At 49.8% G+C, this 45,394-nt stretch carries 46 protein-coding genes and 1 rRNA gene; 30 read left to right on the top strand and 17 right to left on the bottom strand.

Going from position 1 to position 45,394, the window contains the following annotated elements; translation table 11 throughout:
* The first annotated feature begins 666 nt into the window (after positions 1 to 666).
* The 4 genes from EJL04_RS15610 to EJL04_RS15595 all read left to right on the top strand — a co-directional run bounded on the left by EJL04_RS15610 (position 667) and on the right by EJL04_RS15595 (position 3,065).
* Positions 667 to 1,035, top strand: a complete 369-nt coding sequence (locus EJL04_RS15610; protein ID WP_053398401.1) for a hypothetical protein — start codon at positions 667 to 669, stop codon at positions 1,033 to 1,035.
* A gap of 230 nt (positions 1,036 to 1,265) precedes the next feature.
* Positions 1,266 to 1,511, top strand: a complete 246-nt coding sequence (locus EJL04_RS15605; RefSeq protein ID WP_021854850.1) for a hypothetical protein — start codon at positions 1,266 to 1,268, stop codon at positions 1,509 to 1,511.
* 408 nt (positions 1,512 to 1,919) lie between these two features.
* Entirely contained in the window at positions 1,920 to 2,282 is a 363-nt protein-coding gene (locus EJL04_RS15600) for a hypothetical protein (protein WP_053398402.1), read from the top strand.
* Positions 2,283 to 2,546: 264 nt separating this feature from the next.
* On the top strand, positions 2,547 to 3,065 hold the full coding sequence (locus EJL04_RS15595; protein ID WP_021854848.1) for a hypothetical protein: 519 nt from the start codon (positions 2,547 to 2,549) through the stop codon (positions 3,063 to 3,065).
* A gap of 147 nt (positions 3,066 to 3,212) precedes the next feature.
* On the opposite strand, the gene EJL04_RS15590 is transcribed toward EJL04_RS15595, so the two are convergent.
* Both EJL04_RS15590 and recO read right to left on the bottom strand, forming a co-directional pair.
* A complete protein-coding gene (locus tag EJL04_RS15590; RefSeq protein WP_125105603.1) occupies positions 3,213 to 4,529 on the bottom strand; it encodes an alpha-L-fucosidase in 1,317 nt (438 codons plus the stop codon).
* A 700-nt stretch (positions 4,530 to 5,229) separates the two neighbouring features.
* Positions 5,230 to 5,958, bottom strand: a complete 729-nt coding sequence (gene recO / locus EJL04_RS15585) for a DNA repair protein RecO (protein WP_125105602.1) — start codon at positions 5,956 to 5,958, stop codon at positions 5,230 to 5,232.
* Between the two features lie 206 nt (positions 5,959 to 6,164).
* Between recO and rpsT the strand changes: the two genes are divergently transcribed.
* Together rpsT and gyrB are read left to right on the top strand one after the other, a co-directional pair.
* Positions 6,165 to 6,419: a 30S ribosomal protein S20 gene (gene rpsT / locus EJL04_RS15580; RefSeq protein WP_021854845.1), complete on the top strand. Its 255-nt coding sequence runs from the start codon at positions 6,165 to 6,167 to the stop codon at positions 6,417 to 6,419.
* A 302-nt stretch (positions 6,420 to 6,721) separates the two neighbouring features.
* Positions 6,722 to 8,695 carry a DNA topoisomerase (ATP-hydrolyzing) subunit B gene (gene gyrB / locus EJL04_RS15575; RefSeq protein WP_053398406.1) on the top strand — a complete coding sequence of 658 codons (1,974 nt, stop codon included), beginning with the start codon at positions 6,722 to 6,724 and terminating at the stop codon, positions 8,693 to 8,695.
* Between the two features lie 572 nt (positions 8,696 to 9,267).
* Here gyrB and EJL04_RS15570 read toward each other — a convergent pair.
* The 3 genes from EJL04_RS15570 to EJL04_RS15560 form a co-directional block, all read right to left on the bottom strand.
* Positions 9,268 to 9,984, bottom strand: a complete 717-nt coding sequence (locus tag EJL04_RS15570) for an MBL fold metallo-hydrolase (protein ID WP_125105601.1) — start codon at positions 9,982 to 9,984, stop codon at positions 9,268 to 9,270.
* 133 nt (positions 9,985 to 10,117) lie between these two features.
* Positions 10,118 to 12,223, bottom strand: a complete 2,106-nt coding sequence (locus EJL04_RS15565; RefSeq protein WP_125105600.1) for a M6 family metalloprotease domain-containing protein — start codon at positions 12,221 to 12,223, stop codon at positions 10,118 to 10,120.
* A gap of 276 nt (positions 12,224 to 12,499) precedes the next feature.
* Positions 12,500 to 13,603, bottom strand: coding sequence for a M20 family metallo-hydrolase (locus EJL04_RS15560; protein ID WP_125105599.1), 1,104 nt, complete (start codon positions 13,601 to 13,603; stop codon positions 12,500 to 12,502).
* A gap of 310 nt (positions 13,604 to 13,913) precedes the next feature.
* On the opposite strand from EJL04_RS15560, the gene EJL04_RS15555 reads away from it, so the two are divergent.
* The 4 genes from EJL04_RS15555 to EJL04_RS15545 all read left to right on the top strand — a co-directional run bounded on the left by EJL04_RS15555 (position 13,914) and on the right by EJL04_RS15545 (position 17,723).
* Positions 13,914 to 15,755: an AMP-dependent synthetase/ligase gene (locus EJL04_RS15555; protein ID WP_125105598.1), complete on the top strand. Its 1,842-nt coding sequence runs from the start codon at positions 13,914 to 13,916 to the stop codon at positions 15,753 to 15,755.
* 23 nt (positions 15,756 to 15,778) lie between these two features.
* Entirely contained in the window at positions 15,779 to 16,900 is a 1,122-nt protein-coding gene (gene prfB / locus EJL04_RS15550) for a peptide chain release factor 2 (protein WP_125105597.1), read from the top strand.
* 171 nt (positions 16,901 to 17,071) lie between these two features.
* On the top strand, positions 17,072 to 17,215 hold the full coding sequence (locus EJL04_RS16450; protein ID WP_021854834.1) for a hypothetical protein: 144 nt from the start codon (positions 17,072 to 17,074) through the stop codon (positions 17,213 to 17,215).
* Position 17,216: 1 nt separating this feature from the next.
* A complete protein-coding gene (locus EJL04_RS15545; RefSeq protein WP_125105596.1) occupies positions 17,217 to 17,723 on the top strand; it encodes a CYTH domain-containing protein in 507 nt (168 codons plus the stop codon).
* Here the strand turns inward: EJL04_RS15545 and EJL04_RS15540 are convergent.
* Entirely contained in the window at positions 17,683 to 18,075 is a 393-nt protein-coding gene (locus EJL04_RS15540) for a VanZ family protein (RefSeq protein WP_053398413.1), read from the bottom strand. The genes EJL04_RS15545 and EJL04_RS15540 overlap by 41 nt on opposite strands.
* Positions 18,076 to 18,237: 162 nt before the next feature.
* Between EJL04_RS15540 and EJL04_RS15535 the strand changes: the two genes are divergently transcribed.
* The 5 genes from EJL04_RS15535 (at position 18,238) to EJL04_RS15515 (ending at position 23,916) form a co-directional block, all read left to right on the top strand.
* A complete protein-coding gene (locus EJL04_RS15535) occupies positions 18,238 to 19,596 on the top strand; it encodes a sodium-dependent transporter (protein ID WP_053398414.1) in 1,359 nt (452 codons plus the stop codon).
* A gap of 44 nt (positions 19,597 to 19,640) precedes the next feature.
* A complete protein-coding gene (locus EJL04_RS15530; protein ID WP_125105595.1) occupies positions 19,641 to 20,537 on the top strand; it encodes a ComEA family DNA-binding protein in 897 nt (298 codons plus the stop codon).
* A 667-nt stretch (positions 20,538 to 21,204) separates the two neighbouring features.
* Positions 21,205 to 22,215, top strand: a complete 1,011-nt coding sequence (gene pta, locus EJL04_RS15525) for a phosphate acetyltransferase (RefSeq protein WP_125105594.1) — start codon at positions 21,205 to 21,207, stop codon at positions 22,213 to 22,215.
* 64 nt (positions 22,216 to 22,279) lie between these two features.
* Positions 22,280 to 22,666 carry a four helix bundle protein gene (locus EJL04_RS15520; RefSeq protein WP_125105593.1) on the top strand — a complete coding sequence of 129 codons (387 nt, stop codon included), beginning with the start codon at positions 22,280 to 22,282 and terminating at the stop codon, positions 22,664 to 22,666.
* 56 nt (positions 22,667 to 22,722) lie between these two features.
* The gene (locus EJL04_RS15515; RefSeq protein ID WP_021854827.1) at positions 22,723 to 23,916 is read left to right on the top strand and encodes an acetate/propionate family kinase; all 1,194 of its coding nucleotides are present in this window, start codon (positions 22,723 to 22,725) and stop codon (positions 23,914 to 23,916) included.
* Positions 23,917 to 24,097: 181 nt separating this feature from the next.
* Here EJL04_RS15515 and EJL04_RS15510 read toward each other — a convergent pair whose 3' ends face one another.
* The 8 genes from EJL04_RS15510 to efp all read right to left on the bottom strand — a co-directional run bounded on the left by EJL04_RS15510 (position 24,098) and on the right by efp (position 29,679).
* Positions 24,098 to 24,865 carry a UDP-2,3-diacylglucosamine diphosphatase gene (locus EJL04_RS15510; protein WP_125105592.1) on the bottom strand — a complete coding sequence of 256 codons (768 nt, stop codon included), beginning with the start codon at positions 24,863 to 24,865 and terminating at the stop codon, positions 24,098 to 24,100.
* A gap of 32 nt (positions 24,866 to 24,897) precedes the next feature.
* Positions 24,898 to 25,218, bottom strand: coding sequence for a metal-sulfur cluster assembly factor (locus EJL04_RS15505; protein WP_021854825.1), 321 nt, complete (start codon positions 25,216 to 25,218; stop codon positions 24,898 to 24,900).
* Between the two features lie 278 nt (positions 25,219 to 25,496).
* Entirely contained in the window at positions 25,497 to 26,069 is a 573-nt protein-coding gene (locus EJL04_RS15500; protein ID WP_021854824.1) for a hypothetical protein, read from the bottom strand.
* Complete coding sequence (locus tag EJL04_RS15495) at positions 26,066 to 26,311, bottom strand: hypothetical protein (RefSeq protein WP_125105591.1); 246 nt, start codon at positions 26,309 to 26,311, stop codon at positions 26,066 to 26,068. The genes EJL04_RS15500 and EJL04_RS15495 overlap by 4 nt, the downstream gene beginning before the upstream one ends.
* A 160-nt stretch (positions 26,312 to 26,471) precedes the next feature.
* Positions 26,472 to 27,164, bottom strand: coding sequence for a RadC family protein (gene radC / locus EJL04_RS15490; protein WP_021854823.1), 693 nt, complete (start codon positions 27,162 to 27,164; stop codon positions 26,472 to 26,474).
* 162 nt (positions 27,165 to 27,326) lie between these two features.
* Entirely contained in the window at positions 27,327 to 27,695 is a 369-nt protein-coding gene (locus EJL04_RS15485) for a four helix bundle protein (RefSeq protein ID WP_021854822.1), read from the bottom strand.
* A 205-nt stretch (positions 27,696 to 27,900) separates the two neighbouring features.
* Positions 27,901 to 28,938 (bottom strand): glycosyltransferase, encoded by a 1,038-nt coding sequence (locus tag EJL04_RS15480; protein ID WP_021854821.1) that lies wholly within the window; start codon positions 28,936 to 28,938, stop codon positions 27,901 to 27,903.
* A 174-nt stretch (positions 28,939 to 29,112) separates the two neighbouring features.
* On the bottom strand, positions 29,113 to 29,679 hold the full coding sequence (gene efp / locus EJL04_RS15475; RefSeq protein WP_053398423.1) for an elongation factor P: 567 nt from the start codon (positions 29,677 to 29,679) through the stop codon (positions 29,113 to 29,115).
* A 260-nt stretch (positions 29,680 to 29,939) separates the two neighbouring features.
* Here efp and rpmH point away from each other — a divergent pair, with 260 nt between their 5' ends.
* The 11 genes from rpmH (at position 29,940) to EJL04_RS15420 (ending at position 38,951) form a co-directional block, all read left to right on the top strand.
* A complete protein-coding gene (gene rpmH, locus EJL04_RS15470; protein WP_021854819.1) occupies positions 29,940 to 30,095 on the top strand; it encodes a 50S ribosomal protein L34 in 156 nt (51 codons plus the stop codon).
* A 104-nt stretch (positions 30,096 to 30,199) separates the two neighbouring features.
* Positions 30,200 to 30,913 carry a PASTA domain-containing protein gene (locus EJL04_RS15465; protein ID WP_021854818.1) on the top strand — a complete coding sequence of 238 codons (714 nt, stop codon included), beginning with the start codon at positions 30,200 to 30,202 and terminating at the stop codon, positions 30,911 to 30,913.
* Between the two features lie 63 nt (positions 30,914 to 30,976).
* Positions 30,977 to 32,026 carry an RluA family pseudouridine synthase gene (locus EJL04_RS15460; RefSeq protein WP_021854817.1) on the top strand — a complete coding sequence of 350 codons (1,050 nt, stop codon included), beginning with the start codon at positions 30,977 to 30,979 and terminating at the stop codon, positions 32,024 to 32,026.
* Positions 32,027 to 32,035: 9 nt separating this feature from the next.
* Positions 32,036 to 33,052, top strand: coding sequence for a D-alanine--D-alanine ligase (locus EJL04_RS15455; RefSeq protein WP_021854816.1), 1,017 nt, complete (start codon positions 32,036 to 32,038; stop codon positions 33,050 to 33,052).
* Between the two features lie 93 nt (positions 33,053 to 33,145).
* Positions 33,146 to 34,300 (top strand): 1-acyl-sn-glycerol-3-phosphate acyltransferase, encoded by a 1,155-nt coding sequence (locus EJL04_RS15450; RefSeq protein WP_125105590.1) that lies wholly within the window; start codon positions 33,146 to 33,148, stop codon positions 34,298 to 34,300.
* The gene (locus tag EJL04_RS15445; protein WP_125105589.1) at positions 34,297 to 34,989 is read left to right on the top strand and encodes a NigD1/NigD2 family lipoprotein; all 693 of its coding nucleotides are present in this window, start codon (positions 34,297 to 34,299) and stop codon (positions 34,987 to 34,989) included. Before EJL04_RS15450 ends, EJL04_RS15445 begins: the two co-directional genes overlap by 4 nt.
* A 376-nt stretch (positions 34,990 to 35,365) precedes the next feature.
* Positions 35,366 to 36,331 carry a GIN domain-containing protein gene (locus EJL04_RS15440; RefSeq protein WP_164511802.1) on the top strand — a complete coding sequence of 322 codons (966 nt, stop codon included), beginning with the start codon at positions 35,366 to 35,368 and terminating at the stop codon, positions 36,329 to 36,331.
* Positions 36,332 to 36,492: 161 nt separating this feature from the next.
* Positions 36,493 to 37,455: a GIN domain-containing protein gene (locus EJL04_RS15435; RefSeq protein WP_164511801.1), complete on the top strand. Its 963-nt coding sequence runs from the start codon at positions 36,493 to 36,495 to the stop codon at positions 37,453 to 37,455.
* Positions 37,456 to 37,517: 62 nt separating this feature from the next.
* Positions 37,518 to 37,991, top strand: a complete 474-nt coding sequence (locus EJL04_RS15430; RefSeq protein ID WP_125105586.1) for an RNA polymerase sigma factor — start codon at positions 37,518 to 37,520, stop codon at positions 37,989 to 37,991.
* A 23-nt stretch (positions 37,992 to 38,014) separates the two neighbouring features.
* Positions 38,015 to 38,527, top strand: coding sequence for a hypothetical protein (locus EJL04_RS15425; protein WP_053398429.1), 513 nt, complete (start codon positions 38,015 to 38,017; stop codon positions 38,525 to 38,527).
* 13 nt (positions 38,528 to 38,540) lie between these two features.
* Positions 38,541 to 38,951 carry a DUF5024 domain-containing protein gene (locus EJL04_RS15420; RefSeq protein ID WP_125105585.1) on the top strand — a complete coding sequence of 137 codons (411 nt, stop codon included), beginning with the start codon at positions 38,541 to 38,543 and terminating at the stop codon, positions 38,949 to 38,951.
* A gap of 273 nt (positions 38,952 to 39,224) precedes the next feature.
* On the opposite strand, the gene EJL04_RS15415 is transcribed toward EJL04_RS15420, so the two are convergent.
* The 3 genes from EJL04_RS15415 to EJL04_RS15405 form a co-directional block, all read right to left on the bottom strand.
* The gene (locus EJL04_RS15415) at positions 39,225 to 40,424 is read right to left on the bottom strand and encodes a GH25 family lysozyme (protein ID WP_021854808.1); all 1,200 of its coding nucleotides are present in this window, start codon (positions 40,422 to 40,424) and stop codon (positions 39,225 to 39,227) included.
* Positions 40,421 to 41,344 carry a hypothetical protein gene (locus EJL04_RS15410; RefSeq protein WP_125105584.1) on the bottom strand — a complete coding sequence of 308 codons (924 nt, stop codon included), beginning with the start codon at positions 41,342 to 41,344 and terminating at the stop codon, positions 40,421 to 40,423. The genes EJL04_RS15415 and EJL04_RS15410 overlap by 4 nt, the downstream gene beginning before the upstream one ends.
* Before the next feature lie 106 nt (positions 41,345 to 41,450).
* Positions 41,451 to 42,752 (bottom strand): inositol-3-phosphate synthase, encoded by a 1,302-nt coding sequence (locus tag EJL04_RS15405; protein ID WP_021854806.1) that lies wholly within the window; start codon positions 42,750 to 42,752, stop codon positions 41,451 to 41,453.
* An 86-nt stretch (positions 42,753 to 42,838) separates the two neighbouring features.
* Between EJL04_RS15405 and EJL04_RS15400 the strand changes: the two genes are divergently transcribed.
* The 4 genes from EJL04_RS15400 to EJL04_RS15385 form a co-directional block, all read left to right on the top strand.
* The gene (locus EJL04_RS15400; protein ID WP_125105583.1) at positions 42,839 to 43,081 is read left to right on the top strand and encodes a hypothetical protein; all 243 of its coding nucleotides are present in this window, start codon (positions 42,839 to 42,841) and stop codon (positions 43,079 to 43,081) included.
* A 44-nt stretch (positions 43,082 to 43,125) separates the two neighbouring features.
* Positions 43,126 to 44,298 carry a MalY/PatB family protein gene (locus EJL04_RS15395; RefSeq protein WP_125105582.1) on the top strand — a complete coding sequence of 391 codons (1,173 nt, stop codon included), beginning with the start codon at positions 43,126 to 43,128 and terminating at the stop codon, positions 44,296 to 44,298.
* Between the two features lie 556 nt (positions 44,299 to 44,854).
* Positions 44,855 to 45,043 (top strand): hypothetical protein, encoded by a 189-nt coding sequence (locus EJL04_RS15390; RefSeq protein WP_125105581.1) that lies wholly within the window; start codon positions 44,855 to 44,857, stop codon positions 45,041 to 45,043.
* 133 nt (positions 45,044 to 45,176) lie between these two features.
* Positions 45,177 to 45,394, top strand: a 16S ribosomal RNA gene (locus EJL04_RS15385); the annotation flags it as partial.

The raw sequence follows: 45,394 nt of genomic DNA, 5'->3' as shown, positions 1-45,394 counted from the left end.
CCGGTAAAAGTCAACTTTAATCAGTAATTAAAAGTAGAGTCAACCAATAACAGTTATAAGTTTAACCAGAGTCAACTTTAATCAGGGAATGGCTTGTTAGAAGTCAACCAATTTTAGGAAAGGACACGCTCTTGGCTCACACATCAGCCGTGATGAGTTTAGCCGGCAACTCGTCACACTTTAACATCTTGATTTACAGTTTGTTATGCACGGTTGTGACGAGTGATGAGTTTTTTATAAAAATAAAATTAATCCTTATGTTATGCTGCATGACTTATCACGAAGAGTCAACTTTTATCAGCGATACTCCATGTTTCGGTCAACCTAAGTCAGTAAATAGTCAACATTCTTTATTATTGCCGTTTTCATTTTTCCGATAGGCATACTTTTGCACCCTGAAAGGCCACGTTTCAGCATGCAAAAGCATACCTTTTGCATTGCCGTTAGGCCTATTGTATGGCTCTGAATAAATCCTACGTAAACTGTAATTTATTAGAAATGAACCGAAAAGAACTTACTAAAATAAATAACGACTTTAGTTTTTGCCTACATTTGCAAACAAATACACGGACTATTTAGCATAACGATAAAATATTTCTGACTGCATTGACAATTTGTCTTGCGTGATATAAAAATGTTTAAGCAATAATCTTAAAATCATAAGCTATGAGTAGAATAAGTTTTAGGAAAGACAGGTTAGATATCCTTTTCAGCACTCTTCTGCTTTTATATGCCGTAGAGCCTGTGTTTGGAGACATACTTGTGATAGATTATCTAATTTATGGGTTGATGGCAGTGTGCGCTGTGTTGATGCTTGTGTTCTTGGTGAAAGATCTGATTAAGGATGCGCGCGGCTTCATTTCGAGTTATACATCGAGGTCGGTCTTTTGGATTGTTGATGCCGTAATATGTCTTATAGGCCTGGCTGTAGGCTATGCGTTCAGCTCAAATTCAGGTAGCTGGTGGATTTTTCTGTTTATCTGTTTTGTTGCTGTATATTTTCTGCCGACACCAAAGGGAACGAAAACAACGTGATATTGCAGGGGCGTACCCCAGGTGCGTCCGAAAGCGTTATATATGATTGATAATGTAAGTGTGGACGTACCTGGGGGACGTCCCTGCGTGCTTAGGCATGATAATGGTTTGTTGCGCATCTTCTTGTGAGTATAAATCTGTAGAAAATTACATTTGTTGCTTTACTCTCTCTCTTTAACTTCGTTGAAGTTTTTAATGATTATGGTGGTTAAATTTAATTTTAGTGCCTTATGAAAAAAGCAAAAGTAATAATTCTTTCCCTCATACTCCTTATAGGTCTTGTATGGTGGGGCTTTGTGTTGTTTGGAATCGAACTGAGGTATTCCTTTATGATTTTGCCGCTGGTGCTTGTAACACTGACGTCTTTATTGAAAAACAATGAAAGCACCCGCTTTGACAAGCTGGAACTGGCATTAGAGGTGTTGGCTCTGCTGGCTATGGTGTATTTTACTGTTTTCATGCTGCTTCCTTTTTGACGGTTACGGAAAAGCGTTGTGAAAAATTTGAACAGTATTAATAATTTAATGTGATAATCCGACCGGTTATTATTCGGCCGGGTTATTGCGTTGTGTCTGTCGTGCGGCTCTGAACGCTTATATTTCAATGGATATTGGTGATGAACCGAAATAAACTTCTGGAAAGTTGAAAATGTCCAGGATTTTTCCTAACTTTGTGAACATAAGGCTACAAGAGCTGCCGAACCGTATCTGCACGTTATAATGCGGCATTACTGAATGTCTGTTTGTGCCGGCATGATAGTGCTGACGGCTTTGTCGCTGATAATCTTTGTGTCGAGTGTTAGATATTCCTCCATGCGGAAAAAGCTGTTTAAGTTTGATGTTTTGTGATTTAAACCTATAAATATTTTTTTTAACAACAAGCCTATGAGAAAAGTAGATTTAAAGACCGGCAAGCTTGAAATTATTTTCAGCATCTTTCTTCTTCTGTTTGCACTTGAACCGCTGTTTGGCAGCATGCCTGCGGCAGATTATGCCGTCTGGGGATTAATAGTTCTGTGTCTTGTCCTGATGGTTGTGCTGATGATAAAAGATTTGGTTAAGGATGCGCGCGGCTTCCTTTCGCGTTATACGTCAAGGTCGGTCCTTTCGGTCTTAGACATCGTTATCTGTCTGATAGGCGTGGCTGTGAGCTATGCGGTAGATGCCGGTATGAGCAGCTTCTGGATCTTAATGCTTGTACTTACAGTCATTGCATATTTCCTGCCGGCGCCCAAAGGAGCTAAATAAGTGAAGAGTGAAGAACGAAGAGTGAAGAATTCAATAGCCGGTTTTATATTGTAAGGCGCAATCAAGATTGTCAATATTGTGATTGCTCAGCTTTTATATACTATTGAATTCTTCATTCTTCATTTCCGTAGTCCCCACGTGTTCAATATGAAAAAATGTTGTGAATCTTTTTTGCCGTTAATGTTAATTTACTAAAAACGATGTCACAATACGGCGTGTTGTACGTGTTAAAGTAAAAAGCACAAACTAAAAATGTTTTTTACTATGAAGAAATTATTGTTCTTGTTGGCCCTTCTTATGGCCATGGCTACAGCCGGAGCGCAGAACGCGTCGAACGAAAAGTGTTTTTTCGATAAAATTGTTATCAATCTCGGAGTGAGTGCAGGAACAGGCTGCAACAACATGCATCCGCTTACCCTCAATGCCGACATAGGCTACAGGTTTATTCCGCGTATGTATGCCTTTGTTCATGGCGAGAGCATTTACGGCCATTGTGATGCCGACGGACTGAAGACTTACGCCACTTCGCAGAATCTTGGTGGAGGTTTAGGCTATACGTTCTATAAGGACGATGTTGCTGCCATAGACCTTCGCGGCACGGTGTCGACGAGCGTCGGTCATGCCGACTGGAAGAACGTGGCTTACGACCTTGGCGTAATGTTCAGGGTTGGGCGAGGTCCTCTGAAGTTTGATTTCGGCGTAAGTTTCCGCCACATGAGTTCGCGCACTGCCGGAATAGGTTCATACAACGGCGCATTCTTTACTTTGGGAGTGGGAATATAAGTATAAGTGAAGAACGAAGAGTGAAGAATTCAATAGCATATAAAACTGAATAGCATTATAGCATTGACGACGTCCTATAACACACAACAGACTATTGAATTCTTCACTCTTCGTTCTTCACTCTTCACTTAATTTTTTCCTCTTCACTTATTTCACCGTCAGTGTTATTATTCTGTCTATCGCCGGTGTAAGGTCGGCAGTGTGCAGCACTACGCCGCCGCTTACGTTTTCATGACTTATCTTTTTGCCTGTATCAAATAATACGGCGCTCTTCACTTTGCCTTTCAGCGGCAGCAATATCATCTTCGGCATGTCGTCGGCAAGGATGTGCACATAAAGCTTGTTGCCGCTGCGCGTCGTGGTGCCCCATTCTGCTGTCATCACGTCGCCCGCCGTGGTGGCATACACCGTTTCGCCATATTCAGACAGCCACTTGCCCATGCTCTTAAGGCGCTCAAGAGCCACAGCCGGCAGTTGTCCGTCAGGCTGCGGCCCTATGTTCATAAGCAGGTTGGCACCCTTGCCGGCAGCCCTCACGAGCAGTCTTACGAGCGTTGTGTCCGACTTGTAGTTCTGGTCGCTCACCTTATATCCCCACATTCCGTTCATCGTCTGACATGTTTCCAGCGGCAGACTGCCTATCTCGCTTTCGTCAGAAAGGCCCGCGGTGTTCTCGCCCGGCAGGTCGCGCTCAAACATCTGGAAGTCTTCGCCCTCAACCGGCGCCCTGTGGTGGTTGTTGCCTATGAGGCATGCCGGCTGCAGGCGGTGTATCATGGCATACTGCTCGCTAAGGCGCCAGTCGAAGTCGGGCTTGTCCCACACTCCGTCAAACCATATTGCGCCTATCTCGCCGTAGTTGGTCAGCAGCTCGGTCAGCTGGTTGTTCATAAACTCATAGTAGCTCTCCCAATTGCCGTGGTTCTTTCTGCCCGTCCTGTGGCCCGTGTTGCCCAGCGGATAGTAGTCTTCGCGCGTCCAGTCGAGGTGAGAGTAATACAGATGAAGCTTTATGCCCTGCTTGTGGCACTCGTCTGCCAGCTCCTTTATCACGTCGCGTCCGAAGGGCGTGGCGTCAACAATGTTATAGTCGGAATATTTTGTGTCGAACATCGAGAAGCCGTCGTGGTGGCGTGTGGTGATGCATATATACCGCGCTCCTGCCTCCTTGATGGCCTTAACCCATTCGCTCGCGTTGAAGCGCGAGGGGTAGAAAGCCGATGCGGCCTTGGCATACTCGTGGCAGTTGAGCCCGCCGCTGTTGAGATACCACTCACCCTGTCCGAAAAGGCTGTAGATGCCCCAGTGGAGGAATATTCCGAACTTGTTGTCGCTAAACTCTTTGCGCGCCTTCAGGTTTTCGGGCGCCGGCACGTAGCCTGCCTTTTGCGCATGCGCCATGCCCGGCATGAGCAACGCGGCCAGGCATAATGCCATAAAAGTCCTTTTAAAATGTTTTTCCATAATATTATATTATTTGTGCATAGTGATGTTTCAGCCGTTATGTCCGCAAGCATCTTTCCGTCTGCATGTCGGCTTTCTCATGCCTGTCTTCTTCGTGCCGTATGGCGAGGCAGGGCAGGGGAGCATGCAAATATACGAATCTTAATTTATAATTCATAATTAACAATTCATAATTCATAATTCACGATCGGCTTTCGCCTAACTTTGTTTCGCAATTCATAATTTCTGTTAGTGCAATGCCGCACATTGTTCTTTAGTTCTTTCCGCTCTCAGAATGGCGGTGCTCGTCACGAATCCGTGATTTGGCGCGAAAAACGGCGAAAAATGCGTGTTTTTGCTAACCTGTTGTCGTTCAGTGCTTTATGCTGTTTTAAAGACAAAAGCTTAACAGTTAAAAAATATTACTTTGCCGTTTACGGTGCAAAAGTGGCCCGTTTACGTTGCAAGACATGCCTGTTTTTTATCCGTAGACCATGCTTTTACGTCTCAAAAAGTTCATGTTTAAGCCTTTTATTCATTCTTGTCCGTGAACGTATGTTAATGCTCCGCCGCTTTTGTCTGAATTAATTAACATCCGTTATACTCTGTTTTTCTAAATTGGAAAAATATTTTGTCCTAAGTTTTTACCAAGAAGTGATGTTCCTTTAAGTGAAGAATCTAAAGGTGTCGTATGATTTAAATCTATGTCTAATTTGGCTTGTCAATCGGCAAACAGCTCCTTAAGCACCTGCAGCGACTTCAGCTCTGGCAGTTCGGGCATGTGTATGCGGTAATAGCTTATTATGGTGTCCACCATCCTGTTGCGGTCAAAGTGCGACATGCGGTAAAGGTGCATCGTGGCATAGTTCATGCGCAGTAGCAGTCCTATCTTGCGCGCGTCGTCAGGACTGAGCACGTCGGCGTGCATCGGCCTTTGACGGCAGAAGCAGCTGCTCCTCATGTCGAACCAGTCGCCCGGCTCGTAGTTGTCGGTATTAGGATAAAATCCGAGAAATCTCGACAGGCGCATCATGAACACTATGTGGAAGTTGGCAAAGCCCTCGCCGCATCCGTCGAGCCATCTGATGCTGTTCTCTATATATGAGAATGTGGTTGGGTCGGTCTGCTCGCGGCGTGTGGTGCAGCGCAGAAATTCGGCCATGAAGAGCGAGATGGCCGTTTTGTATGGGTTAAACGGTATCGACGTGAAGGGCACCGCTATGCGTGCGTCCTTCAGCCGCTGCAGTCTGGCGTTCTGTCTTATGTCGATGTCGGTGTCGAGAATGAACAGCGGCTGGAAGTATTGCTTCTTGAGCTTGCCCCTTGCCGATGTCGGAATCTTTATAATGCACGACGTTCTGCCGCATGTTTCGGTGAGAAAGTCAACAATCATCTGTTGCTCTCCATATTTGAACGAATGCAGCACTAAAGCCCTTGTTTTTGTTATCATATCTGCAAAAATACAAGAATTTTATGGTTTTTGAGAAAAAAAGTTGCAGAAAATTTGGAGGTTTAAAATAAAACCACTACCTTTGCACCGCAAATTTATCAAATGGTCCCTTCGTCTATCGGCTAGGACGAGAGATTTTCATTCTCTAAAGAGGAGTTCGACTCTCCTAGGGACTACTAACAAAATAAAAAGGAATAATAACAAAGATGGCAAACCACAAATCATCAGTTAAGAGAATCCGTCAGGAGAAGAAAAGAACATTGCACAATAGATATTATGCAAAGACAATGCGTAATGCAGTGCGTAAGCTGCGCGCTATAACAGACAAGGAAGAAGCTCTGAAGCTGTATCCTAGTGTACAGAAGATGCTTGATAAATTGGCTAAGACCAATATCATCCACAAGAACAAGGCTTCTAATCTTAAGTCAAAGCTGGCGTGCCACATCAGCAAATTGGGATAAATTAAATTATAAATAAGAGACAATAAGGGCTGTGATCAACAAAGATTGCAGCCTTTTTTGTTGTTTGCCGGTTTGCTTCTTTCCTTTCTTGTGTTTTTATTGTTGTCATGAGCGTCATGAAGCATGGTGCATGACAGCGTGTTGCACCGCTTTGGCTGCCGTTTCGGGCTTTTGCCGTAATATTGTGGGCAAAGGTGCTTATGGTGTAGTTAAACACCGTCATTTCACTTTTTTATAGTTAAAAGCCTTCGCCGTGTCGCAGATTTTTTGTATATTTGCACGTTAATTTACATTGAAGCGAAATGGCAGAAAATCAAATCAACGAGAATAATTATTCAGCCAGTAACATACAGGTGCTTGAAGGCCTTGAGGCCGTGCGCAAGCGTCCGGCAATGTACATAGGCGACATCAGCGAGAAGGGTCTTCACCACCTGGTGAACGAGACAGTGGACAACTCTATCGATGAGGCCATGGCCGGATACTGCACCCATATTGAAGTTACGATAAACGAAGACAACTCTATAACCGTGCAGGACAACGGTCGTGGTATCCCTGTGGATGAACACGAAAAACTGCATAAGTCGGCTCTTGAAGTGGTAATGACCGTGCTGCATGCGGGTGGTAAGTTCGACAAAGGCTCATACAAGGTGTCAGGAGGTCTGCACGGTGTGGGTGTGTCGTGCGTCAACGCGCTTTCTACACACATGCTGTCACAGGTGTTCCGCGACGGAAAGATATATCAGCAGGAGTATGAGAAGGGTAAGCCGCTGTATCCTGTAAAGGTGGTTGGCGAGACTGAGCTGCGCGGTACACGCCAGCAGTTCTGGCCGGACCCGACAATATTCACCACGACACTGTATAAATACGACATAATAGCCAAGCGTATGCGCGAGCTGGCATATCTTAACGCCGGCATAAAGATTACGCTTACAGACCTTCGTCCCGACGAGGAAGGCAAGACAAGACAGGAAGTGTTCCATGCCAAGGACGGACTGAAAGAGTTTGTGCGCTATATCGACCGTCACCGCACACATCTGTTCGATGACGTTATCTATCTGAAGACAGAGAAGCAGGGCATACCTATCGAGGTGGCTGTGATGTATAACACTGACTACAGCGAGAACATCCATTCATACGTGAACAACATCAACACCATCGAAGGCGGTACGCATCTCGTAGGTTTCCGCATGGCGCTGACACGTACTTTGAAGAAATATGCCGACAACGACCCTGTTATATCAAAGCAGATCGAGAAGGCAAAGATAGAGATTGCAGGCGAGGACTTCCGCGAAGGACTTACGGCCGTTATCTCGATAAAGGTGGCTGAGCCGCAGTTTGAAGGTCAGACAAAGACAAAGCTGGGCAACAGCGAGGTTACCGGAGCCGTTCAGCAGGCTGTGTCAGAGGCTCTGACATATTATCTTGAGGAACATCCGAAGGAGGCAAAGCAGATATGCGACAAGGTGATACTGGCTGCAACGGCACGTATCGCGGCACGCAAGGCACGCGAGAGCGTTCAGCGCAAGAATCCTATGACCGGAGGCGGTCTGCCCGGAAAGCTTGCCGACTGCTCAAACAAAGACCCGAAGGAATGCGAGATATTCCTCGTCGAGGGAGACTCGGCCGGCGGTTCTGCCAAGCAGGGACGCGACCGCTACACACAGGCCATACTGCCGCTGCGCGGAAAGATTCTTAACGTGGAGAAGGTTATGTGGCACAAGGTGTTCGAGAGCGAGTCGGTTATGAACATCATACAGAGTATAGGCGTGCGCTTCGGCGTTGACGGCGAGGACGACAAGGAGGCAAACATCGAAAAGTTGCGCTATGACAAGATTATTATAATGACCGATGCCGACGTCGATGGTTCACACATCGACACCCTTATAATGACTCTGTTCTACCGCTTCATGCCTAAGGTTATTCAGGACGGACATCTCTATATAGCCACTCCGCCGCTTTATCTCTGCACATATAAGAACAAGGTGAAGGAGTATTGCTATACCGACCAGCAGCGCCAGGCATTCCTCGACAAGTACGGCAACGGCGTTGATGACGGCAAGAGCATACACACTCAGCGATATAAAGGTTTGGGTGAGATGAACCCGGAGCAGCTTTGGGAGACGACAATGAATCCCGAGACACGTCTGCTGAAACAGGTTACGATAGAGAATGCCGCCGAGGCCGACGAGATATTCTCAATGCTTATGGGCGATGACGTTGAACCTCGACGCCAGTTTATCGAGCAGAACGCCACATACGCAAACATCGATGCTTAAGGCGTAATAATTCTGATTCTCATAATGTGATATATTTTAGGCGCGATGCCTGCCGTAGTGCAGGCGTCGCGCCTTTTTGTTTTTGATGGTGTAATGCATATGCATTTGCCGTGTGTCTGCCGTTGTAATGTGCCTGTAGTGAGTCGTCAGGGTGTTTTGGCAGCTTAAATCAGGATAGGTCATTAGAAAAATGTGCTCTCCTTTTGTCGTGGATTTGTAGTTTTCATGGCGAAAAGCAAGCAATGTCCCATAGGCTCTTCATAGGGACAAACGCTTGCTTGCTTTTCGTTCGTGAAAGTTTCTAATGCCATTTAACCCAAATCGTCATTATTATTCGGTCTGTATTTGTGCTTTATATTGAGCGAATTTTGGCTGGATTTTTGCAGGCATAGCGGGCTATGTCAAGAAAAATCAGACAAAAAGACGCCAATAGAAACAAAATGACTGGCTGAAAGCATCAATGCACAAAATTAATAAAGTAATATGCGGTCTAATGCCCGATTTGGGTTTAAGTTTGCAAGTGAGGCGACTTAGCGGCATAAAAGGGATAAAAAAGTTGATAACGATATGGTTTAAATCGTTCCTATCTCCTCGCCTTCGCGGTGTATGTAGAAAAACTTAGTGCCGCGGAATTCTGTCTCTTTGCCGAAGGTCATGGCCTTCTCTCTTGCCGGCGGGAAGTGCATCGGTGCCATATAGGTTGTCTTTATCGTCTGAATCCACTGCCGTGCGCCGCGTGCAAAGTCGGTGCCGAGCCGCGGGTCGACGGGGAACATGGCAAGGTCGACTGCCGGGTATTCTGCTTTTATGTCGCGCAGCACTGCCATGAAGTCGCCCTCCATCTTTTTGACTTCCTGTGGAGTAGACTCATCCTCCCAGTGCCAGTTGTTCAGGTCGCCGGCGTGAAACACCTTCTTTCCGTCGGTTTCTACCATAAACGACACTCCGGCGTCTGTGGATCCGAAGGCTTTTACGCTTATCATGTCGTCGCTGTAGGTGTCGCCTCTGCGCAGAAGCACGTCAGCGTCGGTTTCTTTCGCTCTGCGGCGTCTAACTATGTCGCGCGACAGAATTATACGTTTCTGTCCGTTTGGCACGTTCAGACTAAAGATTTCGGGGTTGAAGTGGTCTTCGTGAAAATGACTTGCCATGAAGTAGACGCGCTTGTCTGTGTGCTCAAGCATGTGTTTGACGTTGCTGTCGGGTGAGTCTTTCCAGTAGTCGAAGATGATGACACACTGCTCGGCCTCAAGCATAAAGCAGCTGTGGAAGATGTAATATAGCTTCATGATATCTTTGTTTTGTTGTTGAATGCTGTTGCTTTCAGTCCGTTTCCGGCTGTCTTGTGGCTGCCGGCCGCGGCTGTGGCGGTAATAAAAAAGGGCAGGCCTTGGCCCGCCCTTTTGGTGAAGGTTATGACGATTATTTGATAATCTTCTTTCCGTTGATGATATAGATGCCCTTCTTCAGGCTGTTAAGGTCTTTGCCCATGTAGCGTCCGTCGATGCTGAATATGCGGTTGTCCTTAACCTCATTGTCAGTAACGGTGTTGCTGATGCCTGTAGATGTGTTGCTCAGACAAACCTTGTCGAGATAGAAACGGCCTGAGTTAACGTAGAATCTGAGTTTAACCGGTCCGTTAGCTGTCAGCTCTGTGCTGAATGCAGACCACTTGTTGTTCTTCAGTACGAATGAAGGCTTAGACAGTGTTCCGTTGCCTTCCTTAACCTCAACGTAGATAGTGTTAGCCTCGCTTGCGTAAGGAGCAGCCTTGAACTGCAGTGTGTATGTTCCGTCTACAGTTATTTCAGGTGTTGTAACGTTACCTGCCATCATGCTTGAGCCGTACTGTGCGCACTGGTAAGCGCTGCGAGAACTTGTTGAAGACCATCCTGTGTTGTCATACTGTACAGAGCCTGATGTCGTTGCGCTGAAGTTGCCGTCGTTACCGCCCTTGCCGTTGCACTTGTCGAATGACTCATAGAAGATGTATGACTGCGGCAGATCGAAGTCAGAGTCAGAGTTGTTCTCGTTCTCGAATGAGAATGACACTGTGCCGTCATTGTTCTTTGTGATGTTTCTTACCGACTTGTTCATGAACTTAGAACCGTCCTTGTTCATGTTGTTAAGTGTAGCGGCCGGTGTAGAAGTGTTAGTCAGGCTGTTGTTGTATTGATAAGGATAGATGTCGCCTGCGTCGTTGTTTTCAGGGTCATTGTCGGCGATGAATATGGTGCAGCGCTGGCGTGATGTGCTGTTCACGAGGTTCTGCTGCCATACTTTGGAGTCGAAGTCAACGTGCAGGATGAGCAGTCCTGAGTTAGGCAGACCTGCATCCCATCCGCTCAACTGTCTGTTCTCGAGCAGATAATACTCGTCTTTGTCGTTGTCGTTATATATGATGTAAGCCTCACCTGTTTCAGCCAGAGCCTTCATGTTGTCTATCTGGCAGTTTTCTTTAAGTTCAGTAGGCTCTATCCATCCTGCGTACATACGCTCGTAGCTGGTGTAGTTGGCCGGCAGATAGCTGTCGCCGTTGTAGCTTCCCTGGTCCATGATGTCCCAGTCGCCCATGCCGTAGTTGCCGCTGTAAGATGTGTCATACATGTCGGCAAGTCCGAGACAGTGAGAGAACTCGTGGCAGATAGTACCGATACCGTCGATACATTCAGCATAACCCTGGCTTGTCTTGACGCCGAGCTCGCAGCTGCAGGCATAAGTGTCGATGGTTACGCCGTCGAGTGTGAGTGTTCTGCCGAGAGCTGAGTGCAAGTTCCACTCGTGAGGCCAGATAGTGTTTCTGTCGTCCCAAGAAGCCTCGCCGTGTCCTGCGTAAAGGATGAACACCTGGTTAACCTCTCCGTCGTCGTCCCAGTCGTAGTTAGTGAAGTCTATGCTTTCGTCAACAGCCTTGCAGGCGTCCATAACCATTTCGCCGAGTGCAGTGTTGTTGTCGTTCTGTCCGTTTGTAGGCTTGCCGTAGTATGCATATCCGTTAGGCAGAGTTACAGGGCCGGCGATGTCGAAGTCGAGCTCAAACTGTCCGTAGCTCTGTGCCTTGAAGTAGTCTTTCACACTACCGTTGAAGTCGAGCTCTTTGAAGCCTTCTTCGTTGGCAATGCGCTGATAGAGTGCAGGAGTATGGTCGGCCCAGAATTTGGTGTCGGCAAACTGCACGAGTATGATAAGACCTTTTTTCATACCAACGTATGGCTGGTGGTCGCCTCCGAGCGAGCCTCTTGTCTGTATGTTCTTCTTATTGCGGCGTGCCGATTGCCTCATCTGGTCGGCTCTTGCTGTCATTGCCTTCATGTCGGCAAGCTCGTAAAAGCCTGTAGTGTTGTTCTGTACTAGTTTGCGGCCGTCAGCTGCCTGCCAGTAGCTGCAGAATTCGTCACCGCGTAGTTCTACTCTGACTTCAGTGCCGTCAGCCATTTTCACCGTTTTCCACATGCCTCGTTTGGCCGGTACGGCGAGCACCAATGTTGACATCAGTGCCATCGATAAGGTAAAAAAAAGTTTTTTCATATTTTTATTGGGATTATTTAGCTTGCAAATGTAACGAATTTGGTTTTTATTTCCAAATAAAATTTATGGTTTGTAGTTTAATTTAACATGTCTGAATATTGTTGTGTAGTCTTTTTGTGTCTGATGGCCTGAATGTAGGCTCTGCATGGTGATTGTGGCGCGGCCGTATTGCTGCCGTGCAAAAGGTATGCTTTCGGGCTGCAAAAGGCCACCTTTTGGCGTGTAAAAGACGGCAAATCGCACGCTAAAAGATGGCCTTTTGCAACTTGCTGAAAGTCAAAGCGTTATGCGGCTGCCGTCCGCAGGCGCTGCGGCGGGTAGAATGTCGGCTCCGTCGAGCAGGCTGATGTATGTGTTTATGGCATCTTCTATCTCGCCTATGCCTATGTATTCGTCGGCAGAATGTGAGCGTGCCGACTGCCCCGGACCGAGCTTGAACGAGGGGAAGGGCATCAGCGCCTGGTCTGACAGCGTGGGCGAGCCGAACGGCGTCATGCCCATGGCCTTGCACCTCTGTATCAGAGGGTTGCCCTCGCTTATGTGCGACGACGACAGGCGGAACGAGCGCGCCTTCAGCTCGCTCTTCATCTTTGATGACAGAAAGCTGAACACGTCTTCGTTTCTGTAGAATTCGTTGGTCCTTATGTCTATCGTAAACCTGCATTCGTCGGGTATCACGTTGTGCTGCGTGCCGGCGTTTATTATCGTTACGTTCATCACCGTGGGGCCCAGCAGCGGGCTTACCTTCTCGAACTTGTAGCCGCGCAGCCAGCAGATGTCGTCGAGAGCCTCATATATGGCGTTGATGCCTTCGCCCCTGGCGGCATGTCCCGACTTGCCCCTGGCCGTGGCGTCTATCACCATCAGTCCCTTCTCGGCTATGGCCGGCTGCATGCCCGTGGGCTCGCCCACGATGGCCACGTCTGCGGCAGGCAGCAGCGGCAGGGCGCGCCTTATGCCGTTCTCGCCCGACACTTCCTCCTCGGCCGATGCAAGCCATATGGTGTTGTAGCTCTGCGGGCGCGACGTTATGTGCCTGAAGGCCTGCAGCAGGGCAACGAGTCCGCCGCCGCAGTCGTTGCTGCCCAGTCCGTACAGCCTTCCGCCGCATACGTCAGGGCTGAAGGGATTGCGCGTCCACGAGCTCACCGGCTTCACCGTGTCGATGTGTGCGTTGAGCAGCAGCGTGGGCTTCGAGCTGTCAAATCTGCTGCTCTTAATCCATATGTTGTTGCCTTCGCGGCTGTATTCGTGGCCATATCCGCTTATCGCGCGTGCCATTACGTCTGCCGCTGCGCTCTCGTCGCGGCTCACCGACGGCGTGGCTATCAGTTCCTTAAGCAGTTCTATGGCGTCGTTGAGATATTCTTTCTGTGTCATAATCATTCAAAAAATGTTGTCGCCAGATGGCCTGCGACAGACCGTCTGGCCGTTCATAATGCAATTATTTGCTGCAAAGTTAATTCAATATGACGTAAAAACAAAATAATGCCGGCACAAGTGTCATGCCGTGTCAGGTGCCGCGCCGGGCGGTCTCTGAGGCGTGTTTGCGTGCAGCCGGCGTCGCATTGTCCGTTTTGTCAGTTAAAGTGGCGTGTTTTAGATTTCCTTTTAAAGTAAAAAAGCCGTTTTTATTTTGTTTTTATTATAATTTAATATAACTTTGCATCTAACAAAAAACAATACGCTTATGCAGACAAGATGTCATCTTTCGGTTCTAATCCACGAACAAGCAAAGAAGTATGGAAACAAGCGCGTACTTATTTACCGTGACTTTGGCGACACGCAGTGGAAGTCGGTGTCGTGGAAAGAATTCTCGCGTAAGGTGAGACATGTGTCTAACGCCCTGCTGAACATCGGCGTCAAGGTACAGGAGAACATCGGCGTGTTCTCGCAGAACTCCCTCCGGTATCTCTACACCGACTTCGGAGCGTTCGGCATAAGGGCCGTCAGCGTGCCCTTCTATGCCACCAGCAGCGAGCAGCAGATACAGTATATGATAGACGACGCACAGGTGCGCGTGCTCTTTGTCGGCGAGCAGGAGCAGTACGACAAGGCCTTCAGGGTGTTCTCCCACTGTCCTTCGCTCGAGCGCGTAATAGTCTTCGACAAGCGTGTTGTCATCAGTCCGAACGATAAAAACTCAATATATTTTGACGATTTCCTGACGCTCGGCGAGAACAGTCCGCGGCAGTCGGAAGTGGAAAAGCTGTATGCCGAGGCCAATGAAGACGACCTCTGCAACATACTCTACACCAGCGGAACCACCGGCGACAGCAAGGGCGTGATGCTTTCTTACGGTCAGTTTCATGCCGCGCTTAAGGCTAACGACGAGGTTGTGCCGGTAACTGATAAAGACCGCATAATGAACTTCCTGCCCATCACGCACATCTTTGAGCGCGGATGGCTGTTCCTCTGTCTTAGCGAAGGCGCAGAGATTGTAATCAACACCAACCCGAAGGAGATACAGCAGTCTATGCGCGAGACTCATCCTACGTGTATGAGCTCCGTGCCAAGATTCTGGGAGAAAGTGTATGCTGGCGTAAAGGACAAGATAGACAGGGCCAACCCCGTGAGACGCAAGCTCTTCATGAAGGCCCTTGCCGTAGGGCGCAAGCACAATATCGAATATCTCAGCCGCGGCAAGCGTCCGCCGCTGTCGCTGAAGATGAAGTATGCGCTCATGAACAGGACGCTCTTCAGCATCGTGCGTAATGAGCTGGGACTAGAGCATCCCAACATATTCCCCACGGCAGGAGCCACGGTGTCGGAGGAGGTGGAGTGCTTCGTGCATTCTATCGGAATCGACATGATCGTTGGCTACGGCCTCACCGAGAGCCTCGCCACTGTGTCGTGCGACCATAAGAATGATCCTTTCACCGTAGGGTCGGTAGGTCGCCCGATCAGCGGTCTTGACATTAAGATAGGCGAGAACGACGAGATTCTGCTCAAAGGCCCCACCATCACAAGGGGATATTACAAGCGCGACGCGCTCAACCGCGAGGTGTTCGACGAGGACGGATACTTCCATACAGGCGACTCAGGCTATATAAGTAAAGGTGAACTCTTCCTGAAAGACAGGATAAAAGACCTCTTCAAGACATCCAACGGCAAATATATAGCGCCGCAGATGATAGAGTCGAAGCTGCTTGTTGACAAGTTTATCGACCAGATAGCCGTCATAGCCGACCAGCGCAAGTTTGTGTCTGCACTGGTTATACCCGACTATGCCCTGCTCGAGGAATACGCCCGCGACAACAACATAAAGTTTGGCTGCCGCGAAGACCTGTGCGCCGACCCGCGCATCAACAAGATGATGGCCGACCGCATAGAGACGCTTCAGCAGCAGTTTGCCAGCTATGAGAAGATAAAGCGCTTCACCATACTGCCAAAACATTTCACTATGGAGAGCGGAGAGCTTACCAATACGCTCAAGATAAGGCGAAAGGTGCTCAACAAGAACTACGCCGGCGTAATAGACAAGATGTATGAAGACGCTGACGCCGTGCAGCCTGAAACACCCGTTAAATAACAGAAAAAACGACAGTAACCCAGATGATAACAAGTGATCAACTGAAAGATGTGATGGAGCGTGCCGAGGCACTGCATCATTATCTTGACATAGACAAGAAGAAAATAGAATTTGAGGAAGAACAGCTGCGCACACAGGCGCCCGACTTCTGGGACGACCCTAAGCGCGCCCAGGAACAGATGAAGAAGGTGAAGGGTATACAGCGCTGGATCGACGGATATAAGGAGGTGCGCACCTGTGCCGACGAGCTTCAGCTGGCTTTCGACTTCTATCATGACGATATGGTTACCGAAGAGGAGGTAGACGAAGACTACGCCAAGGCTATAAAGGCCATCGAAGACCTTGAACTTAAGAATATGCTCCGCCAGAAGGAAGACCCCATGGACTGTGTGCTCAAGATAAACAGCGGCGCCGGCGGCACCGAGAGCCAGGACTGGGCACAGATGCTCATGCGTATGTATATGCGCTGGGCTGAGGCTCACGGCCACAAGGTTACAATCAGCAACCTGCAGGAGGGCGACGAGGCCGGAATAAAGAGCGTTACCATGGAGATTGAGGGCGGAGAGTATGCCTACGGATACCTTAAGAGCGAGAACGGAGTCCACCGCCTGGTGCGTGTCTCTCCGTTCAATGCGCAGGGCAAGCGCATGACCAGCTTCGCCAGCGTGTTCGTTTCGCCTCTCGTCGACGACACGATCGAGGTCTATGTCGACCCGTCAAAGGTCAGTTGGGACTTGTTCCGTTCGGGAGGTGCCGGCGGACAGAACGTCAACAAGGTGGAAACCGGTGTGCGTCTGCGCTACCAGTATGTCGACCCCGACACCGGCGAAGAAGAGGAAATCCTCATCGAGAACACAGAGAGCCGCAAGCAGCTTGAGAACCGCAACAACGCCATGCGCCTGCTCAAGTCGCAGCTCTACGACCGCGCAATGAAGAAACGCCTCGAGGCTCAGGCCAAGATTGAGGCAGGAAAGAAGAAGATAGAGTGGGGAAGTCAGATAAGAAGTTATGTCTTCGACGACCGCCGCGTCAAGGATCACCGCACCAACTATCAGACGTCTGACGTGGACGGAGTGATGGACGGAAAGATCGACGGCTTCATCAAGGCATACCTTATGGAGTTTCCGGTTACCGACGAGGAGTAATTCTTCGTCGGCATATAGTGCTGGATGCAGTCCGGTTGCTTTCTTTAGGCATACGCATTTGCGCCTCGCCGTCAGGCGTTGCAGCTTATTTTGCTGCCTCGTCAGCGGCATTCGGCCATGCGTCAGGTTGTATGAAATATTTAAAGAACCTTAATTTTAAAGATAATAACTATGAGTCAGAACAGAAAATTACGCCGCGCTAAGCGTGAGGCAGAACAAGAACAGCAAGGCAAGAAAGTCGTTACATGGATATTTGCGGCACTGGTTATCTTTGCCGTGATATATCTTGTTGTTCTAATGATAGGCCAGATGTAATATGAGTGGTCTGGAGATAGAGCGCAAGTTCTTGGTTCACAAGGCCGGCCGGCCGTATGCGGCTCAGGCTACATCGTCGAGCCGCATACGCCAGGGCTATATCTGCAGCGAGCGCGGGCGCACTGTCAGGGTGCGTATTCGCGACGGCCGCGGCTTCATAACAATCAAGGGACCGTCTGACGGCAAAGGCATGAGCCGCTATGAGTTTGAGAAGGAGATAACGCTCGACGAGGCCTCGCATCTTATGGAGCTGTGCGAGCCGGGCATTATCGACAAGACCCGATATCTCGTTGCCAGCGGAAAACATGTGTTCGAGGTAGATGAGTTCTATGGAGAGAATGAAGGCCTGGTAATGGCTGAGGTGGAGCTGCAGAGCGAGGACGAGCCTTTCGTCAAGCCCGACTTCATTGCCGACGAGGTAACTGCCGACCGCCGCTTCTACAACTCATCGCTGCGCCGCTCGCCGTTCAGTGCCTGGCGCGACTCCTTGCCAGAAGAATTCCGATAACGGCAGCCAGCGTTACGCCCGTAGCATTGGCCGCAAAGTCGAGCCAGTCGCCGCTTCTCCTGCCGCCGGTGCAGTTTTCCTGCAGTATCTCTATCAGTCCGCTCATCATCACAGGGGCGAGCCATGCCCATATAAAAAGCTTCATCGTCTCAGGTGTCTTGTGATGTCTGAGGTATTCAATCCATATTGTTGTGCATGTTCCGGCATACATAACTATGTGTACCCATTTGTCTATGAATGCCACGTTGTCAAGCGGAGTGCGTGGCGGATAGCAGAAACACAGAATCCATATCGTGGCCAGAAACAGATATGAAAACGGGTATTTCTTTACTTGCGGTTGTCTTAGTCTCATCAATGTCAGTCTTTTTGTGCAAAGGTAGCATATTTCTGTGAAAACCTGACATCGATTGCCGTGAAAACAAGAAGCGTCTCTTATGCAGGCTTTGACTTTTGGCAACAGGCGGGTGCAAGTGGTTAATGGTAACATAAGACATTAAAGTGAAAATTTACTATTATGAAATCAGAGAGAGCAAGTTTTGGAAGTAAGCTTGGAATTATTCTTGCCACGGCCGGTTCTGCCGTAGGATTAGGTAACGTCTGGCGCTTCCCCTATATGGCGGGAGAGCACGGCGGCGGGGTGTATATTATTGTCTACATTGCCTGTGTGCTTCTTCTCGGCATTCCCTGCATCGTCAGCGAGTTTGTGATAGGACGCCGTGCCGCATCCAACACGGCGCGGGCCTACGGCATTTTGTCCGGCGGAAAGCCGTGGATGCTTGTCGGCCTGCTCGGAGTGCTTACAGGTTTTCTGATTTCGGGATATTACGCCGTGGTGTCAGGCTGGTGCCTGCATTATATATATGCCTCGGTTGCGGGCCATCTGCACGGGTCGCCCGACTTCTTTGCAGGTTATTTCTCGTCTTTCGAGACAAATCCCTGGAAGCCTGCCTTCTGGACACTTCTGTTTATGCTTATTACTCACCTTATAATAATACGCGGCATCCGCGGAGGCATTGAGAAGGCTTCAAAGCTGATGATGCCCATACTTTTTGTGCTTCTCATAGTCATTGTCGTGCTTTCGTGCATGCTTCCCGGGGCTATGGAGGGCGTGAAGTTTCTGTTTGAACCAGACTTCAGCAAGGTTGACGGCAGCATGTTTCTCGGTGCTCTCGGCCAGGCTTTCTTCTCGCTCAGTATTGGTATGGGATGCCTGTGTACGTATGCGTCATACTTCAGTAAGGATACCGATCTGATGAAGTCGGCCGCCCAGATAGCCTTTATCGACACCGTTGTGGCCGTGCTTGCGGGCCTCATGATTTTCCCCGCAGCGTTTTCGGTGGGTATCAGTCCCGATTCTGGTCCTTCATTGGTGTTCATCACCTTGCCTAACGTGTTCCAGCAGGCATTCTCAAGCATGCCGGCTGTGGGCTATGTCGTGTCTGCCGCGTTCTATGCGTTGCTGGCTTTGGCAGCCCTTACATCCATAATCTCCATGCACGAGGCAAGTACCGTGTTCTTTGAGGAGGAGTGCAAGCTCAGCCGCAAGCGTGCTGCCACTATCGTAACCGTGGCCTGCTCGGTGATAGGTCTTGTTTGTTCGATGTCTTTGGGCGGATACGATTTGCTGACTGTTTTTGGCCGTACGCTGTTCGACGTGTTCGATTTCTTTACAGGACAAATAATGCTTCCCGTGGGAGGATTCCTTACATGTATCTTCCTCGGTTGGTTCCTGCCGCATAAGCTGGTGCGTGATGAGTTTACCAATCATGGCACGTTGCGCGGCCGTCTGTTCGGCATCTATCTGTTCTGTGTGAGATATGTGTGTCCCGTAGGTATATTGCTTATATTCCTTCAGCAGTTTGGCATAATCTGATAGGTGAGGCTATGCCGTTCGGTTTCATTTAGCATCACAGAAAAATGCGCGGGTTCTTTTATCTTAACCGCACCGACCGCCGTGTTGTGGTGGCCGTGCTCCTTGTGGCCGTAGCAGCCGCGGGACTGCTGCTCTGTGCCGGCTACGGCGCGGGCGAGTCGCCTGCAGGCGTGGCCGGAGATGCTCCTGCCGTGGCGTCTGGCGGCAGAAAAGGCTCTGCCGGTAAGAAGGACGGATATGCGGAATATACCGACGGTCGGCGCATTGAGCTGTCATACTTCGACCCTAATACGGCAGACAGCACACAGCTGCTGAGGCTCGGGCTGGCGCCGTGGCAGGTCAGAAACATATATAAGTACAGGGCCAAGGGCGGAATATATCGCACCAAGGCCGACTTTGCACGCCTTTACGGACTTACGGCGCAGAAGTTTAAGGAACTCGAGCCATACATACGCATCGAGGGCGACTATCGTCCGGCATCTGAGGTGTATGGAGGCAGCACTGCCGACCTGACCATACGCGACACGACGAGATACCCCGTGAAGATAAAGCCCGGCGAACATATCGTGCTGAACACGGCCGACACGTCGCAGCTGAAGCGCGTGCCGGGCATAGGCAGCGGCTTTGCCCGCGCCATAGTGAGCTACGGCCGTCGGCTGGGCGGATATGTCAGCGTTGATCAGCTGCGCGAGATTGACAACTTTCCCGAGTCGGCCATAGCCTATTTCGTGGTGAAGCATCCTGTGGTTAGCCGGCTTAACCTCAACCGACTGCCGCTCAGCAGTCTGCGCAGACATCCCTACATAGGCTTCTATCAGGCCAAGACCATAATAGAATACCGCCGCCTGCACGGAAGAATAAACTCGCTCGACGACCTGAAATTGTGCAAGGACTTCACGCCCGAGGCCATCGAGCGCCTGCGCCCCTATGTGGAATTCTGACGCCCGTCTTCGCATACAATGACGCAGGAAAAATACGCTTGTGTAACATATTGATATCCAGTGCGTTGCAAAAGGCCATGTTTTGCGCTCCAAAAGACCGTCTTTTATCATGCAAAAGACCACCTTTTAGAGCCTGAAACATGGCCTTTTGCATTACGGCTGCACAGAGCATGCGCCATGACATCAGCCTGACGCTGTTCTCATCTCAAATCCTGCATCAGTGTTCAGCCTGTATTTTTGCCTTATGTTGAGCAGATTTTCGTTATAATTTTCGCCTGCATAGCAGACTCTGTAAAGAAAAGCTGACGTAAAGACGACGGCAGAAAGCAAGAATACAGCTGAAAACATGAATGGACAAAGTAGATAAAACTATGTTCGGAATAATGTTCGGTTAGGGCTTGTCCCCGTGCCGTGGCCTCCTTTCGGTCCTTAGTCCGTGTCCGTATGAGGCAGCCTCGGCCAGCCCTTGCAGCCGTCGTGTTACGCCTTGCGGCGGCCTTTAGGCATGACTCCGCAGTTTGATTTCTGCCTGCATGGCGAGCTTTTTGATTATTATCGTTTAATTAATCAAAAAAAAGGAATAGCCCAATGTTATTCAAATTATTTTTTCTACTTTTGCAAAGTAGAAATTACAAAACACACATATATATTTAAAAACTACAAAACTATGGATTTAGTTCAGCAAATCATTGAGCGCGCTAAAAGCAACAAGCAGCGCATCGTGCTCCCCGAAGCCACAGAGGAGCGCACTTTAAGGGCAGCCGACATGGTGCTGGCCGAAGGTGTGGCTGACATCATTCTTATCGGCAATCCCGGTGAGATAAACTCTCTGGCAGAGCAGTGGGGCCTGAAAAATATCGACAAGGCTACTATCGTTGACCCGGAGAACAACCCCAAGAGCGAGGAATATGCAGCCCTGCTGGCAGAGCTCCGCAAGAAGAAGGGCATGACCATCGAGCAGGCTCGCGAGCTGGTTAAGAATCCTCTCTATCTCGGATGTATGATTATAAAGACTGGCGGAGCCGACGGACAGATATCTGGAGCGCTCAGCACAACGGCCGATACTCTGCGTCCGGCTCTTCAGATCATCAAGTGCACCCCCGGAATCACATGCGTCAGCGGCGCAATGCTGCTCATCACAAAGGAGCCTCAGTATGGCGAGAACGGCGTGCTCGTAGTAGGCGACGTTGCCGTTACACCTATGCCCGACGCACAGCAGCTGGCTCAGATTGCCGTTTGCACAGCTCAGACAGCCAAATCAGTTGCAGGCTTCGCTGATCCTCGCGTGGCTATGCTCAGCTTCTCAACAAAAGGCAGCGCAAGCCATGAGGTGGTAGACAAGGTGGTTGAGGCTACAAAACTTGCTAAGGAGCTCGATCCGTCTCTCAAGGTTGACGGCGAACTGCAGGCCGACGCAGCCCTCGTGCCTTCAGTAGGCGAGAAGAAGGCTCCCGGAAGCGACATCGCCGGCAAGGCCAACGTTCTCGTATTCCCATGCCTCGAGGTAGGCAACATCAGCTATAAGATGGTTCAGCGTCTTGGCGGTGCCGAGGCCATAGGTCCTATCCTTCAGGGTATCGCCCGTCCGGTTAACGACCTCAGCCGCGGATGCTCAGTAGAGGATATTTACAAGCTGGTAGCCATCACGGCATGCCAGGCAATGGATGCAAAAGCATAATTAATAATTTAAGTAGTTAAAGGAGTTATAGTAGTTAAAGAAGTTAAAGTCAATAGCCTTGCAGATGAACAACTTTGAGAGCGTGGTGGCATGGCAGAAGGCCTACAAGTTTACCTTGCTGGCATATAAGGTAGCCAACACCTTTCCCGAATGTGAACGCTTCGAACTCTGCTCTCAGTTTAAAAGAGCTGCGGTTTCTGTTCCGGCCAATATTGCTGAAGGATATAAAAAACTCAGCAAGGCAGACAAGCTGCGCTTCTATAACATCGCGCAAGGAAGCATTGAAGAATGCAGATGCTATGTTTATTTGTCGAAAGACCTTGGGTATGTTGATGCTCCGGTTTTCAACGAACTGATGGGAGCTCTGTCTGATGCAAGCAGGCTGCTTAACGCATATTGCAAGGGTGTGATAAATAATGGCTATGCTGATGATGGCCAACAGGGCTATTGACTTTAACTACTTTAACTACTATAACTACTTTAACTCCCGATAAACAACTTATAACCATGAAAATTTTAGTATTAAACTGCGGCAGCTCGTCTATCAAGTATGCACTTTACAACATGGACGACAAGTCTGTCATGACATCAGGCGGTGCAGAGCGCGTTGGTCTCGACGGCGCTTTCGTTAAAGTGAAGCTGCCTAACGGAGAGAAAAAAACTGTAATGCACGACATTCCCGAACATACAGAGGGAGTGAAGTTCATCTTCTCACTGCTCACCGATCCTGAAATCGGCGTTATTAAAGACCTCAATGAAATCGACGCCGTTGGCCATCGTATGGTGCACGGAGGCGAGAAGTTCAACAAGAGCGTGGTGCTTACCGACGAGGTGCTCAAGACTTTTGAAGAGTGCATCGACCTGGCTCCGCTGCACAATCCGGCCAACCTCAAGGGTGTTAAGGCCGTCAGCGAGCTTATGCCCGGTCTGCCTCAGGTAGGCGTGTTCGATACAGCCTTCCATCAGACAATGCCCGCACACTCATATCTCTACGCCATACCGTATGAGCTTTACGAGAAATATGGCGTGCGCCGCTACGGATTCCACGGAACAAGCCACCGCTATGTGTCAAAGAGAGTGTGCGACTTCCTGGGCGTAAATCCTGCCGACAAGAAGGTCATCACCTGCCACATAGGCAACGGAGGCAGTATAGCTGCCGTTGATGGAGGCAAATGTGTTGACACATCAATGGGTCTCACACCGCTCGAAGGCCTCATGATGGGCACACGAAGCGGTGATATCGACGGCGGTGCCATCACATTCCTCGAGAAGAAACTCGGTCTCGACGCTGACGGAATGTCAAATCTGCTCAACAAGAAGAGCGGTGTGCTCGGCATAACAGGCATCTCTTCAGACATGCGTGAGATAGAGTCTGCCAACGATGAGGGCAACGAGCGTGCCAAGCTGGCTCTCGACATGTACAGCTACAGAATAAAGAAATACGTTGGAGCCTATGCTGCTGCCATGGGCGGATGCGACATCATCGTGTTCACCGCAGGCGTTGGCGAGAACCAGGCTTCTATGCGTGAGGATGTATGCAAGAACATGGAGTACATGGGTGTTAAGCTCGACGTTGAGAAGAACAAGACCATCCGCGGTGAGGAAGCCATCATCTCTACTCCCGACTCTAAGGTTACGGTATGCGTAATTCCTACCGACGAGGAGCTGATGATTGCAACAGACACAATGAATCTGCTGTAATCTTTACACGGATAGCATATAATAAAGGTGAGAAAGCATGTGCGTCTGATATGTCATGACGCCGTCTTTCTCACCTTTTTTTATTTGTTGAGGCTTGCGCCCCGTGCGTGTTGTCGCTGTTGTTGCGGCCTGATGCTGTGCAGTATGCCGCCGTTGTCGTGCCGTAGGGGCTGCTGAAGGCTTATGGCTTGCTCTCGCCCTCGGCATATTCTTCGAGGAACAGATGTTCGCCGTCGAACACAACGTATGTGAACTGCCATATCCAGTCGCCTATAATCATCATCCGCGTCTTGCGCGACAGCATGAGGTCGAGCTCTATGTGACGGTGTCCGTAGATGAAATAGTCGATGTCCGGATGGGTCTTCATATACTTCTTGGTGTATTTTACCAAGGCTTCCTTGTCCTCACCCTGATAGGGCGGCTCCTTTCCGTCGGCACGCTTCATGCGGCTGTGCTTGGCCCATGTCAGTCCGAACCAGATGCCCCAGCGCGGATGCAGCGCGCTGAACATGCGCTGGCAGACGCGGTTGTGGAACACGCGGCGTATGAAGTTGAACTTAGGGTCGTGGTCGCCAAGGCCGTCGCCGTGTGCCATGTGGAACACCTTGTCGTATATGTCTACGGTCGTTGGCTTGGTGTGTATGATTACGCCGCACTCTTCTTCGAGATAGCCGTACATCCAGATGTCGTGGTTGCCGGTGAAGAAGTGCACCTCGACGCCCATGTCGGTCAGCTCGGAGAGCTTGCCCAGGAAGCGCGTATATCCCTTGGGCACGGCATATTTGTATTCGTACCAGAAGTCGAACATGTCGCCCAGCAGGTATATTGCCGCGGCCTTGTTCTTTATTTCGTCAAGAAACCGCACCAGCCTGCGCTCCTGCGTGCGGCCGTGAGCTATGGCCAGCGAGCCCAGGTGTGCGTCGGACAGTATGTAGACATTCTTTCTCATGGTGCAGATGTTTTAGTATTTAAGATATGCTGTTATTCGAATCCCAGCTCGAGGCGTGCCTCCTCGCTGAGCATGCTCTGGTCCCATGCGGGCTCGAACACGAGGTTCACCGTGGCCGACTTTACGCCGTCGAGGCTGTCTACCTTCTGCCTTACGTCCTCGAGGATGAAGTCTGCCGCCGGACATGTGGGCGCGGTGAAGGTCATGTCGATGTCCACGGTGGCGTCGTCTTTCACGTCAATCTTGTAAATCAGTCCGAGGTCGTATATGTTTACGGGTATTTCCGGGTCGTATACAGTCTTGAGCACATCTACTATTCTCTCTTCTATAGCTGTTTTTTCTTCTTGAGTCATGATTCTTATGTTATGATTAGTTGCATCATCTGTGTGCAGGCCGCTGCTTGTGCCGTGCCTGTGTGCCTGTTGCATAATAGGGCAATACAAAGATAGGTGAAAAAAAGCGTATTACAAAATTTATGCCGTTTTTTTGTGCCGTGCGGCGTTCTGTTGTACCACGGCTGTTGCCCTGCCTGTGCAGCGGAGTGGTGTTGGCTGAGATTGGACTTTGCGCAAAAAGAAGCCCGGACGCAAGCGTATGGCAGAAGGCGTCCGGGCGGATTCAGTTGTAGTAATTATTGATTGTCTTGCTGTTTTTCGGTTGCAGGCAGAGTGACAGTTGTTGCTGTGTAGTCCTCAACTTGTTTTCCGTCGATTTTCACGTTCTTGATGTTGAGTGTCAGCGTCAGCTTGTTGTCCTCCCCGTTGTATGATGCAGTCGTAACGGCCACGTCGGCAGTAGCCTTCACGGTGTTCTCGCCGGCCTGGTATTCAAAGTTGCAGATGCAGCTGTCGGCTGTCATGCTTACAATGTTGTTGGCATATCCGCTTATTCTGTAGCTTACGCTGCATGTGTCGGCCTTGTATGTGTTGAGCGCCTGCTCGAGGTTTTCTGCTGCTACAACGTCCTTTATGATGTTGCTTACGGGCAGGTTGAACTGCATGTCGGCTGTTCCGAGAGTTACGGTCATTGCCGAGTCGGCTGTAGCTTCGCCGTATTCCATGCTGTTTACATATGTGCCGGGCATTGCGCTGAGTACTTCCTGTGGTACGCTTACGCCGTTGTCTTCATCGTCGTCGCAAGATGTCATTGTTGCTGTGAGGCATAAGCCCATGATAAATCCAAATATTAATTTCAAAGATTTCATTGCTTTTTTGTTTTTAATTTTACGTTATTTTGTTTGTGAGTACTCGTAATTGTAAATGTTACGGCGACAGAAAACTTGCATGGGGGCGTGGTTAAAACTTGTAAAAATATATTTTCTACACTGAAAACTCTGTCATCCTCTGCCGTCGTCAATGCTTTTCTGCCGGCCTTTTTCTGCTGCCTTTCACCGGCGTTGCATAGACTTTGATTGTGGCGATATTGGCTGTTGTATGGTATTGCCATTGAGACTGATTTCTAAAAGACCGCCTTTCGCCTTCCGAAAGGCCACATATTGCACGCTAAAAGGCCACCTTTTAGAAGCTAAAAGATGGCCTTTTGTAACGTGTTGGATGTCAGGCTGTTGCGCGGTTGTGCGCTTTGCCTTTGCAGGGAGGCGTTTTCCTTACAGCCGTCCCTCCTCCGAATAGCTGTAATATCGTCCGTCGGTGATTATCAGATGGTCGAGAAAGTGCAGGCGCATTATCTCGCACGCCTTCTTCATGCGCTGCGTCAGTCTGTCGTCGTCGCCGCTCGGCATGGGGTTGTTGCTCGGATGGTTGTGGCAGAGCACCACGATGGTGGCGTTGCACAGCAGTGCGTTCTTTATCACCACGCGTATGTCCACCGCCGTCTCGGTTATGCCGCCGTGCGACAGCTGCATGTCTTTTATCAGCTTGCAGTTTTGGTTCATCAGCAAGATCCATGCCTCCTCTTCGCTCAGGTCCTGCATCTTTGGGTGCATAAACTCGTAGATTGCAGCTGCCGAGTCGAGCCGCTTGCGCTCTTCAGCCTTCTCGGCCTGCCGGCGCTTGCCCAGCTCGCAGGCTGCCAGTATGGTTACGGCTTTGGCCGGTCCCAGGCCCTTGTAGTTGCCGGAGGTTAGCTGGTCGATGCTCATCTTGCCGAGAGAGTTAAGGTTGTTGTTGCAGTCGTTGAGCACTCTCTTCATGAGGTCTACCGCACTTTCTTCGGGCGAGCCCGAGCCTATTAGTATAGCCAGCAGTTCGGCGTTCGACAGCGCCTGTGCCCCGAGCCGCATCATCTTTTCGCGTGGCCGGTCGTCCTCGGCCCATTGGTTTATGCTTAGTTTTGACATATTGTTCTAAATTGAGAATTGAGAGTTGAGAATGGAAAATTATGATTTGCCTTTTTGATTATTATTGTGTTGCTTTGTTTGCAGATTGGACGTGTACAAAACAAGTTAGATTGTTACAAAATGTAGAAATGGGGTAATAGCAGGGCACGTAAATATCTCTGCTTATGGCACTAAACTGCTTTTTGATGTTTTTATAATTTTGGTGAGTATGCGTATAATTTCCTCGTTGTCGTTCATCATAGATTGCAGTTGCCTGTCCGTAATATAATGGCCGCTGTTAAGCATTTTCAGCCAATATTCCGTTTCGTCGGCTTCTTTTAGCGCAATGCTCAGCTTATGTATAAAGTCAATTTTGCTTTGTGCGTTTCTGCTTTCAGCTGTATTGGCTCCGATGCTTGTGCCGCTTCTAAGTATCTGATTTGCTATAATGTGTTCGTGTTTCACCTCGACAAGGTATCTGTACATATTGACTATACGTGCAGAAAAGGCCTCGGTCTTGGTTAATATTATGTTTTCTTTCCGTTGTAGCATTAGTGTTGTTTTAAGGTTATAAAGGTAAAGAATAAGGTTGTAAAGGTAAAAAGAATGAAGCGTATGCCGATTGCATGAATTAAATATGCAGCAGATTGCTGTCAGCAGATTGCTTTAATTGAAGAATTGAGAATGAATAATCAGACTATATCAAAATTATACCTTTCAAAGGTAATCATAATTATCCATTCTCAATTCTCCATTCTCACTTATAAAAGTTTTTGTCGAATGCATGAAACTCGTCGTGCTTCAGCACGCAGCGCTTCCACCATGCAGTGATGAATCCGCATCCGTAGCCGAACAGCTGGATGAACGATGCCGGGATGCTGAGCAGTCCTACCTTAAAGCTGCGGTTGCTTATTGACGAGTCGATGAGTATCAGCAGGCAGTAGAGAAGTATCGGAAGCCAGGGCCCGGCGCACAGCCAATACCACTTGTCTATGCTGTCGTATTCCATCAGCACACGCCCCACGGCAGATGTCAGCACCAGGGCCGTCACGCCTACGGTGAACACCGTAGGCAGCATGTGCACTATCTTGAGCGATTCGGGATACTTCTTGTAAAGGTTGATTCGCGCTATTCCGCTGTTGAACACCTGCCGGTAGAACTTGCGGAAGTCGGTGCGGCGCTTGTGCCAAACCCATGCGTCGGGGAACAGGCGGCAGTTGCAGCCTGCCTTGAATATGCGTATGCTGAAGTCGATGTCCTCGCCGAAGCGCATCTTTGAGAATCCTCCCAGCTTCAGATATACGCTGCGGCGTATGCCCATGTTGTACGAGCGTGGATAAAACTTGTCGAGCTTCTTCTTTCCGCCCCTTATGCCTCCGGTGGTGAAAAAGCTTGTCATGGAGTAGCTTATGGCCTTCTGCGTGTCGGTGAACGAGTCGTGCGCGCGGTCAGGACCGCCGAAGGCGTCGGCTCCGGTCTTGGCCAGTTCGGCGTCTACTGCCGCGAGATAGCCCTCGGGCAGCACCACGTCAGAGTCGAGCACAATGAGATATTCTCCTTTAGAGCGCTCCGCTCCATAGTTGCGGCTCTGTCCCGGTCCGCTGTTCTTCTTCATAAAATACTGAATGTCGAGCGCTCCGCTGTATCCCTCGCATACGCTCTTGCATGTGCGTGTGCTGCCGTCTTCAACAATAATCACCTCAAAGTCCTTCACGGTCTGTGCCGTAAGGCTCTTCAGCAGTTCGTCAACTTCCTCCGGGCGGTTGAACACCGGTATGATAAAAGAATATTTCATTTGTCCTGTAAGGTTAACGGTTACTTTATGTTTGCACCTCCTCTGCATGGAGGATTATAAAAGAGAAGGAGCCAAGCCTTCGGTAAGGAAACCGCATCGCGATGTGTCAGCGGTCGCCGTGCCGAAGCCCTGGCTCCTTGTTTGTTTATGTTCTCAACGTCAGGTTGAGCATGCTTATTCCTTTACACGGTTCAGATAGCTTCCGTCGCGTGTGTCAACCTGGATGAGGTCGCCTTCGTTGATGAACAGCGGCACTCTCACCTCAACACCGGTTTCGAGTGTAGCCGGCTTTGTGGCATTGGTAGCTGTGTCGCCCTTGATGCCCGGCTCGCTGTGTGTTACGCGCAAGTTTGTCTTTACAGGCATTTCGGCATAGAGGATAGTTCCGTCTGTAGTGTCGGTTACAACCTCAACGATGTCGCTCTCCTTCATGAAGTCAACGCCGATGATAGCGTCCTTGGCGATAGGAATCTGCTCGAAAGTTTCCTGGTTCATGAAGATAAGACCTGTTGTATCCTCATAAAGATACTGATACGGACGGTGCTCAATTCTTACGTCTTCGAGCTTGAAGCCAACCTGGAATGTGCGCTCCAGAACGCGGCCGTCGGTCACGTTCTTCAGTTTTGTACGCATAACGGTGTTACCCTTACCTGGCTTAACGTGCTGGAAGTCGATGCAAATCCATACCTGATTGTCCATGCGGATGCATGTTCCTTTTTTAATTTCCTGTGAGTTAATCATTGTTCGTAATATATGAATTTATTGTTGATTCCTGACTGCTGACGGGCGGGCGCCTCGTCTCTTGCTGCGGGCTTTTGCCCCGTGCCAAAGCATCATTATGTTGTAAATGTTTGGCTTTCAGGGCGCAAAGTTACGATTTTTTTAGAAAAAAACATAAAAGTTTGACCTAAAAAACGCTTAATTCTTGGTTATTTAAAAAGAAATGTGTACTTTTGCAGCCCAAAGCGAGGAATAAAATAAACAATAAATAATTAAATAAGATGAAAAGAACATTTCAGCCGCACAACAGAAAGAGAGTGAACAAGCACGGTTTCCGTGAGAGAATGGCTACAAAGAACGGCCGTCGCGTGCTTGCAGCACGTCGTGCAAAAGGGCGTAAAAAGCTTACAGTTTCTGACGAGAACCATGGTAAATAACCAAATGTTCCAAAGAAATTAAACGGGAAATGAGAAAGAAGTAAAGTAATATCTTTGCTTCTTTCTCTTTTTTTTATACCTTTGCAGAAAAACCTACGACATAGATGAAGACAAAAGATTTCTTCGGAAAAATCTTTAGTTTAAGGCTTTGGGCCAACTTCCTTGCAATGTTCCTGGTCGTTGTCCTGCTGTGCTGGGGCGTGAAGATGGGCATCGACATATACACCCATCATGGCGAGAAGATAAAGATACCGGACGTGAGGCATAAGCTCTTTGCCGATGCCGAGCATATCCTCAACGACAGAGGCCTGCAGATTGTTGTCAGCGACACCGGATACGTCAAGACGCTTCCGCCCGACTGTATCCTTGAACAGTCGCCCGAGGCAGGAAGGGAAGTTAAGTCTGGCCGTGTGGTTTATGTCGTCATCAACTCTTCGAGCTCGCCGATGCTGACCGTACCCGACATCATCGACAACTGTTCTTACCGCGAGGCGCGCGCCAAGCTGATGGCAATGGGCTTCAAGGTCGGCCCGACGGAGTTTATCCCGGGCGAGAAAGACTGGGTGTACGGGCTGAAGTCGAAGGGCAAGAGCCTGCGCAACGGACAGAAAGTGTCGGTAAACGACGTGCTCGTGCTTCAGGTGGGAGACGGCATGCGCGACATGAACGACTCGATAATATACGCTGATCCAGATTTCTATTATGACGGCAGTGCCGACTCTACCATGCATCACGACATGGCAGACCCGTCGGTTCAGGGCGTGCAGACGCAGGGAGGCGATGTCGACGAGTTTGAGGTGGTCACCGGTCCGGAATGATGATGGCTGCCATGGCCGTGCGGGTTATGATGCCGCAGGCCTTCTGTAAAATGAGATATTTATATGACAGACAATTATATAGAGGAACTTGAGGACGACGAGCAGCAACAGCTGTATGAGCATCTGCGCATAGTCGTGGACAAGGGACAGATGCCCCTGCGCATCGACAAGTACATGTTCGAGAAGCTGCAGCACACAAGCCGCAACCGCATTCAGCGTGCGGCTGACGCAGGATTCGTGCATGTCAACGACGTTCCGGTGAAGAGCAACTATAAGGTTCGCCCGCTCGACGTCATAACCCTGATGCTCGACCGCCCTCAGTATGACAACACAATAGAGCCCGAGGACATTCCGCTGGATGTGGTCTATGAAGATTCGGAGCTGATAGTGATAAACAAGCCTGCCGGACTTGTTGTCCATCCGGGCTGCGGCAACTATCACGGCACACTGGTCAATGCCATAGCATGGCATCTGCGCGACCTGCCTTCGTATAACCCCAACGACCCAGAAGTGGGCCTCGTTCACCGTATAGACAAGGACACAAGCGGCCTTTTGGTCATTGCCAAGACGCCGGACGCAAAGACAAAGCTCGGCGCACAGTTCTTCAACAAGACTACACACCGCAGCTACAACGCCATGGTGTGGGGCAACTTCACCGAAGATGAAGGGCGCATTGAGGGCAACATCGGCCGCGATCCTAAGGACAGGCTCCGTATGGCGGTGTTCTCGCCCGACTCGGGCATAGGCAAGCATGCCGTAACCCACTACCGCGTGATAGAGCGCTTCGGCTATGTCACTCTGGTTGAGTGTATCCTTGAGACCGGCCGCACCCATCAGATACGTGCCCATATGCGGCATATCGGCCATCCGCTCTTCGGTGATGAGCGCTACGGAGGCACCGTCATACTGCGCGGAAACCGCAGCGGCAGCTACAAGCAGTTTATAGAGAATTGCCTGAAGATATGTCCGCGCCAGGCTCTTCATGCACGCACGCTCGGCTTCGTGCATCCGAAGACCGGCAAGCAGCTCGACTTCACCTCGCAGCTTCCTGCCGACATGGAGCAGCTGATAGGGCGTTGGAGGACTTATATAAACGGAAATGAATTTAAATAAAAATATTGTATGAAGAATTTAAAGAGAACTATTGCCATCGTGTGCGGTGGAGATTCCTCAGAGTATGAGGTTTCATTGCGCTCTGCACAGGGCCTTTACTCTTTTTTTGACAAGGAGCGTTACAATGTGTATATTGTTGTTGTGAGAAGCCTTGACTGGCATGTCAACCTTCCTGACGGCACAACAGCCCGCATTGACCGCAACGATTTCTCATTCATGGAGAATGGTAAACTGGTGCAGTTTGACTATGCTTATATCACCATACACGGCACACCGGGCGAGAACGGCATCATGCAGGGATATTTTGAGCTTGTGCATGTGCCTTATTCAACAAGCAGCGTGCTTGTTGAGGCGCTCACTTTCAACAAGTTTGTGCTTAACCAGTATCTGCGCGGCTACGGCGTAAGAGTGGCCGACAGCCTGCTGATACGCAAGGGATATGAGGAGATTGTAAGCGACGACGAGATAGAGGAGCGCATCGGCATGCCTTGCTTCGTTAAGCCTGCGGCCGACGGCAGCAGTTTCGGAGTGTCGAAGGTGAAGAACAAAGACCAGCTTGCTCCGGCCATACGCAAGGCCATGCTTGAGAGCGAGGATGTGATGGTGGAACGTTACATGGAAGGAACAGAGATATCGATAGGCTGCTACAAGACTCACGACAAGACCGTGGTGCTGCCTGCAACAGAGGTGGTTACGCAGCGCGAGTTCTTCGATTACGACGCCAAGTACAACGGACAGGTGCAGGAGATTACGCCGGCACGCCTCAGTGAGGAGACCACAAAGCGCGTAAACGAGATTACAAGCCAGATTTATGACATACTCCACTGCAACGGTATAATCCGCATCGACTACATCATCAGCCGCGGAAAGGGCAGCGACGGACAGGAGGTTGACAAGGTGAACATGATAGAGATCAACACCACTCCGGGCATGACAGCCACCAGCTTTATTCCGCAGCAGGTTAAGGCTGCCGGCCTTAACATGACGGATGTGCTGACAGACATCGTGGAAAACCAGTTCAGATAAAATTCTGAAACTTTTTAAATATACGGTTAAGAGAGCCGGGATTGAAGGCTCTTTTAACCGTTTTACAGAATAACAATAAAATTTTTTCGTACTATGAAAGTTCCTGTTGAGTTTGACGAGATACGGCCTTTTGAGCCGGAAGAGCTTCCTCAGGCTTATGAAAGGCTGCTGGCCAATCCGCAGTTCAGGAAGGTTATTGAGTTTGTTTTGCCCGGAGTGCCGTTTGAGATGATCGAGAAGAAGATGTACTCGTGCAAGACTAATTTTGAGTTCCAGTTGAATTTTTGCTATGCTTTCTTGCAGAAGCTTGTCGATTCGTTCACGAAGGGCTTCTCTATGGACATTTCGTGCATAAGCGTCGACAGGCGTTACACTTTTGTGAGCAACCACCGCGACATAGTGATCGACCCTGCCTTCCTCGGCAAGGGACTTATCGACAACGGATTCAAGACCACCTGCGAGATAGCCATAGGCGACAACCTGCTGTCGCTGCCGTGGGTGAAAGACCTGGTAAGGGTGGTAAAGTCGTTCATCGTGAAGCGCGGACTGTCGCCCCGCGAGACGCTTGCCGCAAGCAAGGTGATGTCTGACTATATGTACTTTGTGATGGAGCAGAAGCACGACAACATCTGGATTGCACAGCGCGAAGGCCGCGCCAAGGACTCTGACGACCGCACGCAGCCGGCCATACTGAAGATGATGGCCATGGGCGGAGGCAAGGGCAGCGTGGTGGAAAAGCTGAAGAGGCTGCACATTGTGCCGATGGCAATATCGTATGAGCTCGACCCATGCGACTTCCTGAAGGCTCAGGAGTTTCAGCTTAAACGCGACATTGCAGGCTGGAAGAAGTCGGCACAGGACGATGTGGTGAGCATGCAGACCGGAATAACAGGCAACAAGGGCCGCGTGCATTATCATTGTGCGCCGTGCATCGACGAATGGCTCGACACGCTCGACCCCGAAATGCCCAAGACGGAGGTGTTTGACGTCATTGCGGCACACATCGACCACGAGATACACCGCAACTACAGGCTCTATCCGCTCAACTATGTGGCGCTCGACATGCTCGACGGCGGCACGGCTCATGCCGACAAATATACAGACGAGGACAGGGCTGCCTTTGAGAAATATCTTGACGGACAGATGGCCAAAATAAATATTGAGAACAAGGACGAGGCATATCTGCGCGAGCGGATGCTCACGATGTATGCCAATCCGGCCAGGAACTTTATAAAGGCTTCAGAGTGAGAATAAGACGTTTTTTTATGCTGATGCCGCTCGTTGCACTGCTCATGGCGTGCAGCAGCGACAGCTATGACACGGGCGACGGCAGTCTGTCGTATATGGTGGCCGACTTTGTTGAGGCCGAGACCGACGCGTCGGCAAAGGTGGTGAGCATCGTAACCGACCGCGACGAGAGGCTTTGGCTTACGCGGAGCGTGAAGCTCGACTGGGCAGAAAAGCCCGACACGGCTTACCGTTCGCTTATATATTATAATAAGGTGAAGGACGGCAACGGGCAGTATGTGGCCGAGCCGGTGGGCGCGACGCAGGTGCTTACGCCTGCGGTTACGGCAACCGCCGACATAAAGGGAGGCATGAAGACCGACCCCGTGGTGTTCGAGAGTGCATGGAAAAGCCACAACGGCAAATACATCAACCTCGACCTGAGCGTGAAGACCGGCACCGTTGACGGCGAGTACGGCCAGCAGACGGTGGGCATGGCATGCGACGGCATTGACACGCGCACCGACGGCACGCGCCTTGTGCGCCTCACGCTGTATCACGACCAGGCATCAGTGCCCGAATACTATTCGGCCAAGCTCTACATGAGCATCCCCATGGAGTATATCCCCATAGAGCTGTCGGCAGGCGACGAGGTGCAGGTCAGCATTGCCACTTACGGCGGTCAGGTTGTCAAGACCTTTGGTTTTTAACCGGCGACAGGCATAGCTACGACATAAAGAAACATCTCAATAAACACGCTAAAGCGCCCACAGGCATGCAGCCGCTTGCCGGTATCAGCTGCCTGCGGCACGGCTCTTACGCCGGGCATATGGCATCAAGTTTTACGAAAGGCCACCTTTTGGATTCCGAAAGGTGGCCTTTTGCCGTCTAAAAGGTGCCCTTTTGCAGGCTGAAAGACGGTCTTTTGCAACGCGTTGACAGTCAGGCTGTTGCACGCCCCGTTGCAAGGCGCATCATGGACGGATGCAAATTAATTCATGCCGGCATGAAAAAAAGTTAGTTTTTCATGTCACAAACGGCAACGTTCTGCGTACTGATAACAGAAGAAACATTAAAAATAAGATTATGATGAAGTTTAAGTTATATCTGTTTTCGGCAATATTGGCCGTAATGCCGTTCATTTCCGGCGGATGTTCCAACAAGAATGTATCATACGAAGATGCCGGCACCGTGTGGTCAGGCCTGTTCTCAAACCATGATTCAAAGACCGTAAGAAAGACCCTGTCGCTGAAAAACTTCCACGGGATAAACGTTGTGAGCGCTGCCCAGGTGTACTATACGCAAGGCTCTGAATATAAGGTGGAGTTCGAAGGGCGCAGCTGCGACTTTAATAATCTGAGCTTCAAGGTATCTGACGGAATACTTGTTGTTGGCTTCTCGAAGAAAAACAACTGGAAAGACATCGGCTCGCTCAACTGCAAACTTTATATCACGGCTCCGCGCATCGACCGCATAGCATGCAGCGGCTCGTTCTCGTTCAGGGCAAAAACTCTGAAGACCGGCAGTCTGACCGTAAGCAACAGCGGTGCACTCAGGCTGTATGTTAACCAGCTTAAAACCGGCTCGTGCCGCATGTCAAACAGCGGCGCGCTGACAAACAACGGAGTTATAGACGCCGGCTCGTTCGACTTGAGCAACAGCGGAGCCTACAACAGCAGCGCGCAGATGAAGGTTTCAGGCGATATGAGCGTAAGCAACAACGGCTCTAACAGTATCAGTGGCGACATCGAGGCGCGCAATCTGTATTGGAGATGCTATGGTGCTGACAAGTGCGAAATTGGCATTAATGCCAAAAATGTTGATTTCTATATTGACGGTTCAGGGAAAATTAACGGAAAGTTCAAGGGCGACGTGATGAGCATAAAATGCAACGGCGCGGCAAAAGTTAATATGGATGTCGACTGCCTTAGCGTAACCGCCAGCGTAAACGGCAACGGAAACATAGCGCTTTCGGGCACGGCCGACAAGATAGATATAGGCGGCAGCGGCATTTCGAGGATAGACACGAGCCGGCTGAACAACTTTGAATGACATGGCGACTGCATGTCCGGCAATGCCGGCAGATGCCGGTATGCGCAGCGTATAGCCTGCTCATGCGGCAGGAAAGACAGAAAAAGTTTGTTGTTTCATGTCACAAACGGCATAGTTTTGCGTACATATGTCAGAATAGAAACATTAAAAACCTGATTATTATGAAGTTTAAGTTATATTTGTTCTTGGCATTTATTGCCTCAATTCCGCTCATCGCCTGCGGCTGTTCAAACAAGAATATGGCAGTGGAAAATACCGGTGTTAAGCTGCATGACAACTTTAAAAATTCTGATTCCGGAATTATAAAGAAGACCTTGCCGCTGAAAAATTTCCATGGAATAAACGTGGCAAGTTATGCTCAGGTGTACTATACGCAAGGTTCTGAATATAAGGTCGTGTTTGAAGGTCGTGAGAGTGTGTGGAAGGGCTTGAGCTTTGACGTACATGGCGGGATACTTGTCGTAGGATTTTCGAAGGATACTTGTATTAACAGCTTTAACTCTTCATCATGTAATTTGTATATTACAGCTCCGAATATTGACCAGCTTCATACTTCTGGCTTTTTAACTTTTTATGCAAAAAGTTTGAAGACACACATCCTTGCTGTATGCAACAATGGTAATATGGATTTGTTTATTGATAAATTGAAGGCTGACTCATATTCAATTATTAATAATGGATTCATGACAAATAACGGCATATTTGAAGTAGACAAGTTTGCGATGATTAATTACGCTGAATACAAAAGCAAGTCTGATTTGAAGGCCTCATATGATATGAATTTAAACAACAACGGTTCGGTTGATATCAGCGGTGGCATTGACGCACGTAATATATATTGGAATTCTACTGCTATTGATAATTGTAAAGTTGATATTAAGGCCAAAAATGCTGACTTCAATATATCCGGCTCCGGGCAAATAGACGGCAAGTTCAATGGCGACATTATTAGCGTAGAATGCAATGGTGAGGCTAAGATTAATATGGGCGTCGACTGTCGCAGTGTCAGTGCCTGTGTCAACGGTGAAGGGAGTATAACACTTTCGGGCACGGCCGACAAGACAGATATATACGGTAAAGGTGTTTCGAGGGTAGACACGAGCCGGCTTAACAACTTCGACTGACATGGCGACTGCATGTCCGGCAATGCCGGCAGATGCAATGTTTGAGCAAAAATAGTGTTTAGATGACAGCAGACGAATTCGAAAAAGAGGCCCTAAGCCTCAGACCAGCACTTACGGCAATGGCCGCGCGATGGCTCGGTGGCACCGACTGTGCCGAAGACCTCGTGCAGGACGCCATGCTGAAGCTTTGGGCAATGTGTGCCGAGCTGCACAGTCCCATGGCTCCGCTGGCCCGTGTGCTGGTGCATAACCTCTGCATCGACTATCTGCGACGTCATCATTACACGCTGAGCATAGACACTACCGACGTGCCCGACCTCAGTAATGCCTCGGCCGATATCGAGCGGATAGAACGCATGATGGCCATAGTGGGCACGCTGCCGCCTGCGCAGCAGATTATATTGCGCCTGCGCCATATCGACGGCATGTCGATGGCCGACATAGCAAGGCTTACGGGCGGAACCGAAGCTGCGGTGCGCAAGGCACTGAGCAGGGCCCGAATGGCCGTGAAAGAGCAGTATTTGCATAATATGTAACGACTTTATACATAACTACGGATATGAACGAACGTAAGATAAAAGAGATAGAAAGGCTTATCGGAAAATTCTTCGACGGAGAGACGACGCTCAGGGAGGAGCAGCGGCTGTACGAGTTTTTTGCCCGCCGCAGCGTGCCCGCCCGTCTTCAAGGCTATCGCGAAGTGTTTGCCGGCTTTGCCTCTATGCAGGCCGGAGAGCCCCGCCGTCTGAAGTTGCGCCGCGTGCTTATGCGTGTGGCAGCCGCGGCGGCCGTGGCGCTTATAGTGGTGTCTGCCGTGGTGGCTTATGCCGGCTATCGTGAAGACAGGCATCTGGCAAGGCTCTACGGCGGCAGTTATGTCATAGAGAACGGCCACCGCATAGACGACCTCAGCGAGATAAAGGACGACATAGAGAAGGCTCTCGACGATGCCGGACGAATAGAGCGCCGCATCAGTTCGGCAAATGTTGCGGATAATGCGGAGCAGGAGGTGCTCAACAGCATTGACGACCCGTCAGAGCGCAGGCGCATAAGCGAGATGTTGAACGATTAAAAATAATGTAACCATGATACGCAGACTGATTCTAATATTGTTTTTTACCTTAGGCACGCTGCTTGCCGCCATGGCCCAGAACAGCATCGACAGGCAGGTGGAGCGCTATTCGGCGATAGGGCAGAGCAGGTTTACGTCGGCAGTGGAGCGCGATCCGCGCACACGCAGGGTGCAGAAGGTGGTTAAGGTGCTCGAGCTTTATGACAAGGGTGTAAAGGCCCTCATTGATGCGTTCAAGGCTGAATCGTCCAACGGCGACTTCACGGAAAAGCGCGACAGCAAGGGCCTCACGATGATTCTTACCACAAGCCGTCCGCGTCAGAACCGTGTCTATATGCTTAAATGCGACTCGCCTTACAGCTTCGGTGCGCATGCCGGCAGTTACGGACACGCAAAGGTTACGATAATAATAAGATATAAATAAAAAAACGCCCGTGGCCAATGGCTGCGGGCGAATATGTTTCTTTGGCCGCTGTCTTGCGGCAGGCATGCCGGCGTGGCATGCTTATTATGCTTTTGTTACAGTCTGATTAGTCTTACTCTCGACCAGAGATTCTGATTTCTTTATGACCGGCTCCAGGAGCTGTTTATGTCGTTGATGCATCTTATGGCCATGACATATTATGCTCTCGGAGCCGGTCTGGCGTTTGTCTTTCGGCTTCTTCTGCAGGAATCTCCATGCCGCCGCTTCACAAGTTTACTTTATTCTTTCGTTAATAAGAAATTGGTTAAACTGGTCGCGGTATCCGTTGAACACGTTGATGTCCACTTCACCGGTTATTCCGCTAACCCTTCCGTCGGGGCACAGCTGCCAGAACACCAGTCTCACTTCGGGCTTATATTCGCCGTAGCGCGCTATCCACACCATGTAGTCACGCATGAGGTCGGGCGCTTCGGGCAGATATTGGTTCACAAACTGCTGGCTGACATACAGTATGGGCTTCACTCCCGTGCGCTGTCTTACGATGTTTAGCCACGTGCGTATGCGGCTGAACATGGCTGCCGGACCGCCCATGGCCTTTACCTGCGACGGCGTTGGCTCTACGTCGAGCACCGGCGGGAAGTCGCCTTTGCTGAAGCGCGAGTGCTTCAGGAAGAAGTATGCCTGCTTCGATGCCTGCGAAGTGTGCGAGAAGAAGTGGTAGGCGCCGCAGTGTATGCCGTACTTCCGAGCCTGCTGATAGTCGGACAGATAGTATGGATTGCGCACGCTCGTGCCTTCGGTCGACTTTATGTATACGAACGACACGGGGTAGTCTACGGTTCCGCTCACTTTCTTGCGGCTTATTTTCCCAAGGTGTGTTATGCGCACTTTGTTCCAGTGAATGGGATATTTCTTGCGTCCCTTGCCGTGCTGGTAGCGCGATATGTCAATGCCGTAAATCCTTTCGGCCGTGTAGGTCAGGCGCTCGCCGCGGAATTTTCCTGCCTTCCATTCGCCTGTACGGGCTTTTCCGGCAGCGCTCATGGAGCATCCGAAGCCGCTGTAGAGTCCGTCTTTCCAGTTGCCGTTGTAGAAACTGCCGTCCTTGCCGAAGTATATGCCGTGGCCTTCTTCCACCAGTTTGCCGTTAAACTCGCCGATGTAGGTGCCTGCCGAGTCGTTTCTGATGCCTCTGACAAGCGAGTCGGCTCTCCACATACTCGTCACTGTGCGTCCCAGCGAGTCGGTGGTCTGGCCCAGTCCGTCGCGCTTTCCGTCTTTCCATTGTCCGCTGTAGACTATGCTGTCCTTAAATGTCAGCACGCCATAGCCGTTGTATTTGCCGCCCGAAAGTTCTCCGCGGTAGCAGTAGTCGCCGTTCTTCACGACGCCCGTGCCCTCGGGAGTCTTTACCGAGCATGCCGACATGAGCAGCATTGCTGCGGTTGCAGCTATATAAATAAGTTTCTTCATGGCTGCAAGTTTTTAAGTGCTAGGCCGAAGTTTCCCGTGCCTGTTATTCTTCCGTTATAGCTTATGCCCATCATGCGGCCGTCTGACGTATATATGGCAGCCCCGTCTGGAGCCAGCATCGGCGGAATGTCGTGGCGGCTTTTGCCCGTTGCCTTGCCGCTGAATGTGGTCGCCTTTGCCCCATTGACGTCATAGCGGCTTAGCATGCAGCCCGGATATGATGCCACGATGATGCCTCTTTCTGCATCTGTCGCAGGCGTAAACCACTGATGAAGATACGTCGGCGATACATTGTCGGGCGTTTGCTTGTCTGATGTCTGTATTATTCTGAATGGCTTTTCGCTTGCAGGAGTTATCGTGTTGCAGGCTATTCTTACGGTGTGTCCTGCCGTGTCTTTATGCAGCAGGGTGTATTTGCTCACCAGTCTTATGGCTGCATTTTTGCCCGTTTGGGCTTTCCTGATGATTTCCAGGGCTTTTTCGGCCTGTTCTTTCTGCTGTTTCAGTCGTCCGTCAAGATAGGCCATCGTGTTGTATCCGTCGTCGTTTACGTTGTGGACGCTCAGATAGTATCTCAGTTCCTCGTCCTTTTTGCTTAGCGATTTTATAGCACTTTCAAGTCTTTCGGCCGTGTTCTTTATCACGTTTCCGATGTTCTTGTTTGCTGCTGCCAGTGTCTTGTAGGCCATGCTGTCTGGGTCGGTTGTCAGAATCATGCCGTGACACGACGGCATGAAGGCATACTTGTTCACCCAGCAGCCGTTGATTATGCTACGCTTGGTTACCGACGAGTCGGCCGAAAGCATGATGTTGTCAGACATGCAGCTGTCTGTCAGCGCGTCGAACCGTGCCACGGGCTTGCCCGAAACTGTGAGTTCGTAGTAAGACTTGTGCTCAATCAGCGCAGCCCCGCGTTCCATTTTTTTTGTTGAGCGCGGCATTAATGACATGACGTATATAACAACTACAATCGCCACCGGCACTGCCGGCAGCGATTGTAAGATTATACGTGATGTTCGCTTTCTGTTAGTCGATTTCTTCATCAGCCTCGTAGCCTCCCATCTCGCGGATTGCATTCTTCAGCATTGTGTACTGCTTGAACAGGTCGTTTACGGCCTCTTCGCCCTTTGTATAGTCGTGCATAGGACTCTTCAGGTAGAAGCTGAGGAAGCGCTGTATGCCGTAGCGTCCGGCTCTTGCTGCCAGGTCGCTGAGCAGACAGAGGTCGAGCAGCAGCGGAGCTGCAAGGATAGAGTCGCGGCAGAGGAAGTTTATCTTTATCTGCATCGGGTAGCCCATCCATCCGAAGATGTCGATGTTGTCCCATCCTTCCTTGTTGTCGTTGCGTGGAGGATAGTAGTTGATGCGCACCTTGTGGTAGATGTCGCCATACAGGTCAGGCTGTTTGTCGGCTTTGAGTATTGTTTCGAGTGTAGACAGCTTGCTCACCTCCTTTGTGCGGAAGTTCTCGGGCTCGTCGAGCACAAGACCGTCGCGGTTGCCGAGGATGTTGGTTGAGAACCAACCGCTCATTCCGAGGCAGCGTGTACCGATGATAGGAGCAAATCCGCTCTTAACCAGTGTCTGTCCTGTCTTGAAGTCCTTGCCGGCGATAGGCATCTTGGTCTTCTCGGCCATTTCCCACATTGCAGGTATGTCCACAGTTGTGTTAGGAGCACCCATTATGAAGGGAGCGCCCTCTGCGAGTGCGGCGTAGGCATAGCACATAGACGGTGCGATGTGCTCGCGGTCGTCTTCCTTCATTGCTTTTTCAAGAGCGGCGAGCGTGCCGTGTACCGGCTCATATACAGGTACGTAGATTTCGGTAGATGCAGCCCAGATAACAACGATTCTTGCGCAGCCGTTTTTCTCCTTGAACGAGCGTATGTCCTCGCGCAGCTGTTCAACCATTTCCCAGCGTGTGGCAGCGTCTTTCACGTTGTCGCCGTCGAGTCTTTTGGCATAGTTCTTGTCGAAGGCAGCCTTCATCGGAACTATCTGCTCAAGCTCTTCACGCACGGGGTTGATGTCTTTCTCCTTGAGCACCTCGGCATACATTGCTGCCTGATATGCGTTTTGGGGATAAACGTCCCATGTACCGAATACGATGTCGTTGAGGTTAGTAAGCGGAACGATGTCTCCGTATGCGAGATATTTCTTGTTTTCGCCTTTTCCGACGCGTATTTTGTCATACTGTGTCATTGAGCCTACAGGCTTTGCAAGTCCTTTGCGGGCCATCAAAACACCGGTCATGAATGTTGTGGAAACGGCTCCACAACCGACCACTAAAATACCCAGTTTACCTTCTGCAGGTTTTACGTTTGCCATTTCTGTTTCTTTTTAAAAATTTTTATTATTGTTTTTTATAATCAGTTCCTTTCGTTTAAATTGTGCAAATGTAATAAAAACTTTTTATGATTTATTGGTTTTTATATATTTTTGTATACTTTTTGTTGATTTTGCCTTATTATGCCGTAAAAAAGGTATATGCGGTTTGGTTTTTCTTTTGTAATTTTGTGGCGGCATTGAACAATGCTTACAAAAGGCTTTGCCGTTTATGGCATGCCTTTCTTGGGGCACCGGCTGTTTGTGCTGCCATCCAGGCGGCGTCGGTGTCATGCCGCAAGGGGTGTCAGTGGCCCGTTCCGGGCGTCTGACAATGGAGCCCCTGCATAGTTTACACCTTATTATATTATATGTTATGGCTAAATTTAATTTTGACGAGATAGTCGACCGAAGAGGGAGCGACTGTGTTAAATGGGACGAGACAGATGTCGACGGCATGCTGCCGATGTGGGTGGCGGATATGGACTTCCGCACGGCTCCTGCCATAATCGAGGCGCTGCAGCGCCGTGCCGCGCATGGTGTGTTCGGTTATGAGTATGTGCCTCAATCTTATTATGCGGCAGTAGTTGGTTGGTTTGCCCGCCGCCATGGCTGGACTTTCCGTCCCGAATGGATAATTTACACTACGGGAGTGGTGCCGGCAGTGTCGGCTGTCATCAAGGCCGTTACCGTGCCGGGCGACAAAGTGCTGGTTCAGACGCCTGTCTACAACTGCTTCTTCTCGTCTATCCGTAACAACGGATGCATAATAGAGGAGAACAAGCTGGTTTATTCCAACGGAACGTATTCTGTTGATTTTGAAGACTTTGAGCGCCGCGTGGCTGATCCTTCGGTAAAGGCTTTCTTGCTTTGCAACCCTCATAATCCGGCAGGAAGAGTGTGGACGCCCGACGAACTGCGCCGCATGGGCGAAATATGTCTGCGCCACGGAGTGTTCGTTATTGCCGACGAGATACATTGCGACATAGTGATGCCGGGTTATAAGTATACGCCTTTTGCATCGCTGTCTGACGAGTTTCTTGCAAATTCGGCCACATGTACGGCCCCGACCAAGACGTTTAACATTGCCGGACTGCAGATAGCCAACATCATAGCCGCCGATGACACTGTCCGTAAGAAGATCGACCGCGCGATAAATATCAACGAGGTGTGCGATGTCGGTCCATTTGGCGTGGTGGCTCTTCAGGCTGCATATAATGAGAGCGAAGGCTGGCTCGACGAGCTTTTGCCGTATATCAAGTCTAATTATGATTACCTTTGCGACTTCTTTGCTGCCCATATGCCTATGCTTAAGGTGCTTCGGCTTGAGGGCACTTATCTCGTTTGGGTAGACTGCACGGCGCTTGGCCGCACGTCTTCAGACATTATCAGCGAACTGAAGGACGGCGAAAAGCTGTGGCTTAACGGCGGAGATATTTATGGAGAAACCGACCGGCCGTTTGTCCGCATAAACATAGCTTGCCCGAGAGCAACGCTTGTTGACGGACTTAACCGCCTGTTACATTATGTAGAGCGCATCGTTAAATGATGCGCTCTTTTTGTATATGTTCATGGACTTTTGGCGTTTCTTTTTCCTGTTTGCGTAAGTTTCAGAAAGGGCAGCTTTTCTTTCCTTTTTCAAAAGGTATGCTTTTGCGTTCCGTTTGATATCCTTTTAGCGTGTAAAAGGTATGCTTTTGTCCCCTAAAAGGTGCCCTTTTGCAGACGGCTGGATGATATATATGTTTTGTGTCGGGCGTATAGCCGGCTTTAAAAGCCTATAACGTCCATTCTGTCAGCGTTTTATGGCGTTGCTGGCTGCCCGTATGGCTTGCCGCACAGCCTTGCATTTATCCTGCCGTTCATGAATATATCTGCTCCATGACAGGCCTTCCCGTAACCGACTGGCAGTTTTCTTCCTTTGGAATTCAAACGCCTTTAAATTCTGCCATCGGTCTTTGGTTTTTGCCATTAGCGTATAATTTTCATCCATCTTTGCCGGTCTTATTTCCCGTTCCTGTGTCATAAGTCAGCTTATTTCTTTTGTAAAATATAATAATGTGAATGGCGTAAGAATCACACTTAATATGTAAACGGATGTTAAAATGAATCTAAAATTAAAACTTTTTTCAGAAAACATTTGGCGGTTTGGTGAAAACCCCGTACTTTTGCATCCGCTTTTGAGAGCTGACGCTCCCTGGGCACTGAAGAAAGAGATCTTTGAGATACTGAAATATACAGAGACAAGAGTAGTACAAGAAACATCCTGCGGATATGATCTGCAGGGAGGGTAAAGAATGAAAACCGTTCAATTTCTGCCGTGATATATATAATATGTATACGCGGTCAAATACTACCGGATGGCGTTCTGAGCGACAGACTAACTGACAGGGCCTTCGTGCCTGTGTCACATTATAAAGAAATTTTACAGTGGAGAGTTTGATCCTGGCTCAGGATGAACGCTAGCTACAGGCTTAACACATGCAAGTCGCGGGGCAGCATGAAGTCAGCTTGCTGACTTTGATGGCGACCGGCGCACGGGTGAGTAACGCGTATCCAACCTGCCTGTTACCACGGCACAGCCCGTCGAAAGGCGGATTAATGCCGTATGTGGTCCTTTGCGGGCATCTAATTAGGACTAAAGG

Source organism: Prevotella marseillensis (assembly GCF_900625065.1).
Classification (GTDB): Bacteria; Bacteroidota; Bacteroidia; order Bacteroidales; family Bacteroidaceae; genus Prevotella; species Prevotella rara.
The sequence above is the reverse complement of the archived record's forward strand: the minus strand, read 5'-3'. Positions and strand labels throughout refer to the sequence as shown.

Excerpts from the sequence above, each read along its gene's own strand:
- EJL04_RS15500 (WP_021854824.1), bottom strand. The coding sequence starts at position 26,069 with ATGAAATCTTTGAAATTAATATTTGGATTTATCATGGGCTTATGCCTC.
- EJL04_RS15505 (WP_021854825.1), bottom strand. The coding sequence starts at position 25,218 with ATGACTCAAGAAGAAAAAACAGCTATAGAAGAGAGAATAGTAGATGTG.
- EJL04_RS15485 (WP_021854822.1), bottom strand. The coding sequence starts at position 27,695 with ATGCTACAACGGAAAGAAAACATAATATTAACCAAGACCGAGGCCTTT.
- gyrB (WP_053398406.1), top strand. The coding sequence starts at position 6,722 with ATGGCAGAAAATCAAATCAACGAGAATAATTATTCAGCCAGTAACATA.
- EJL04_RS15465 (WP_021854818.1), top strand. The coding sequence starts at position 30,200 with ATGAAGACAAAAGATTTCTTCGGAAAAATCTTTAGTTTAAGGCTTTGG.
- EJL04_RS15440 (WP_164511802.1), top strand. The coding sequence starts at position 35,366 with ATGATGAAGTTTAAGTTATATCTGTTTTCGGCAATATTGGCCGTAATG.
- EJL04_RS15450 (WP_125105590.1), top strand. The coding sequence starts at position 33,146 with ATGAAAGTTCCTGTTGAGTTTGACGAGATACGGCCTTTTGAGCCGGAA.
- EJL04_RS15545 (WP_125105596.1), top strand. The coding sequence starts at position 17,217 with ATGAGTGGTCTGGAGATAGAGCGCAAGTTCTTGGTTCACAAGGCCGGC.
- EJL04_RS15395 (WP_125105582.1), top strand. The coding sequence starts at position 43,126 with ATGGCTAAATTTAATTTTGACGAGATAGTCGACCGAAGAGGGAGCGAC.
- EJL04_RS15535 (WP_053398414.1), top strand. The coding sequence starts at position 18,238 with ATGAAATCAGAGAGAGCAAGTTTTGGAAGTAAGCTTGGAATTATTCTT.
- EJL04_RS15515 (WP_021854827.1), top strand. The coding sequence starts at position 22,723 with ATGAAAATTTTAGTATTAAACTGCGGCAGCTCGTCTATCAAGTATGCA.
- EJL04_RS15595 (WP_021854848.1), top strand. The coding sequence starts at position 2,547 with ATGAAGAAATTATTGTTCTTGTTGGCCCTTCTTATGGCCATGGCTACA.
- EJL04_RS15415 (WP_021854808.1), bottom strand. The coding sequence starts at position 40,424 with ATGAAGAAACTTATTTATATAGCTGCAACCGCAGCAATGCTGCTCATG.
- radC (WP_021854823.1), bottom strand. The coding sequence starts at position 27,164 with ATGTCAAAACTAAGCATAAACCAATGGGCCGAGGACGACCGGCCACGC.
- efp (WP_053398423.1), bottom strand. The coding sequence starts at position 29,679 with ATGATTAACTCACAGGAAATTAAAAAAGGAACATGCATCCGCATGGAC.
- EJL04_RS15590 (WP_125105603.1), bottom strand. The coding sequence starts at position 4,529 with ATGGAAAAACATTTTAAAAGGACTTTTATGGCATTATGCCTGGCCGCG.
- prfB (WP_125105597.1), top strand. The coding sequence starts at position 15,779 with ATGATAACAAGTGATCAACTGAAAGATGTGATGGAGCGTGCCGAGGCA.
- EJL04_RS15405 (WP_021854806.1), bottom strand. The coding sequence starts at position 42,752 with ATGGCAAACGTAAAACCTGCAGAAGGTAAACTGGGTATTTTAGTGGTC.
- EJL04_RS15610 (WP_053398401.1), top strand. The coding sequence starts at position 667 with ATGAGTAGAATAAGTTTTAGGAAAGACAGGTTAGATATCCTTTTCAGC.
- EJL04_RS15410 (WP_125105584.1), bottom strand. The coding sequence starts at position 41,344 with ATGGAACGCGGGGCTGCGCTGATTGAGCACAAGTCTTACTACGAACTC.
- EJL04_RS15495 (WP_125105591.1), bottom strand. The coding sequence starts at position 26,311 with ATGGCAATACCATACAACAGCCAATATCGCCACAATCAAAGTCTATGC.
- EJL04_RS15605 (WP_021854850.1), top strand. The coding sequence starts at position 1,266 with ATGAAAAAAGCAAAAGTAATAATTCTTTCCCTCATACTCCTTATAGGT.
- EJL04_RS15570 (WP_125105601.1), bottom strand. The coding sequence starts at position 9,984 with ATGAAGCTATATTACATCTTCCACAGCTGCTTTATGCTTGAGGCCGAG.
- EJL04_RS15480 (WP_021854821.1), bottom strand. The coding sequence starts at position 28,938 with ATGAAATATTCTTTTATCATACCGGTGTTCAACCGCCCGGAGGAAGTT.
- recO (WP_125105602.1), bottom strand. The coding sequence starts at position 5,958 with ATGATAACAAAAACAAGGGCTTTAGTGCTGCATTCGTTCAAATATGGA.
- EJL04_RS15565 (WP_125105600.1), bottom strand. The coding sequence starts at position 12,223 with ATGAAAAAACTTTTTTTTACCTTATCGATGGCACTGATGTCAACATTG.
- EJL04_RS15390 (WP_125105581.1), top strand. The coding sequence starts at position 44,855 with ATGAATCTAAAATTAAAACTTTTTTCAGAAAACATTTGGCGGTTTGGT.
- EJL04_RS15560 (WP_125105599.1), bottom strand. The coding sequence starts at position 13,603 with ATGACACAGAAAGAATATCTCAACGACGCCATAGAACTGCTTAAGGAA.
- EJL04_RS15425 (WP_053398429.1), top strand. The coding sequence starts at position 38,015 with ATGAACGAACGTAAGATAAAAGAGATAGAAAGGCTTATCGGAAAATTC.
- EJL04_RS15460 (WP_021854817.1), top strand. The coding sequence starts at position 30,977 with ATGACAGACAATTATATAGAGGAACTTGAGGACGACGAGCAGCAACAG.
- EJL04_RS15520 (WP_125105593.1), top strand. The coding sequence starts at position 22,280 with ATGAACAACTTTGAGAGCGTGGTGGCATGGCAGAAGGCCTACAAGTTT.
- EJL04_RS15420 (WP_125105585.1), top strand. The coding sequence starts at position 38,541 with ATGATACGCAGACTGATTCTAATATTGTTTTTTACCTTAGGCACGCTG.
- EJL04_RS15455 (WP_021854816.1), top strand. The coding sequence starts at position 32,036 with ATGAAGAATTTAAAGAGAACTATTGCCATCGTGTGCGGTGGAGATTCC.
- EJL04_RS16450 (WP_021854834.1), top strand. The coding sequence starts at position 17,072 with ATGAGTCAGAACAGAAAATTACGCCGCGCTAAGCGTGAGGCAGAACAA.
- pta (WP_125105594.1), top strand. The coding sequence starts at position 21,205 with ATGGATTTAGTTCAGCAAATCATTGAGCGCGCTAAAAGCAACAAGCAG.
- rpsT (WP_021854845.1), top strand. The coding sequence starts at position 6,165 with ATGGCAAACCACAAATCATCAGTTAAGAGAATCCGTCAGGAGAAGAAA.
- EJL04_RS15530 (WP_125105595.1), top strand. The coding sequence starts at position 19,641 with ATGCGCGGGTTCTTTTATCTTAACCGCACCGACCGCCGTGTTGTGGTG.
- EJL04_RS15510 (WP_125105592.1), bottom strand. The coding sequence starts at position 24,865 with ATGAGAAAGAATGTCTACATACTGTCCGACGCACACCTGGGCTCGCTG.
- rpmH (WP_021854819.1), top strand. The coding sequence starts at position 29,940 with ATGAAAAGAACATTTCAGCCGCACAACAGAAAGAGAGTGAACAAGCAC.
- EJL04_RS15435 (WP_164511801.1), top strand. The coding sequence starts at position 36,493 with ATGAAGTTTAAGTTATATTTGTTCTTGGCATTTATTGCCTCAATTCCG.
- EJL04_RS15430 (WP_125105586.1), top strand. The coding sequence starts at position 37,518 with ATGACAGCAGACGAATTCGAAAAAGAGGCCCTAAGCCTCAGACCAGCA.
- EJL04_RS15600 (WP_053398402.1), top strand. The coding sequence starts at position 1,920 with ATGAGAAAAGTAGATTTAAAGACCGGCAAGCTTGAAATTATTTTCAGC.
- EJL04_RS15400 (WP_125105583.1), top strand. The coding sequence starts at position 42,839 with ATGATTTATTGGTTTTTATATATTTTTGTATACTTTTTGTTGATTTTG.
- EJL04_RS15555 (WP_125105598.1), top strand. The coding sequence starts at position 13,914 with ATGCAGACAAGATGTCATCTTTCGGTTCTAATCCACGAACAAGCAAAG.
- EJL04_RS15540 (WP_053398413.1), bottom strand. The coding sequence starts at position 18,075 with ATGAGACTAAGACAACCGCAAGTAAAGAAATACCCGTTTTCATATCTG.